The sequence below is a fragment of the Methanocaldococcus villosus KIN24-T80 genome, assembly GCF_000371805.1.
Taxonomy (GTDB): domain Archaea; phylum AGJL01; class Methanococci; order Methanococcales; family Methanocaldococcaceae; genus Methanocaldococcus; species Methanocaldococcus villosus.
In genome coordinates this window covers 1,030,905-1,088,575 of sequence record NZ_AQUK01000001.1, presented here as the reverse complement: position 1 = coordinate 1,088,575, position 57,671 = coordinate 1,030,905, and the positions used below count along the sequence as shown (strand labels likewise).

The following is a 57,671-nucleotide window of genomic DNA, read 5'->3' as shown; positions in this document are numbered from 1 at the left end:
CACTTAATGAAGATGAAACAATCTCCTCTCTATTACATTTCTCCTCTCCAGTAAGATCAAATTTCATATTACCACCTTAGGGATTTTATAAATTCACTATCTTGCTCTTTTAGAAATTCAACAACTTTTTTTCCGTACTCTGTCAATTTATATATTTTAATACCATCTTTTTCTACACATTCAACCAATCCTAGTTCAATTAGTGAGAAATGCCCATTGTATCTTCCATTTAATCCTCTCAAACAACCTAACACATTACTGGGATCAGATTTAACCCTTCTTGAAATCTCAGACAGATACATACCATAGGGATATATTTTGTATAATAAGTATAATATCTTTTTTCTTAGTTTACTTTTATTTAAAGATCTTATAATCATAGGATCTATAAATATTAAGCTACTCATGATTATTCACCTTATATTGGAAGAATTTCTAATATTTTTACAATCACTACCTTTATTGGAGATAATATTGCATCAATTATAGAAGTTTCTGATTTTTTACTAGTTAGGTTAGTGATATTTTTTATTTCTTTGTTATTCTTATCTTTTTTATAAGAAGATATGTTTATTTTTGTTATATTATTTTGATAACTTCCGTTTATTTTAACTTGGTTACTAGCTATTGAACTTTTATTTTCCAAAATTGATATATTTAAATATTTCTTAATCAATATAGGACATTTTTTTCCATCTATTGATAAGAAATTATCAACTTCAGCACAAAATTCTATAGTATAGTTACCACTTGTTAAACTTATAGGAATTTCTACAACTTTTGAACTTTTTGGTGGGAGATTTGTACTATATTTTTCACTTTTATAATTATTTACATTAATCCAATAATTTACATCAAGATTTGTAGGAAAACTATTACTCTCTATTTCAGCTATAATTTTATTATTCTCAAATTTAAGTGATTTAATAGATATTGGGGATACTACTCTAGTGATCTCATGTGATGCTGTAGACACTTTTAAACCAAGTAAAGATAGATGGGAATATCTACCTACTTCATAGTATTTGGGAATTTGTACAAGATGGTAATTTAAACCTTGAGTAAATATAACATCAACATTTTCCAAATTCATAGGAACAGCATGAATTAATGTATAACCTTCAAATCCTTCATTAAAGTATAAGTTAAATTTTAAGGTTTTTTCTTCATCTGGCTTAAACTTAACAAATTTTATATCACTTTTAGCTTCTAATTTTCCATTTTTATTATATACTTCCACCCAAACTTTACAGGAAATATTTTTATTTAATTTATTTTTTAGTCTAACTATACATGTATTATTATATCCTGCTATTGGGTTGTAAGTATATATTCCTCCATTTCCTACTACTGATATTTTATGTAATATACTATTATTATATTTTACTTCTTTCACTTCAATAGGAAGATAGGCATAGAAGTGTATTATTCTACAATCATCTTTAACCCCATTTTTTGTTTTTAAAGTAACTTTTAAATCCCCATTAACTTCTCTATAAAAAATAATTGGTATTTTTATCTTCTTTACCCCATATGCTGAAATATTAAATTCTACCCTTTTAGTGTAATTAACAACACCCTTTTCAAAGTTATCAGATATTTCAATATAACCAGATAATGGTTTATAGTATTTATTTTTAATAATTAAAGTTATATTATACCATTTCCCTACTAACACTGTACCATTAACATCTTCATTTATACTTTGATCTAAAGGTAAAATTATTTTCTTAATAATTACTGGAGCTATTAATTTAGGATTTACATTTAGTGTATAGGATGTGTTGTAGATATATGAATTTACTTCAATAGGATTAACTGAGAATTTTATATTCACATTTCCTGGTTTTGAATATATTGGTAGTATAAAGCTAGTATCAGAATTTTTATTTATTTTTATTGTTTTATAATAACTATTATTTCCATACTCCCAAATAAACTTTACTATGACATCCTTATTATACCTATTCTCTAATGTGACATTTATAAATGATAGAGTAGTTTCATCTTTAACATACACCCTTGGAATTTCTCCATATATTGGGTAATTTCTTTTATTTATTATTTCTTCTAACTCTTCATCTAACACATTTGAATAGAATTTTTTAACTAAATCAACATTATCTCTATCTATTTTATTATAAACATCTATATTTTTAATTATTACTGGGAAATAGAAGTATTTTTTATAACTATTATATTTATGGTAGATTCCATTTTCATCTCTTTTTAATTCAGTTTTTTCATAACCTTCAACAGAATGAGTAACATTCATAACTACTACATATGTTTCTATAGTAAATTTATCATTATTATTTAATGATATCTTTGGAATCTTAAAAGAGAGCTTCACTTCATTTCCCCATGGAATATAAACTGTTTTAGCATCTTTTTTACCATCATAGAGAATAGTATTACCACTTTTAACATTTATCCAAACTTTAGCATTATAATCACTTTGAGCTAATGGATTACTCTTTAAAACTACATAAAACCAATTAGAATAGCAAACTTCTCCATCTTTATATTCACAGCAGTCTTGACATGAAACATTTTTTACATCTATTGGAAAATAGCACTTTATTGGAATGTTTTTTGAGACTATCTCTTTACCATTTTCTATTAGAGAAACTTTAACATTATGCACCTTGTCATCATAGACAGGAATTCTAAGCTCAACAATTTTTTCCATGTGATCATTTGGTGGAAGATATATAGGAACCGTTGTAAATGTTTCTCCATTTAATTCTGCTTTCACTACTACATTATGTGCATACTCATCCTTATTAACAATACCTATATACAATACTGGCTCATTAATATCAATATACATTATTGGAACTAGATTTGGATCATATGGAGTCCAAATTTTATAAATACTAATCTCTCCATAAGAAATTGTGAGTGTTAATAATAATATTAATAATAATCTAACTTTCATATTTTCCACCTAATTAATAATTATTTATTATAATAAAATAAATTATTTAGCATAAAAGTTTTTCAACAAGTATCGAAATAGGTTGGAGATTATGATAAATTATGCATTTGGATTATTATGCATTTTAATAGCTTTATATTGTGATATTAAAAGTAGAGAAATTAATGAATATATTTGGATAACTATGATAATTTTTGGGTTAATGTATCACATATATCTAACATTTGTAACAGGCAATCTCATCTATATAACTCAGTCAATACTTGGAATAGTTATATGCTTCTTTTTAGGGTATTTTATGTTTTTATTAGGTGTTGGTGGGGGAGATGGAAAGTTATTAATTGGTTTAGGAGCTTTAGTTCCAAAATACAATATCCCTATATCCTCTCCATTAGGTTATCTCTTATCTCATCCCTACTTACCAACATTCCCTATTTTTGTTTTAATAAATGCTATATTTTTGATAATTTTAATACCTATAATTGTATTCTTAAAAAATATATCAAAATATAAGCCAAAAAATATTAAAGAATTCTTTATGATGTTCATTGCTGAAAAACATAAATTTTCTGATATTAAGGATAAGAATTTTGTAGTTCTTGGAAAAGATGGAAATATAAATATTATAAAAAATGTAGAAAAAAAGGAAGAATATGGTGATGATGATATAGTTTGGGCTTCTCCAGAAATCCCTTTTGTAGTGCCAATATTTTTTTCATATATCCTAACCCCATTTATTGGAGATCTTATATTTAAGATTATTTTTAATATATTGGCATAGACATTCCTAATACCTTTAAAACCAATAGTTTTGTACCATAGGCTACTAATGAACATATCCATACTATTATAACAAAATGCAAAAATGCTGAATATTTATGCCCTCCATCTAAAATTTTTATTAAAATTGATGACATAATTGCATATATTATTAATGATCCATATAAAATATATTCTACCAACTTAGCATTAGTTAGTGGAGCAACATGTATAATCTGTATGACGGTTTCAGGAATATTTAAAGAGCTGTAAAGGTTAGTAATCATGTATGCTACTCCTAATGAAGCAAACAATGCTAAAGCTAATCCAGCTCCTAAACCATATATTACCCCAACAAATTGCTGAACATTTTGATATTTTGATTTTCTAAGCTGTATGATTTTACGGAAGTTTTTGCTAATAATATTAGCTGCTAATTTTGGATCTCCTCCAAAATATAAACATCTTGAAAACATATCAGAAAAAAGCTGAATTAAATAGCTACAAGACTCTATCCCAAAAAATCTCCAAGATTTTGTTGTATCAATACTTAAAGCCACTCTTTTATACAACCTTTTAATATCCCTTGTTAATGGTCCAAAGTCATGATGTGAGAGATATTTCAAACACTCTTTTAAACCTCCCCCTCTAGCACTTAATGAATCTCCTAATGATCTTAAAAAGTCAGGATAAACATATTCTTTCCTTTTTACTCTTTCCTCTTCTAAATAAGTTTTTACCCCTATAATAGCTAATGGAGTTAACCCTATAGCTACTAAAATCATATATGGAATATCATAAAATGGTGTCATTCTTAATATAAATTTTGTTATAATTAAAAATATTAAAGTTAATATTGTTAAAATTATTGAAATAATTAGATATCTTCTTAATTTTAAATCTGTTTCATTTGGTTCCTTTCCAGTATGCCATAATCTATCAAATGGTACTTTTCCTTTGATCAATACAATAACTCCCATTTGTGTAGCTATTAACATAAACAGTCCTACTGTGGACATAAAGACAAAATCAAATGGCATTAAAAATGGAACAAGGACTGAAAATGCTATAAAGAAAGCTATAGATGTCATCGCACTAACATAAAGCTCTTTATATAGATCTAAAGAATATAGAGTCCTTTTGTAAAATGCTGCATAATCATCCATAACTATATCTTGTTCTTTAATTAAGAACTCCTTTAATTCCTCACCACTATCTACAGCATATGCTAATCTATCCAAAAAATCAGCAAATTCTGGGCTTGGTGTTCTTTGAGATAAAAACCTACAAGCTTCTGCTAAAGACCTACCCCATTTAGAAACTAAAACATAAAGTTTTCTAGATTCTTCAGCTAATTCATCAAGTTCTTCCTTTTCTTGTGAAAGTATTTTTAAAAGTTCTTTCCTATCTAAGTCAGTAATAGAAAGTGTTCCAAACTTTGATATAAATATATGTAATCTTTCATTAATTTTGTTCTTTTTAGTGTCTAAAATAATATATGGATAAATTAAAGCTGATAAAAGTATAATAGAAGGTAAAAGTGAAAATATGTAAAATACTATCCCTTTAAACAATAAAAACCCTATAATAAATAAAATAACAGATACAATAAAAGCAGGCAACAAAATTTTGAATAAATAATCCCTAGGATTCATTCCAATTCTTAAAAGTAAATTTATCATAAAACCACCTCAAATGGAGAAAGGTAAACCTTCCAAACCTTTTTCATAGAATGCCCAAATAATATCTCTAACTTGATAATAATCAAATATTTCTCTTGCAATCATCTCCTCTAATATTTTAGCTCTTAATTCTAACTCATTATAAATCTCTCTTGGATCATCATAACCTGCAGCTTTAGCAATTTTTTCTTCTAAGATATAACTGTTGTTTTTCCCTGTAAATGTATGTCTATCCTTATTAGGTTCCCATTGGAATACAGCTCTTGTTATAACCCCATCAACTTCCTTATAATACCCCTCTATCTCTTCAACAGTAACCACTCTTCTTAAAACTTTACCTCTTTGATAAACTGCTAATTGGAATAGAGCAACATTTAGGTTATCAATAAATGTTATAGGAACATTTATTGGCTCCCCAGTTAATCTTTGAATCATTTTTCTAACATTAGCTGCATGAAATGTTGATAAAACTGGGTGACCTGTTTGCATAGCTTGAAATGCTACAGCAGCTTCGACACTTCTAATTTCTCCAACAATAATATAATTTGGTCTTGATCTTAAAGCAGCTCTCAGTAAATCAAAAAGTGTAACTCTACTCTCCTCAGGACCTCTCTCTCTTGTTATTAATTGTTGCCATACAGGATGTGGGGGTTTGACTTCAGGGGTGTCTTCACATGAGAAGATTTTTGAGTTTGGTTTAATAAATGGTAAGATAGCATTTAATGTTGTAGTTTTTCCAGAAGCTGTTTCCCCACAGATAAATATACTCATTCCATATTCTAAACATAACCATAAATAAGCAGCAATTTCGGCTGAAAATGTTCCCCAACTGATAAGCTGTGTAACACTAATTGGCACTTCTGTAAATTTCCTAATAGTAAATGAAGGCCCTTTTAAAGAAACATCTGTAGAGTATATAATATTAATTCTTGAACCATCTGGTAAAGCTCCATCAACTATAGGCCTTGCATCAGAAACAGGCCTTCCCATTCTTTCTCCAATATTTTTTAAATAATCAGCTAACTCAATATCATCTTCCCAAACAATGTTTGTTGGAAGCATTCCAAATATCTTATGGACAACATGACAATTTTTAGCTCCAATAACATGAATATCTTCTAAATATGGATCTCTTGAAATGGGTTCAAGAACTCCCAAACCTATTAAGTCTCTTTTTAGTAAATATAAAAATTTGCTTCTCTCTTCTGGGGTAATTCTTACTCTATTGTCTGTAAATTTGAATACTCTTGTAATAAAGCTTTCCTTTTCAGTAGGTTCAACAACTTTTGTAGCCATATTAAATAATCTAACTAATATTTCTTCAAATTCATCATTAGATTCAGGGGTTTTTTCATATGGGGCCAATTCTAAAATTTTATTAAGGATCATTTTATATTTTAATCTCTCTTCTGGAGTTTCTAATCTAGGCTCTATAACAATATACTTTGTTTTTGTTTCTGGAGTTCCAAATATGTGTATAAATATTGGATCTCCAACAGGATATATAATATTTGGATATTTTAATTCTCTCAGTTCTCTTGATAGAGATACCATAAAATCAGGTACTTTCAAATACACTCTTTTAAAATTTTCAATATATCTTCTTAGGTGGGGATTTCTATTCATTGCTTCTCTTAATTCAGCTTCAGCCATAGATTTCACCAAATTTTAAGCAACAGATGCTATTTCAACAGCTAATCCAATTTTTGGTTCTACTCTGAACACTATGGTTTTTTGATATGTACCAGGAGCCATGTTATACTTTAGTATTTTAGCAGCATTTTTAATAGATCCTGCAAATGTTATAATATCTGTTTTTATTAGCATAGTGGATGAAGTTCTAATCATTGTTAAAACTTCTTCAGATAACTCTTTTGGATTTATTGTGCAAATTATTATTTTCTTTAAAGCCACTATTCTTTTAAAAAAAGCCATAAGATCATTAACATTAACATCACTAGCATCATTAGCTATTAAAGATGATAAAGAATCAAAAATAATAACATCTTTTTCATAGAAAGCTTTAGTTTCCATAATTTTTTTTAAAAATCCATCTCTCCTTTTATTATCTGCTATTAAAGGATAAACAGGAATATACAATAGAGCTCCAGAAAGTAATTTTTTATTTATGTTGTATTCTAAAGACATCATCTGTTTAATAAACTCTGTTGTGGTTAATTGTGTAGAAACATAAGTAACAGAATGTCTATTTTGTAAAAACCCATATGCTAATCTTTGACATAAAACTGATTTTCCTGTGCTCTCTTCACCCTCTATAATTACTAAACTATTAAATGGTATACCACCTCCAATTCTTTTATCTAGATCATCTCTTGCTAACTCTATTTTAGCTATTTGCATAATCTCACCAAATTATGAAATATAACCCTCTATCACCCTAGAAACTCCACTATATAGAACAACTTTTATTCTATGATATCTAGACTCATTATAACTTACATTTAACTCCCCTACATCACCAGGATAAAGTTCTTCTGATCCAGGATTTGATAGTTGGGATATGTTATATATTTTAACAATATTACCATCTATTATTACCGTAAAGGAATCAGGAGTAAATATTATTGGCTTTTTTCCAGTGTTTTTTATATATAATGTAATTATCCCTAAATTAGGATCTCTTGGAATTTTTGCTGGATCATTTATTATTTCAAAATCTTGAGCAAGTTTTTCAGAAAATGAATCCGTTTTTTTTCCAATATTTAATGATATTTTATAAGTTGAAGTAGTTAATACGCCCACCACAAATGCAGCTATTAATAATACAGCAACAAACATAATTATTTCTGATAACCCACTAGAAGCCAAATAAATCACCATCATTTTAAGAATAATACTTGTTTCCGGTATCTGATACAATACATATTCTTTGAGGTTCTGTCCAATTAACTATTATTGTGATATTCTCCAAAGGAAATAGGTATTGTTTATTAGGATTATAAGAGATATTTTTGCTAGGAACTATATTACCATCAAATATTACACTGAACTTACTAGGTTCAAGTACTGTAGAACCATTATTTAATACTGTTATATTTGTTTGATTAGGAGTTTTTGAAACTTTAACTATTACCAACTTCTCATGTATTTTATTATATATATATTCAAAATGTTCCTCTTGTGCAGTTAATATTTTAGAAGTTTTTTCATCTATTACTGAATATAAATAGGCTCCACATATTAACAATGCTATAATCATAATTACAGTCCCTGCTATTGAGCTAAATCCCATAGAATTGCTCAGCCCCCTTCTTAATTTTTCTTAACTCCCATTCTATTTTATCTAAGAAATCCATAGATATTTGTTTTCCATTAAGCTTTTCAATGAATACTAATGATATTATATGATCAGTAATATTTAATTTCCCTGAACCTTCAACAACATTTTCTTCATCAACTTTAATTCCTTTTAAGAACCTTAATAACTTTGCCATAGCTTTATCTCCAATCCATCCAAGCATATAGTAGAAATCTAAGACATCAGGAACATTTTCTACCCCTACTCTTTCACATAAATATTCTAACCATTTGAATGCTAATATAATGGTTACTGGATCATCATAAGATATATCTTCTAATTTACTTGGCTTATGGACATTTAATATAGCATTAGTAAGTGCATCCATAATCTTCACCTCTTTAAGTTCATTGAATTCCATTTTCAACACCTATTAGATGTATTTTAACTCTTCAACCCATTTTTTTATTCTTCTTAATTCCAATTCTAACATTTCTAATGTTTCAGGATCTACTTTAGCTCCAGCTAATTTTTCAATATACATTAATGACATTATATGCTCACTAGGAGTTAGCTTATCTCTAACTTTTATATTTTCATCAACCATAACTCTCATATTCTTTGCAAATTTTAATAACTTTAATACCACCTTACTAGATATCCATCCAATTTTATTATAAAAATCTAATATATCAGGCAAATTTGATATGCCTACTCTATTTATAAGAAATTCTAACCATTTAAAAGCTAATGCCATAGATACAGCATCTTCTGGAATATCATTCAATATATATTTCTTTTCTTCTTCAATCATAACTTCACCTTCTTTAACTTCTTCTACTTTTATTTCAGGTTCTATTTTTATTTCAGGCTCCTCTTCTTTCTCTTCTTCTTTCTCTTCAATTGTTGGTAATTCTTCTTTAACTTCTTCCTTCTCTTCTTTAGTTTCTTCTTTTTCTTCTCTTTCTTTTATAACCTCTTCTTTTATTTCTTCTTTTTCTTCCACTTCTTCAGAGATCTTTGTAGATACTGCAACAGTAGTTAATTTCATTATAGTATCTAATTTCTCTTCAAGAGATTGTAATTTTTTATAAAGCTCTTCAGTTTTGTCTTCTTTACCTTTTGAAAGGACTTCTGAAACTCTTTCAACTATTTTATCTAACTGTCTCTTCGTAACTCTCTTTCCTCTCAAATTATTTTTTAATAAGATTATAATGAAAGAAGGCAACTTATCTCTAAGATTATCTAAATATTCTTCAATTTCATCTTCAGTAAGAAACTCTTCTTCAGATATAACCATAGAAGGCTCATTTATTGTCTTTTGTATCATGCTCATCCTCTCCTGACATTGCTTTTACAAGCTCTTCTTCAATAACATCTTTTATGATATCCTCAAGATTGATATTTAACTGCCTTAAGTAGAGAGATCCAAGTACAACCAGGTCATTGGTCAACTCCTCCAAAGTTTTTTTTAGTTTTTTGTAATCAGCTTCTAATCTTTCCAATTTTTCTAAACTTGTAGCTGTAATTTTTGAAACTCCTATAAATGGATTTATTTGATTTGATACAACTTCATATAGGGACATAATATCTTGTAAACTTTCATTGATTTTTTCTATTTCAATTCTTAACATTTCATTTTCCTTTCTAAGTGCATTTATACTAGATTCTAATCTTGGTAATCTTGATTCTAAATCACTAACTTTTGCCATTAAATTTTCAGAAGTTTCCATTAACTCCTTGATAGCTCTTTCAATCTCTTCAAATTTACCAACATCTTCTTCAATAACTATTTCTTCTTCTGGTAAAATTTCTTCAGTTTTTACTTCTTCTTTTTTTTTATTCCTTTTAATGAGGATAGTTTTTCTTTTATTGAGTTAATAATATCTTTTATGTTCATAATAATCCCCTATAAAAATATTTAAAATAATAAATTTATTGTAACATTACAACCTTAGTAGTGAATGTTGAAGGTGCTTTGAAATCTATTATACCTGGTGCCCCATATTCAGGTATAACTTCACCAGATACTTTATCTCTTGGAGCTATTGACATATTTACTGATGCACTGTCCAATGCAATAGCTATTGCTACTTTATCCCCAAAGTTAGCTGTTGGATGGTCCAAATTACTTAAAGAACTGTCATCATCATGCAATATAATTAATCCAAATATAGCTTTATCATTTGAGTTGTTTAAATCATTCCACAATTTTTGAATATCACTACCAGAAGCTCCTCCATCACCATTAAATAAATCTGTAGCTCCATTGTATGTTACATTATACACTGTATAATTTCCTCCACCATATACTAATGAAACTTTTTTCTTTCCATTACTTAAGGTAACAATAACTTGTGACAAATCAACTTCATCTCCAACATTTGGGGTTATAATTATTAGTAATTTCTCCACATTACCATTTGGAGCATTTGGAGCATAACCATAAACATTCAATACCTGCAATCCACTAGCAACCTGTTTTGTAGATTCCTGTCCTATCCTTGAAGCCTTATGTTGGAGATTAGATGCAGTATTTATAATTACAGCCGCTGCTACTGCAGCGACTAAGACTAATGCAATGAATATAATTAATGTACCTATACCTATTGCCCCTTTTTTAGATTTTAAAAAATCTATCATATTAGATCACCAAGTATTTTTAACATATTTAGAATTTTATTAAAAATAATATTAAAAATTTTAGTAAGGAATTTATTGTAGCTCAATTATGTGTTGAGTATCTAAGTATGTTGCAGGTGTTGTGAATGAGATAACTGCTGGAGCTCCAAATTCTGGAATTACTGCACCAGTAACTTTTGTTCTTGGTTTTAAGTTTAATGTATTTGAAACATTTAGACATATTGCTACTATATCTCCTTTGTTAATTACTGGAGTATCTTTACTGCAAGATGTATCAGCATCTTGTAATACGACTATACCAAATGCTGTTGCTGGTAAATCATCAAATAGTGGTTTAAGTGCTGTTGTGTTATTATATTTTGCTTCAAATATAGATCCTCCATTTTTTAATGTACCATTGAAGAATGTTGAATTGTATTTTGCTATAACTTTATGAGTACCATCTGTTATCATTACTGTTGCTTGACTTAAGTCAATTGGAGCAGATCCTGCATTTGGTGAAATTAGCACAGCTAACCAATTAATCTTACCCCCACTGTGATTACCCAATACTCTTATAACTTGTAATCCACTAGCTACTTGCTCTGTACTCTCCTTACCTGTAGCCATAGCTTTTTGTTGCAAGAACCCACTTGTATTTATGAGTACTGCTGCTGCTACTGCAGCGACTAAGACCATAGCAATGAATATAATTAATGTACCTATACCTATTGCCCCTTTCTTACCTTTTAAGAACTCTATTACTTTCATGGTATCTCACCCAGAGATTATTTTATTAAAGTTATTTTATTGTAGTTCAATTACATCACTGGTAAATGCTGCTGGTGTTGTGAATTCAATAACTGCTGGAGCTCCAAATTCTGGTTGTAAGTATCCTGAAACTCTTTCTCTTGTTCCTACATGTTTACCAAATGCAGCACTAACATTAACTAATACTCCTGCTAAATCTCCTTTATTAATAACCGCATTAGTTAATAATGATTTGTCGTCATCTTGTAAGGCAACAACTACAAATGATGTAGCATCAGCATTATTCCACTTGACAACTGTTGTATTAAAAATATCTTTAATTCCATTAGTGAAATCTCCTACAGTATTAGTGTCGTATTTTGAAAAGTTTAATGACACAGCTTTACCATCATACATTAAGAATAATTTACACTGCTTTAAGTCAATTGGAGCAGATCCTGCATTTGGTGTAATGTAAATAACTATTCTATCTATCCCTTTATTTTTAACATAATGTCCTGTAACTCCAGAGCATAGTAATCCACTAGCTACTTGCTCTGTACTCTCCTTACCTGTAGCCATAGCTTTTTGTTGCAAGAACCCACTTGTATTTATGAGTACTGCTGCTGCTACTGCAGCGACTAAGACCATAGCAATGAATATAATTAATGTACCTATACCTATTGCCCCTTTCTTACCTTTTAAGAACTCTATTACTTTCATGGTATCTCACCCAAAAAGGTTTTATCCTTTCAATTCCCCATTCCTAACCTCACACACTTCAATAATATACTTATAATAGCATAAATATATGCTTTTTTTGTAATCGGTTTTGTAAGTGTTTATGTAGGTAGTTAGTCAATAAAAGAAATAAAATTAGTTAATAGACGGTGATATGTTGGATCCTATAAAAATAACATCTGAAGAATTATTAAAAGGAGCTAAAATGTTAAGCAAACACTGTGAAAAATGTGGTTTTCCTTTGTTTGAAAAAGATGGAAAAATTTACTGTGCAATATGTAACAAATCAAACTTAGAAGATAGCCATAAATTAGATAAAAATGACATTATTGATAAAAAAATTGATTATCTCTTAGAGAAATTAAAAAATGAGAATGAAATTAGCAGAATAAAAGAAATTGGTGAAGCAATAGCAATATTAATAAAAATTAAAAAAGAATTATATTGATTTTAAATAATTATCAGCAACAATTTTACTTATTATTAAAGACATTAGAGCAGCTTTTTTTGGTTTTAAAACTATAGACATGTCTTTATTCTCTTTATGTAATCCTAGTAAGATACAAGCAATTCTTTCACAGTCAGCTGGTAAAACCCCTACAGACATCCTACCATTTATACCAAATACTGTCCCTATATCAGTTATTTTATCAGTTTTCATATTATTTTTTTTAAAATTGTATGTCATTCTTTCAGCAATAATTACACTTTTATCTAAAAACAGTCTTAAAAGTGATGCTGCTTCTAAATTCATCTTTATATAATCTTCATCATCCTTAGATCTAAGTTTTATTAGAATTAAACCATTATTGTGCTCAATTGTTAACTTTTTGTATGGATAGTCTATGATATTTATCATTTTTATCCCCACTTTCTCACTTTTTTTAATATAACCTTTTCCCCCCCTTCTACTCCTTCAGCATCAATAGTTAATAACCCTTTAGTACCAAATGTTCCTGTTATTTTAACATATTTATCTTTTTCAGGTAAATAAACTAGTTCTCCAACTAGTTTTTCAGCTATCTGTTTTGAATGAGCTAATCCTTCAACAAAAAATTTATCTTTTTTCTTTATAATTCTCCCTTCCTTTACAATTAATCTCTTTAACTCAATATCATTAAACCCCATAACTTCTCCAAAACCTGCTATTCTTAAAACTGTTGCTGGTAAATCTAGTCTCATGATTAATACTTTATCTCCTTCCTCTAAAACAATAGGTTCCTCTAAAATAAATAAGCAATAACATTTGTCCCCTGCCTTTACATTATCTAAAACTACGGCTTCTTTTTTATCATTTACAATTTCATAATTAAAAGGAATTATCTTAGCAGGCACTGTTAATAAACCTGCATGAATATGCACTTTCATTTTAGGTTTTAAATTATACTTAAATAACTCTAATACTTTAATTTTTGCTATGAATTTTTCTGCTACTTTAAGCTTAGTATCTTTTGATGTCAATACACAGCCTCTATAAATACTTTCAGGCTCAACATTTAACAAAGCCACACCTACCCTATCCCCAGCTTTTGCCATTTCTACATCCTTTTTAAAACACTGAATACTTTTAACTTTAACATCATAATTTATTGGTAGAATAATAACATTATCTCCAACTTTTAATGTCCCCTTATGTATTGTGCCTGTAACTACTGTTCCAACACCTTTTATTTTAAAAGCATGATCAATAGGCATTTTTAAATAACTATTTGTATCTCTCTCAATTTTTATTTTTTTCAAAAGATTTTTTATCTCTTCCTTTAACTTATCTATTCCTTCACCAGTTTTAGCAGAGATTTTAACTATCTTAGAATTTTTTAAATTCTTTGTTGAATTTAGAATATTTCTCATTATTAGTTCAGTTTTTTTAATTTCTTCTTCTGAGGCTATATCTATTTTATTTATAGCTACAATAGTGGGGATATTTAAAAGGTCTAAAACTATTAAATGTTCTCCAGTTTGTGGCTTTGCAGATTCTTTAGCATCAACAACTAAGATAGCTAAATCAATAATGTTACTTGCTCCAATAGCAGTTCTTATTAGCTCTGCATGCCCTGGTGCATCTACTAGAGTAATGTTATAATCATCCAATGTAAATGATGAGAATCCAAGATCAACAGTTATTCCTCTTATCTTAGATTCTTTTGGTTTATCTAGTGCTGATGTTGAAGGAATTTCTGTTAGCTTTTTAGCTAACTCAGTCTTTCCATGATCTATGTGGCCAAATAGCCCAATATTAATGTTAATCATAAATCCTCTCCCTTTAAAGAATTTTCTTTACTTCATTATAAATATCTTTTAAAGGTTTATTATACTTTTTAGCTATTTTTTTCAAATCTTCATATTCTGGTTTCTTTGAAATAATACACCCATCTATATCAGAAACTTTTACTTTCACCTTTTCTCCCATATAGTTTATCTCTTTAACTTCCCTATTGGCTTTAATTCTTTTTATATCAATAATCCTAACCCCCAATGTTCCAGTTTCTTTCATTAATCTTTTAGCAGTTTCAATAGCTTTATCTCTATCTACAATTACTCTAATTAAATACCCTGGCCTATTTTTTTTCATATAACATGGGATAATGTGAAGATCTCTAACATCTAATATATCATACAAATATCCTAAAATCTCTCCAGAAACATCATCAACATTTGTTTCTAATAATATAACCTCTTCTCTATCTTTTAGCTTAAAAACTCTTAAAGTGTTTAACAGTTCATACTCTCTATCTCCAGCTCCATAAGAGACCTTTGTATAAGTAAAACTACCTTTTAATAGTGTTGGATTAATATATCTTAATATAGCGGCTCCTGTAGGTGTAGTTAACTCCCCCTCACCATAATAGAACACTTCAAATCCTTTTAAAATCTCAGATGTTGCTGGAGCAGGAATTGGGTATAGACCATGAGTAATTTTTACAAAACCCTTACCTAAGTTTATTGGAAGATAGTAACAATTGTTTTTTAAATTTAACTTCTCTATTATATACCCTGCTCCTAAAGCATCTATAACTGTGTCTATTTCAGATATCTCATGAAAATGGACTTCATCTAAATCTATCCCATGAATTTTAGCTTCAGCTTTAGCCAATATATTTATAATAGAGATAGCATGATTTTTAATTCTATTATCTATATTTGCTGATAATATTATTTCTTTCATCTCATTGTAAGAAAGATTTTTATCTTTTTTTGATATAATCAATTTATTAGCTATAATACCATTCTTCTTGACTTTTTTAATATCTATTTTAGCATTTATAACTTTATTTATAATTTTTATTAGCTCATTTTTATCTATAAACTCTGAAAAAGCGGCGATAAACATATCCCCACTAATCCCAGAAAAAGGATCTATTAGGAACATAATTATACACTCTGAAAATTTTAAAATAATAATAAAAAACTAAAGTTATTTAATATTTTCTATTTGAATTATGAATATAAAAAAGAGATAAATTATTCTTTTAAAGCAGGAATAACTTGTTTTCCAATTAATTTAATAGCTTTCTCTTTATCAGGCCCTATTGGAGAACCAGCAACTATCTGTGTTACACCCATTTTAACTAACTCTTTACATTTATCAACAACTTCATCAGGAGTTCCATAAATTGAGAAAGCTTCTAACATGTTGTCATCAACTAATCCAAATGCTTCTGGGAAGTTTCCTTTCTTTAAAGCTTCTCTTATTTTATTAACTTTCTCCTTATCAATACCATGTCTATCTAAAACAACTTCTGGAGATCCTGCAGCTATAAATGCTACAACTGGAACAGCAGCCTGTTTAGCTTTTTCAGATTTTTTATCAACTGACATGCATGCATATGCTGCAACATCAACGTCCTCTAATTTCCTTCCTGCAGCTTCAGCTCCCTTCTTTATTAATGGGATAGCTGCTTCAAAGTCTTTTGGATTTGATGCATTAATTAACACTCCATCAGCAATAGCTCCAGCAGTTTCTAACATTTTTGGTCCTTGAGCACCAATGTATATTGGGACATTTTTCTTAATAGGTTTTACATTTAAAGCAGCTCCAGCTAATTTAACAACTTTTCCTTCAAAACTAACTCTCTCTCCAGCTAATAATTTTCTTATAACTTCAACAGTTTCTTTTAATGTAGTAACTGGTTTTATCCACTCTATCCCTAAACTATCAAATGTAGCTTTATCTCCAGGACCAATTCCTAAAACAGCTCTACCTCCTGAAATCTCATCTAAGGTAGCTATAGCTGAAGCTGTTATAGCAGGATTTCTAACATATGGGTTTGTTACCCCAGGCCCCAAATTAATTTTATTTGTATTCATGGCTATTGCTGTTAAAGTCATGTAAACATTTCTATTATTATAGTGATCTGTTATCCAACAGAATTCAAAACCATTATCTTCAGCTAACTTGACATAATAACACAACTTTTGTATAGGTTCATTAGGGACAAACTCTATTCCAAATTTCATACTTATCACCTAATTTAGTTTTAATATATATTATTTATATTATCAAGGTGTATCATTAAACTTTCTATTTTTTCCAAATAGAAAAATATTTATAGCTCTAAAAATTTTTAATATATATATTAAAAAATCTAATAATATAGTATAATAAAAAATGTGGGAGGTTTGCTGTATCGTGCTCATCTTCATCGAGCTAAGCTCTCTCACACGACTCGCCCAAACCTCCCTGTCCCTCTAATATCGAACCCTATATCATAGCTACCATACGGCAGCTCAATAGGGCTCGGCCATTAGAGGGTTATAGTTATTTTACTTTTCAGCATAATATATTTTTCTCTCTCTTTCAGTTTCATCCATATCTATAACTTTTCCTTCTTCATACTCTCTATCTATTATTAATTCAACACATCCAGTCCCAACATATATTGGTTTTCCTACAATAACATTTTCTATAACACCTTTTAACCTATCAACTTCTCCCTTTTCAGCTGCAGAATAAAGGTGCTTTACAGTTTCTTCAAATGCCGCTCTTGCCAATACAGATCCTTTCTCTCCAGCTACTCCATGCCTACCTATTGGTTTAACTTCTCCATCAGCTGTCATTATATCTGCTACTAACATAAGGTGTCTTATATCCACTTCTAACCCTTGTTCTTCTAATGTTTTTTTCATTTCTTCAATTATAGCATTTCTTGCAGCCTCTATACCTAAAACTTCTTGAATTTCTAAAATATTATTTGTTGTAGTTCTCCTTTTATCTACTCCCTCTATTTTTAAAACTTCTCTCAAATTAGAACCTTGAGTATATAATACATACCCTTCATTATCCTCTTTCTTTACTAACACTCTTTTAATTCCTGAAATACCCTTTAATTGAATAGATTTAACTTTAGGCATTCTCTTTCTTAGTGATTTTACTGAAGGAGATTTTATTTTTAAATATAATGTGTAGCCATCAACATCTATTTTAACTTTTAATTTTTTTCTAATTATCTCAACAATTTCATCTACTGTTAATCCTCTATCTTCTAACATTTTTTCATTTAATTCAACTTTTATTGCCTGATTCCAAAGATCTATACTTATATTTTCAGAAACATTCTCTAATGTTAAGCTTTCAATTTCTTTTGCTATTCTTTCAGCCATCTCTTTATTATTATACTCTTTTTCCAAGTATATTTTCATTATTGGTGTGGAAGGTTCTTTTCTTGCATCTACAATTTCAATCATTCTTGGTAATCCCAATGTAACATTAAGCTCAGCCACTCCAGCATAGTGAAAAGTCCTCATAGTCATCTGTGTACCAGGCTCACCAATTGATTGAGCTGCAACAATCCCAACAGCTTCATATGGTTCAATTAAAGCTTTTTTATAGCTTTCTACAACTTCATTTATAATCTCTTCTATCATATCATCAGTTAGATCATTATCTTTTGATAGTTTTTCAAATAACTCTTCTTTTAATGATTCTGGTAGATCTAAGCTATATATCTTACTTTTTAATGTTTCAATGTCCATAATAATCCCCAAAAAATTATTTTTGATATTTCATCTTAATTTTGTCAATTATTCTATCAATATTAACTGCTTTACCCCTATCAGCTAGCATTGGATCTACTCCATCTTCACCATACTTAAACTGAATTATTATCCCCCTTGAATCCCTAACTGATTTATCAATCTCACTTTTTAAATCTTGTAATGCATTAATCAGCCTTCTCTGCATGTATCCAGATTGAGCTGTTCTAACAGCCTGATCAACTAATCCCTCTCTTCCTCCCATAGCGTGGAAGAAGAACTCTGTTGGGGATAATCCTTTTTTATAACTGCTCCTGACAAACCCATGAGCTCTAGCAGAGAGATCATTCTTTTCAAAGTGTGGTAGAACTCTACCCCTATACCCTCTAAATATTCTTTGTCCTCTAACTGACTGCTGACCTACACATGCTGCCATCTGTGTTATATTTAATATATTCCCTCTCGCCCCTGTTCTCGCCATAATCACAGCATGGTTATCCATACCTAAATATCTTTCAGCAATTTCTCCAGCTTTATCTCTAGCATCTCTTAAAACATTATTAATATGAGTTTCTCTAGATTCTTCTAAATCTTTTCCTGGTAAAAGTTCAAGCTCTCCTTTTTTGTATTTTTCTATAATTTCTTCAACTTTTTTCTCAGCTTCATTTAACACTTCTTCTATCTCTTCTAAAGCCTCTTTTGGAATATCTATATCATCAATTCCTGTTGTAAATCCTTTAAGCATTAGTGTTCTTATAACCATTTTAGTTACAGAATCTAAAAACTTTCTTCCAGCTTCATGCCCATACTCTTTTACAATTGTATGTAACAATATTCCTGCTTCAGCCCCATAGGCATTCTTATCAATAACTCCTTTAATTAGTTCTCCATCTTTTATTACAACATATGCATCATATTCACAATCTTCTTTTTTACATTCTTTACATTTTCTACATATTCTGGCTTTAAATCTTAAATTAAGACCTTTTGGAAGAGCTTTACTAAATATTTTCTTACCTGAGTATAATGGAACTCCATTTTCTATTTTATCAGGTTCCCAAAGTTCATCTTTTATTCCACCACTTCTTAAAATTAAAGTAGCTTCATCTTTTGTAAAGTATCTTGATGTTAATATATATGCTCCTGAAATGTAATCATGAATAGCCCCTATTATAGGCCCTCCATATCTTGGAGATAAGATATGCTTTTCCACTAACATCAAAGCTTCAGCTTCAGCTTTAGCTTCCTCTGTTTGAGGAACATGTAAATTCATTTCATCTCCATCAAAATCTGCATTATATGGAGGACAAACACAGAGATTATGTCTAAATGTTCTATATGGTAAAACCCTAACTCTATGTCCCATTATTGACATCCTATGTAATGAAGGCTGTCTATTATATAAAACAATATCTCCATCCATTAAATGCCTTTCAACAATATCCCCTTCTTTTATATTTTCAACCCAAAAATCTTTGTTATTATCAGTTAATTTTATCTTATATTCATACTCCTTCCCATCTCTTCCAATCATCTTTCTTATTATATAATTAACCCCTGGGTGCTTATTAGGTCCATTTTTTATTAATTTTCTAATTTTCTCTATATTATATCTTGTAACCTTCTCTGGAACTGTAAGCTCTTTAGCAATTTCTATTGGAACTCCTACTTCATTTATACTTAAGCAAGGATCTGGAGATATAACTGTCCTAGCAGAGAAATTAACTCTTTTTCCTGCTAAATTGTATCTAAATCTTCCTTCTTTTCCTTTTAATCTTTGGGCTAATGTTTTTAATGGTCTTCCACTTCTATGTCTTGCTGGAGGGATGCCGGGAGCTTCATTATCAAAGTAAGTGTTTATATGATACTGCAAAAGATTCCAAAGATCTTCAATAATTAAATTTGGAGCCCCACCTTCTATGTTTTCTTCTAATCTATTGTTTATTCTAACTATATCAACCAATTTATGTGTTAAATCATCCTCACTTCTTTCCCCTGTTTCCAAAATAATAGATGGTCTCATTGTAACTGGTGGAACAGGAAGAACTGTGAGAACCATCCACTCTGGTCTTGTAGTTTCTGGGTTAATTCCAAGTAATATACAATCTTCATCAGGGATCTTCTCTAAGATCTCTCTAACATCTGCAGGAGTTAAAGGTTTTTCTTCATTGCCATCAATTCTATAATAACTTGTAGGTTTTTCATATTTTACATCATATTTTATTTCTCCACAGTATGGACAAACATTAGCTTTAGAAGCTTCTTTATAAACTTCCTCACAAATCTCCCATTTATTACCTCCTTCTTCTTCTAATTTTCTCATTTTTTCTAATATCTCTCTCCTCTTATTTTCAGTTATTGCTACCCTACCACAGTGTGGACATACAGATTTTAAGATTTTATAAATAGTTTTAGCAAATCCTATATGTATAACAGGCTTAGCTAGTTCAATATGCCCAAAATGTCCAGGACATTCTCCTATTCTACCCCCACATGTTTTACAAACTAAACCTGGATCAATAACCCCCAATCTTGGATCCATTAGCCCTCCTTCAATGGGATAACCATCTTCATCATATGTGTCAGGAGTAACTATTCTAGCAGCTGACATCTTCCTTATATAGTCTGGAGATAAAACTCCAAACATTATTTCTTTTAATTCTTTTGGTATCTCATATTTTTCCATAATTTCACCATAAATTTATAATTCTTTAAAGTCCTCTAATTCTACTTTATCTCTAACTTTTATCTTTGGTTGTATACACATACTTTTAAGCTCATCCAATAGTAATTTAAAAGCATAAGGAATTCTAATAAATGGTATTTTCTTATTACTGTACAATAATTCAATTTCACCACATATTGGACAATATTTTATATTTCTTCTATAATCTAATATTGCAAAATCTCCACAATTTGAACAAACACATACATCATATGGATCAGACTCATCCATTAATCTCTCTTTTAATAGCATAGCTGCTCCATGTCCAATAAGAACATCTCTTTCCATCTCTCCAAATCTTAAACCTCCTTCTCTTGCTCTACCTTCAGTAGGCTGTCTTGTTAAGACTTGTATAGGCCCTCTACTTCTAGCATGTATCTTTCCAGCAACAAGATGGTGGAGTTTTTGGTAATAGATAACTCCAATATATATCTCTACCTCATACTTTTTCCCTGTTCTTCCATCATACATTACTTCTTTTCCACTTCTTTTAAACCCTAATTTCTCTAAGGCCTCTCTTAAGTCCATTTCTTCTTCTCCACTAAATATGGTTCCATCTATTATCCTTCCTTCTAATGCTCCAACTTTTCCTCCTAACATCTCAAGTAGCTGCCCAACAGTCATTCTTGAAGGAATTCCATGAGGATTTATAATAATATCCGGAACTATTCCACTCTCAGTAAATGGCATGTCTTCTTGTTGAACTGTTAATCCTATAACTCCTTTTTGTCCATGTCTTGAAGCAAATTTATCTCCTAATTCAGGAATTCTCAAATCTCTAACTTTAACTTTAACTAATCTATTTCCTTCTTTAGTTTCAGTTAAAATAACTTTATCTACATAACCTTGCTCTCCATGTCTGACAACAACAGAAGAATCTCTTCTCTGTGGTTTAGTTTGTATAGTTATCTCATGCTCTTCTAAGAATCTTGGTGGAGATGTTTTTCCTATTATAACTTCCCCACCTTTAACAAATGTTTCTACTGAAACAATTCCATCTTCATCTAATTTCTTATAATCTTCTTCTGATCTATAACCTCTAACACCTTTATCAGGGATTTCAAATCTATCCATTTGTCCTCCAGGATATCTTCTTTCACATGCATCATAGGTTCTAAAGAAAGTACTTCTTGCTAATCCTCTATCTATGGCTGATTTATTAAATATAATAGCATCTTCCATGTTGAATCCTTCATAACTCATAATAGCTACAACAAAATTCTGTCCTGCAGGTCTTTTTTCAAATCCTAATATTTCTTGATGTTTTGTCCTCACTATTGGTGTTTGTGGGTAGTGAAGATAATGACCTCTTGTATCTAATCTCCATTTTATATTTGACATAGGAATTCCTAAGGACTGCTTCCCCATAGCAGCTGCCATTGTAATTCTAGGGGCGGAATTATGCTCAGGATATGGAGCTATCCCTGCCCCTATTCCTAATATTGTTAAGGGGTCAATTTCTAAATGTGTATGTTTCTCTGTTAATTCTTCTTCTGATAATGCTATGTATGCATTTTCTTCTTCTTCAGCATCTAAATATTCTATAACTCCTTCTTTAACTAAATCATCAAAAGTAATTTCTCCTTTTTTTAATTTTTCTATATGTTCCTTTGTCAATTTTGGTTTTCCATTTTCTACAACTATTAATGGTCTGACCATTCTACCTGCATCAGTATTTATATGCACATCATTACTATCTTCATAATAAACAACTGTAGTATAAGGAGAGATCTCCCCTCTCCTTCTTTTTTCTCTTATATAATTAACAAGTTCTTCTGGCCTATCAGTAGTGCCAACTAATTTACCATTAACATAAATATTTGCTTCTCTTCTCAAGATTTTCACCTTAATTCTCAATTTCCTTTATATTAAATGATTTTAGCAACTCTATAATTTTAGAATCATCTTCTTCTCTTGTTATTTTACACATTAAAGCAAAGTTTTTTACCAAACCACAATTTGGACCTTCTGGAGTTTCTGATGGACATACTTTACCCCAATGTGTTCCATGTAATTCTCTAGCTTCAAAGTGTGGCTGTGATCTTGAAAGTGGAGAAACAATTCTTCTAAGTTGTGAGTATGTAGCAAGATAACTAGTTCTATCTAATAACTGACTAACTCCAGTTTTTCCAGTTACCCAAGTACCTGTAGCCATAGCATGCTTAATTCTTTCAGTCAATACATCAGCTCTAACAGCAGCTTGGATTGATGGAGATTTGTTTCTTAAAGCCTGTCTTTCTAACTGATATTTTATATCCTTAACCAATTGCTGGAAAGCATATCTAAACAAATCTTCCATTAAATCTCCTGCCAATTTAGCCCTCTTAAATGCATAGTGATCTTTATCATCCTCTCCTCTATATCCAAAATAAAGTTCTAAACAGTTTCTAGTCATTATCCCTAAAAATTTTATTTTTTTCTTAAAATCTTCTTTATTAACTCCTAAGTGAGGTAAGAGATAGTTACATAAAACAGTTTCAGCCCTTTTTAATCTATAATCTCTTGCCTGTCCTGGAGCTACCCTTTTTCCTATATAATCTAAAGCTTCCTCCTGAGTATTTATATTATACTCCTCCCTAATTTCCTGTATGTTTAAAACAATTTCCATAAAAAATCTTTCATCATTAATAGCTTCCAATATCTCCTTATCAGTCTCTGCTCCTAAAGCCTTCATCAGTATAACTAATGGAATTTGTCCTGGAAAGCTTGGGAATGTTACATACAATAAACCATTAGGATGTCTTTCAACAGTACATAAAGCTCTAAAGCCATGCCTTGTAGAGAAGACTTTTGCTACATCAACAATCTTTCCACTTCTTTCATCCTTTTCACAGATTATTCTATTTGGAATTAGATCTTCTTGAGTTATTAAAACCCTTTCAGTACCATTTATTATAAAATAGCCAAATGGATCTTCTGGATCCTCTCCAAGTTTTATTAACTCCTCTCTAGATTTTCCATATAAGAGACATATCTTAGAACCTAACATAACTGGTAATTCTCCAATATAAATTTCTTTAGTTTCTCCTTCTTTACCTCCTATAATAGGAGTCATTTCTAAATAAATAGGAACAGAATAAGTCAGATCTCTTATTCTAGCTTCCATAGGAGTTATTTCTCTTACTGACCCGTCAGCTTCCTTTATTATAGGTTTTCCTAATCTTATTTTACCTAATTTTACTTTATATCCTCCAGGAATCTCAGTATCTATTTCTCCAACCTCATCAACAATCTCTTGTAATCTTCTTTCTATAAAGTCATTATAAGACTCTATTTGGTGATCTATTAAACTATGTTCTTTAAAATAGGCATCTATTAAGGCTTTCATTATATAACACCTTTAAACTATTCTTTTAATAACTAATCTATATACAACAAAAGTTCCTGCTGTAGGACTTTTTCTTGTAATCTTAATAACATCCCCTTCTTTGGCCCCAATCTCTTGAATTACAGGATCATCTTCATAGATCTTTGGTAGTTGTTGAAGTTTTATATTATACATTTTCAAAATCTTCTCTACTTCTTCTTTAGGAACTATTTCATGTTTTGGGACTAAAATATGGTCGGTTACTTTCAAGTTTATCCCCAACAAATTTGGTTAATTATATATACCCCAAACATTATAATTATTAAAATATGAACAAAAATAACCATTGTAGAGCATCACATATAATATTAGTTTCTATTATTTATTTTTTTCTTTTATTAATTAATTTAAATATTTAAAATAAATCTTTTTATTTCATCAATATGCATTCTTCTCTTTAGAAATTCTTTTGGAATTAAAAATAAAAACTTTGGATTGTCTGGAGAACCTTTTAATCCAAGAATAACTGCTTCTACATCTTCAGGATAATTTAGGGTAATAATCTCATTAACTGGATAAGAGCTTTTATAAATAGGGTATGCTTTATAGCCATTAATATAAACATATCTTTTATCAACCTTAGCTCCAATATTTTTTAAATAATTAATAAACATTTTTGTATCATCATCAACATTTTCTAAACTCTTTCTAAAGTTTATCTTTATTTCCCCATTATTAGAGTTATCAATTATTTTTATTTTCTTTCTTCTAAGTCTATAATATATATGTTTTAAAAAACCCTTAAATTTATATTTAAAGAAAATATAACCTAAAATTAAAATAAACAGAAAAATAATAATGGGTAAGGCTAAAAGGAAAAGAATCAATAAAAATAATATTATAATTATAAATAAGATAATAGCTTTATTGCCAGAAATCTTATAAACTTTCATCATCCAAATCCCTCAAAGCTTTTTTAATTATATCTCTATACTCTTCTTTATTAGGCTCCACTAATATTCTCTTTGAAGGGTATGTTATTGAAGCTCTAAAACCGTGTTCTTTAGCTATTTTAGTAGCTAATTTATTGTATTTATATAACTTATTAAAGATTTCTTCATTATTTTCTAATATTATATTTCCATCAACATACTGCAAACAACATCCTTCTCTCCAAAATCCTTTCTTATCCCCAACTTCATAAGCTCTCTCAATATTTAAATTATAGTAATTTAAAAGCCTTAATATATCTTTGTAAGCTAACCTTATTAAAGGTCTAAAGAAAAATAACCCATATCTTCCAGGCACTTTTGTTAATTCCATTTTATTAAACTTTACTTCTCCATATTTTTCTCTTAAATAATTCATCACAGCTCCAACTATTTTATCTAAAGAAGAATCTCCAGTCATTATAATTTTTATTCCATGTTCTTTAGCAAAATCTACAGTTTTACATTTCATTATATTTTTGCAAATCCTACAAATACTTGATCCTTTGGCTCTTTTTGTTCTTTTTAATAAATCATTTGTTATATCTATATATACAACAGGTATGTTGTAAATTTTGCCAATCTTTTCAACCATTTTTCTTGAAACATCCCAACTCCACCTATGATAGAAGTGTAGTATATAAGATATATTAAGATTTAAATCTTTAGCCAAAGCTACAGATAGAGAGCTATCTTTCCCTCCACTAACCATAGCTATAATCTCTTCATCTAATAAATTGTTTTCTTTAAATTGCTCTAAAATATCTTTTTTTAATTCATCTAAACTATTTAATTTTCTTTTTTCCTGTGTCCATCTTGAGAATATCATAATTATCATCTACAAAATTACCTACATAAAAAAATATTTAATAGATTTTAAGGTTATTATAGATTAGACATTAAAAATTTTTGGGGTGATTTATATGTTTAAAAATTTATCTATAAAATTTAAACTGTTAGGTATTGTTTCTATCTTGGTTATGTGTATTATATTTGGTGCAGCTTATACAACTATATTATTAAAAGATATGGAGCATGATGCAAATATTATTAATATTGCAGGAAAACAGAGAATGTTAATTCAAAAAATGTCTAAAGAAGCTTTTATGATAGCTTTAGGTAATTTAGAAATGAAAAAAGAGTTAATAAAAACAGCACAAGAGTTTGATAAGAATTTAAATGATTTAATTAATGGTAATGAAGAGAGAGGAATTACTCCTGCTCCTCCTATTGTTAAAGCACAACTTTTAAAAGTAAAGTCTATGTGGAGTGAGTTTTATAAAAATATATTGATAATTTATGAAAAGGATCCTTCAGATCCTGAAGTTAAAAAGGCTTTAGAATATATTAAGAACCACAATATGGAATTGTTATCAGAAATGCATAAAGCAGTGTTATTATATACAGAGTATAGTCATGAAAAAGTTAAAGAATTAAATTTAATGTTAGAAACAATGATTATTTTATCAATAATTATTTCAGTGTTAGCATTTTATGTTGTAAAGAACCATATTATAAAACCTTTGGAAGAGTTGAATAGGGTAGTTTTAGAGATAGCTAAAGGTAACTATAATATTAAACCAAAAATAAAATTCAGAAATGATGAAATTGGAGTTATATTCAATAAAATTAAAGAAATAATTAATAACTTAAAAGCTGAAGCAGAAAAAGAGATGAAAGAAAAACAGATGTTTGATAATGCTATAAGATATATGTCAGAGATATTAGATAAAGTAAAAGAAGGTAATTTAAATGTAAAAATAAAAGCAAAATGGGAAGATGAGAGATTAAATAAATTAGCTAACTTAATTAACTCTGTAATTGAAAGTTTAAGTGAAGCCATAAAAGAATTAGCAAATGAGGTTAGATTGTTGAATGAAGAGATTGAAAAATTAAAAGATATAGGTGAAAGAGCTAAAGAAACATCAGAACAGATAGCCGATGCAGCTAACCAAGTAGCTGTTGCAGCGACAGATCAATCTAATAAGTTGCAAGATTTAACTCAGGAGGTTGAAGATACAGCTAAGATGGCTGAAGATACACTTAAAGCTGCTGAGGAAGGAGTAGAAGCGATGGCTGTAGTTGATGAGAAAGCTAATGAAGGGGTTAAGAACGTTGAAAATGCTATTGAGGCTATGCAGAGAATAGCGAATATTATTGATGAGCTTGGAAAGGCTTTAGAGGAGCTTGGTAAGAAGAGTGAGAAGATAAATGAAATAACAGCTTTAATTAAAGATATCGCTGAACAAACAGGATTATTAGCATTAAACGCATCTATTGAAGCTGCAAGGGCTGGAGAGGCAGGAAGAGGTTTCGCAGTTGTCGCTAGTGAGATAAAAGGATTAGCTGAAGAGATAGGAAAGTCTGTTGATGATATAAATAAAACTGTAGAAGAGATAAGATCAGCTATCGAGAAAACTATTGATCTTGGTTTAACTGGAAAAGAGGCTGTTGATAGAGGAGTTATTGTTATAGATGAAGTTAATAATGCATTCTTAAAGATAAAAGAGGCTATCGATAAAGCTAATGAAACTATAGTTAGAATTCAAGAGAGTGCTAAGACTTCAAAAGAGAACGTTGAAACAGCTTTAAGGCATATTCAAGACATCGCTTCTATATCAGAAGAGTTTGCTGCAACTGCTGAAGAGTTAACAGCTTCAACTGAGGAGTTAAATGGAATAATCAATGAGGTCTATGTAAGTATTGAAAAATTCTCCAAAATTACTGAAACTGTTAATGAATACGTTAATAAGTTTAAAATTTAAAAATTTTAAGGGGAGATTATGTTGAAGAAATTAAGAGAATATGATTATAGAATACTTATAATAGTCCTCTTATTTGGATTATTAATTTATTTTTTATCAAAAATAAATGATCTGTTAGCAATATTGTCAGTATTTATTTTTTCATTTGTTTCATTACTATGTATAAGATTATTTTTATTGAGAGATGCTGAAAAAATTGTTAAGTTAATTGATATATTTGAAAAAGAGAGGAAGATTATTGATATAAAAGTAAGGAATAAAACATGTTTAATATTACATAAAAGAGTTGTGGAGTTATTAAATAATATAATTAAAAAAGAAGAAGCCTTAAAAGAAGAAAGGCAAGAGATTTCTAAAACAGTAAAAGAGTTATTATATGCTATAAAAAAGTTAGAAGAAGGAGATTTTTCAGTAAGATTAGATGAAAACAGAAAAAGAAACTTGTTACAAAAAACATTTAATAGAGCTTTAGATAAACTAGCTGAAGTTCTTGAAAACATAAGAAAAGAAGTTCTTGAACTTAATCATCAAATTGTAATTTTAAAAGATGAAACAAAAAAAGCTAAAGATTCTATAGATCAAATTGTTGATGCTTCACAGCAAGTAGCTGAAGCAGCTACTTCTCAGTCAAGTAAGCTTCAAGAAGTGGCAAGTGATGTTGAAGAAACAGATAAATTAGCCATAAAAACAGAAAACTTATCAAAAGAAGGTGTAGAGATAGCAATAAGAGCAAGTGAAAAAGCAGATGAAGGTATGGTTAAAGTAGAAAATGCTGTAAATTCTATGAAAAAGATATCAGATGTTATTGATGATTTAAGTAAATCAATTGAAGAACTTGGAGAAAAATCTAAGAAAATTACTGAAATTACAACATTAATTAAAGATATTGCCAAGCAAACAGGATTATTAGCATTAAACGCATCTATTGAAGCTGCAAGAGCTGGAGAGGCAGGAAGAGGCTTTACTGTTGTCGCTAGTGAGATAAAAGGATTAGCTGAAGAGATAGGAAAGTCTGTTGATGATGTTAATAAAACTATTGAAGAGATATTTGAACAAATAGAGAAAACTGTAAATTTAAGTAATATAGGTAAAAAAGAAGTAGACAGTGGAGTTAATGTTGTAAATGAGGTTAATGATAAATTCTTAGAAATAAAAAATACAATAGATGAAACTAAAGAAAAAATAGAAGAAATCAAAGAATCAGCAGGAAAAACTATAAGAAATATGGAAAAAGCTTTAAAAGAAGTGCAGGAGGTTGCATCAATATCAGAAGAGTTTGCTGCAACTGCTGAAGAGTTATCAGCTAATGCAGAGGAAGAGAAAAAAGCTCTTAAAGAAATAGAGGAAGTTATAATAAAATTAGAAAATGTTTCAAGATCTGTTAGAGACAATTTAATGAGAATAAAAACAACAAGAAATATATCTGTGGATGAGGCTAAAGAGCTTATTAATAATAAAGATTATCTATTCATATATGTGGTTCCCAGAGATAAGTATTTAGGGAAAATTCCAAACTCTATTTATATCCCAATAAATGAATTAAAGAATAATTTAGATAAAATTCCAAAAGATAAAAAAATAGTTGTTTATTGTAACATGGGATTCACTAGTCCTTCAGCTTATTGGTTATTAAAGAAGGAAGGATATGATGTTTATAATATGGAAGGAGGAATAAAAGCTTGGAAAGAGAAAGGATATCCTATAGAAAGTTAAATAATAATAGTTTCCCCACCTTTTCTAACTTCAACATCACCTGTTTTTAAGTAAAATCTAACAATTCTACTTCTATTTCCTCCTGTATCTTCACCTACTAATGGAATGTTATATTGTTTTAACAGCCTTTTTGCAGTTTCTACATTTTTTTCTCCAACATTTATAGAATTTTTTGATGTTTTAAACATATTAGCTCCACCAGCAAGCTTAGCTATTAGCTTATTAGTTCTAGCCCCATTAACAGCTAGTTTTGTAATTAATGCGGGGATTGCCGTATTTACATATTTTCCAGGATCAGTAACTTTTTCATTTTTAGCTTCAGGTAAAACAGAATGTGCCATTCCTCCAATCTTTTTACCTTTATCATATAGCATAATAGCTACACATGAACCCAAAAGTGTTTCTAATACTTCAGGAGACCTCGCCACTTCCAACCCCCCTATCCTAACCCTTATAACCATATAAATCCCCTAAAAAAGAAAATATTATGCATTGCTTAAATCTAATATCAGAGCTACCCTACCATCTCCTAAAATAGTAGCTCCCGCAAGCCCAGGAATGTTTTTAAGCATGCCAGTAAGTGTTTTTACAACAATGTCTTCCCTACCTATAACATCATCAACCACTACCCCTAACTTCCCATTACTTCTTTCAATAACAACTATAACTAGCTCATCCCCTGGTGGATCAGGTAGGTGAGAGAATCCTAAGAAATCTTTTAACCATATCACAGGAATTATTTCATCTCTATATATAATAGCATTAGTTCCTTCAATATTTTTTACTTCAGATTTTTCAATTCTTGTAACATCTAAAACACTTGTTATAGGGATAGCATAAACTTGGTCAGAAAGTTTCATTAATAATGCTGTAATTATAGCCATTGTTAATGGTAATTTCAAAACAACTCTTGTCCCTTTCCCCTTTTCAGAATATACAACAACTGAACCTCCTAAAGATTCTATCTTTGTTTTAACAACATCCATCCCCACTCCTCTACCAGAAACCTCAGACACTTGCTCCTTAGTACTAAAACCAGGTAAGAAAATTAAATTAATAATCTCATGGTCTGACATCTTTTTTGCTTCTTCTTCAGTAATTAATCCTCTTTCAATAGCTTTCTTCTTAACTTTTTCTGGATCTATACCCCTACCATCATCTTCTACTATAATATTTACATGATCTCTTTCTCTAATAGCTGCTAATCTTAATCTACCTTTTCTTGGTTTTCCTAATTTTTCTCTCTCTTCAGGAGGTTCAATACCATGGTCTATTGCATTTCTAATTAAATGAACTAGAGGTTCTGCTAGTTCATCTAAAACTGTTCTATCTAACTCAATATCTGTTCCTTCCATTATCAATTCAACTTCTTTATTTAATGCTTTAGCAAGATCCCTAACCATCCTAGGAAATCTGTTAAAAACGTATGACACAGGAACCATTCTCATTGCCATGACTTCTTCTTGCAATTCATTAATTAACATACTCAGCCTATTAACAGCATTGTTTAATTCTTTTATCTGATATTTGTTTGCTATTTGAGCAAAATTAGCTCTTGTAATAACAAGTTCTCCAACCAAGTTCATTAACTTATCAAGCTTTTCAATGTTAATTCTAATTGTTTGTGTTGATTTCTTACTTTCTTTTTTTGCAGCTGCTTGTATTTGTTGTATTTGTTTTTCTTTAGCCTCTTCTTTTTTCTCCTCTTTAGTCTCTTCTTTTTCTTTTTTCTCTTCTTTAGCTTCTTCCTTTTTCTCCTCTACTTGCTCACCAGGTGGGATAACATTAACTTCTTTTATTTCTGGAATTCCCATTACAGTTTCTTTTATATCATCTACTTCAACACCTTCTTTAGGTTTGAAATATATAGTAAATCTTAATCCATTAAATTCCCCATTCTCTATACTCTCTAATGGAGGATTAGTTTTAACAACCTCTCCTAACTCTCTTAGCTCTTTTATTACCATATAAGCCCTAACAGCTCTTAAAAGACATTCTTCATCTAATATTACTTCAATCTTATAAGCATCTGGGACAGGTTCTTCCTCAACAATTTCTTCTTCTTTAGCTTCTATAACCTCCTCTTCAAATTCAATATCTACTGGGGATATAGCTATATATTCAATTTCAGGCATCTCTAATGATTTTTTTATTTCATCTACATCTTTTTCAGATAAAAACATTGCTTCTAATTCTTCAAAAGTTTTCTCTTTTAATTCAGCTTCTGTTGGTATTGATAATAAAAGTTCCCCAACACTTTTTAATCTTGTTAATAATATTGCCAATCTTGCTGATTTTAATTCACAAGCATCTTCTACTTTAGCCTTTAAATGATAGAGCTTGTATCCACTTTCTAATTTTTCTTTAATTAGACTAGCAAACTCACTAAGATCAAATTTTTCATGATCTAACTCAACTTCAATTTCTTCAACACTTTCTATTTCCTTAATTTCTTTTGTTTTAAAACTCTCCTCTATTTTATTTTTAAGTTCATCTAAATTGACTATTTCTTTTAAATCACTACCTTCTTCTAAACATTTAGCAACATCTTCTAAAACTTTTGTTATATAATTTAAGGTGTCATAAACCTTTTTTGTAATTTTTATCTCTTTAGATGAAACTTTATCAATATATTCTTTGATAGTGTCTAAAATAGATTTTAAATATTCATTGTTTAGTTTTTCATTAAGTGAATAAAAGATTTCTAATGGTTTTTTAATACCTTCTATTATTTCAGATATATCCTCAGAAATCTCCTCAAGCTCTATTTCCACTTGCTGTTTAACTACCTTCTTTACTTTAACCTTTGTCTTTGGAGATTTATATTTAATTTTAATAATTTTTTTTACTGGCTTTTTTTCCTCTTTAACTTCTTCCTTTTCCTCTTTAGTTTCTTCTTTTTCTTTTTTCTCTTCTTTAGCCTCTTCTTTCTTTTCTTCTTCAGTAGGAGGAGCTCCACCTAAATACTTATCTTTCATATTTTTAATTTTTTCAATAATTGCATTATAATCAATAGATGTTTCATATTCTCCTGATTTCACTTCTTCTAACATTGTTTCTAAAGCATCTAAACATTCAAAAAGTAAATCTACAATTTCAGAAGTTACAGGAATTCTACCATTTCTTATTTGATCTAATATATCCTCCATGTGGTGAGTAAGTTCAGATATATGAGTTAAACCTACAGTTCTAGCTCCTCCTTTTATAGTATGAGCTGATCTAAATATTTCATGAACTAAATTTAAATTGTCAGGATTTTTTTCTAATTCTAATAAACACTCATTTATTTTTTGAATATGCTCTTCAGCTTCTTCAACAAATACATCTAAATACTCTTCCATAATTTCTGCCATACATTATCCCCCTAAAATCTCCTTACAGAACTTAACTATAGTGGGGGGTATCTCTGATGGAGGTAATATTGCATCAGCTATCCCCATCTCAATAACAGCTTTTGGCATACCAAAGACAACACATGTTTCTTTATTTTGAGCTATTATTTTTCCTCCTTTTTCTTTTATCTTTTTAAATCCATAAGCTCCATCTCTTCCAATACCTGTTAAAATCACACCAACAGCTCTACCTCCATATACATTAGCTACTGAATCAGCAGTCACATCAACAGCAGGCCTTGTACCATTAACCTTTGGCATCTTGTTATCTAAGATAATATAGACTTCACTACCTCTCTTTTTTAATAACATGTGGTAATCTCCAGGAGCTACATAAACATAACCTGGCTGAACTCTCTCTCCATGCTCAGCTTCTTTAGCTTTTAATTTTGACACTCTATCAATCCTATCAGCAAACAATTTTGTAAAACCTTCAGGCATGTGTTGAACTACAAATATTGGGGGCATTCTTTTAGGTAGTTTTGAAATAATTTCAGTAACTACTGGTGGTCCTCCAGTTGATGAGCCAATAATTACACACATAGTTTTTAGTATATCATCAGGATATGGTAAATCTTCAATAACTTCTTGAGCTTTTGGAATAGAAACTACTTCTGATTTAGCTTCAGGTTTCTTCTCTACTTCAGGTTTTGCTACTTTAGGTGTGATTTTCACTACTTTAGCTTTTGCAGCAGCTTTTACTTTTCTTATTAATTCATCCCCTATTTTCCTAATATCTAAAGATATACTTCCAGAAGGTTTTGGAATAAAATCAACAGCTCCTGCCTCTAAAGCTTCAAATGTTATTCTTGATCCTTCAGTTGTTAAGGCAGAGACCATAACTATAGGTGTTGGACAAAGTTCCATAATCTTTTTTACAGCTTCCAAACCATTCATTCTTGGCATTTCAACATCCATTGTAATAACATCAGGTTTTAGTTTTAATGTCATTTCTACAGCTTCAACTCCATCTTTAGCAGTTCCAACTACTTCAATTTCTGGATCAGAATTAAGAATATCTGAAAGAACTTTTCTCATAAAAGCAGAATCATCTACAACTAAAACTCTAATTTTTTTACCAGCGATAATATCACCTCATTTATTTATTGATTTAAGTTCAACAAATTAGAGATGTTTAATAAAATTATTAACCTATTTTCTATTTTAACTATCCCCTCTACGTAATCCCCGCCTAATGTTGATTTTTTTATTGCTGAAACAGGAGTGATCATGTCTGAAGTGATTTGCATAACATCATTAACACCATCAACCAAAATACCAAAAGTTTGCTGATCAATCTCAATTACCATAACCAATTTTTCATCTTTTTTTCCATTCTCAACTTCTTCATATATTCCCAAAACTTCTTTTAAATTTATTATTGGTGTTATTTCCCCTCTAATATTTGTAACTCCTACTACATAACTAGGAGCATTTGGCAAAGGAGTTATATCTGATTTTTTTAGCTTTAAAACTTCTCTAACTTCATCAACCTTTAGCCCATATTCATTTTTTCCCAATCTAAACACAACAATTTTAATAACATCATTTTCATTACCCATATTAGATCCCTTACAAAAATTTTAATAATAGTAATTTTGTGTTTTAAAATATAAATAATTTTAATTCTCTATCTCTTTTTTTATTTCATCTATATAATTATCAATTTTATTATTCAAATTATCAACTATTTCAATAGCTTTAATTATTTCTTCTTCCTTAGATTTTAAAATTAGCTCTTTTACAGTAGATATTCCACTGTGAATCTCTTTTATTAAATTGATAATATCCACTACTTTAACCCCTCCAGATTCTAAAATAGCTTGTATCTTATCAAGAATATTGTTTAATTTATCAATAATATCATCCAATTTAGTTGTACATCCAAAATAAGCTTTTTCAATATTATTTAACTTTTCAATAATTTCTGATTTTGTAGATTCATTAATTTCTTTGACCCTTTCAGTAATTTTATTTATTGTATCTTCTCCAATCTCTTGTGGTTTGATACCTTCTATTTTCTTAGAAAGCTCTTTCAATTGTTCATCTAAATTCTTTATTATTGACATTCCTTCATCTAACTTCTTTAAAATAACTTCCAATCTCTCATATATCTTCCCACTAGCACACTCAGATTTTAAGCTATCTAATTTTTCTCTAAGTTCTTTAATTTTATCTTCATTGCTATTTTCTTTTTTTTCTTCTTTAGCTTCATCTTTCTCTTCATTGCTATTAGAATTTAGTTTCTTAGATAAATTCATAGCAAGATTTTCTAAGTGTTTTATTCTATTAATTAAATCATTATCACCCATAACACCCCACCTAATTTAAATAAATTAGCATTAATAATAAATATTGTTTTTGTGTTCATTTTTATGTAGGTTATATAAATATATTTATATATTTAAAATTTTAGATTAACAAATTTAAAAATAAAAATTAGCTTATTAAACTATCTATCTCCTGTAAGAGATCTTTTAACCTTTCATTTAAAGCATCACATCTATCACTAATATATTTTAGCTCACTTCTATTTGTATCAATAACTTCATGAATTCTCTTTAATTCTAACTCTACATTTTTTGAAATTTTAGCATCAATATCTTTCAGCTTTTCTATAGTATCCTCTAAATTATTTATAGAAGACTCATGCTTTTCTATTTCTAAGTTTAAACTTCTACTAATCTTATCAACATTTTCTAAAACATGAGAAAGATTTTCTATATTTTCAACAAACTTTTCCAAAACATAATGATTTATTTCTTTACCACTTTTTTGTCTTTCAATTATTATTAAAAGTTTATCTTCTATAATATTTAATGTCTTTTCTACATTATCTAAAACATTTGAAAGCTGTTTTATAAGAGATAGCATTTCTTCATTACCTTTCCTAAATTCTTTCACACTATTTATTAAATAGTTTATGGAATTACTTAAGTTTAATGGAATATCATTTTTCATTATTACACCTCACTTACACATCTACCTACACAAAATATAAAAATAGTTTATAATTTATTAAAATTAATTTGGTGATGTAAGATGAATATAGATAGTAGGGTAATATTATCAATGCCCATTGTAGGTTATATAGTTATAGTTTTAATATTTTCTATATTTATAAGTAAGGCCATTAGTGATATTATATTTTTAAATACTGTTTCAATTATTTTTGGTATATTCTGTTTTATAATTATTAAAAAATTGTTAATCACTAAGTTATTGTATATTGAGAAGATATCAAATGAAATATCAAGGGGGAATGTAAATATTGAAATTAAATTTAAAAAAAGTAATGATATTTTAGACAATATTATTTATAACTTATATAATATTAAAGAATTTATTATAAAAAAAGATAAGATTTATGAAAATAATATGAGTGAGATTGAAAATTTTTTAAATGAGATTTATAGAGTTATGAAAGCAATATCTAACGGATCTTTAACTGAAAGAATTTCAAAACAAAAAGGAAATAAATTAGAAAAATTAAGAGTAGTTATTAATAATGCATTGGATAGTTTATCAAGATTGATAGGAGATTTAATAGAAGACGTTAAAAAATTAAATTCTGAAATCCATAGAGCGGAAGAAGAAGTTAATAGAATAAAAGAAACATCAGAACAGATAGCCGATGCAGCTAACCAAGTTGCTGTTGCAGCGACAGATCAATCTAATAAGTTGCAAGATTTAACTCAGGAGGTTGAAGATACAGCTAAGATGGCTGAAGATACACTTAAAGCTGCTGAGGAAGGAGTAGAAGCGATGGCTGTAGTTGATGAGAAAGCTAATGAAGGGGTTAAGAACGTTGAAAATGCTATTGAGGCTATGCAGAGAATAGCGAATATTATTGATGAGCTTGGAAAGGCTTTAGAGGAGCTTGGTAAGAAGAGTGAGAAGATAAATGAAATAACAGCTTTAATTAAAGATATCGCTGAACAAACAGGATTATTAGCATTAAACGCATCTATTGAAGCTGCAAGGGCTGGAGAGGCAGGAAGAGGTTTCGCAGTTGTCGCTAGTGAGATAAAAGGATTAGCTGAAGAGATAGGAAAGTCTGTTGATGATATAAATAAAACTGTAGAAGAGATAAGATCAGCTATCGAGAAAACTATTGATCTTGGTTTAACTGGAAAAGAGGCTGTTGATAGAGGAGTTATTGTTATAGATGAAGTTAATAATGCATTCTTAAAGATAAAAGAGGCTATCGATAAAGCTAATGAAACTATAGTTAGAATTCAAGAGAGTGCTAAGACTTCAAAAGAGAACGTTGAAACAGCTTTAAGGCATATTCAAGACATCGCTTCTATATCAGAAGAGTTTGCTGCAACTGCTGAAGAGTTAACAGCTTCAACTGAGGAGTTGAACTCAACAATATCAGAGTTTAGAAAAATAATAATTGATCTAAAAGAGACATCAAAAATAGCTGAGGAATTATCTTTAAGATTTAAAATTAATAATGAATTTAAACATTAAAAAATTTTAAAGTTTAACCAAGGCAAGAGCTAAAACATTCTCTATATTTACTGCTTCTACTTCTTTACCTTCAACAAATAAAGCTCTTTTAACATCTTTTATATGCTCTCTTCTGATAATACCAAACTCAGTTTTTAATCCTTCAGAAAGTATTTTCTCTAATGTCTCTTCATCAGCATTTTTGATAATTTCCATAACCTCTTTAGTATGTTTCTTAAACTCAGGACCTATCTTAGATTTGTCTGGAATGATTTCTATTATTTTATATCTTAATTCTGGCTTACCTTTGATTATCTTTACATCTTCTATCTTCATTGTACCTTTTATATCTTCCAATCCTAAATTTAAAGCTTTATATGTATCTTCATCCTCAGTATATATGAAAACCTCCTTTAATTTAGCATTTAATGACAACCCTTTATTAGCTTTATATCTCCTTATAGCAACTATTGTATTCTTAATAATCTCCCCATACTTTTCAGCATTTTCATCTATCAACTCTCTATTCACTTCTGGGAATGAAAAGTGTAAATTATCTATATTATATATCTCAGATATGTAGTCACAGAAATGAGGAGCAAATGGTGTGAGTAATCTAATAAGTTTATCTATAACATAATATAGTGTATATTTTGCCTCTAAATCATTTTTTTCATATAATCTATATTTAACCATCTCAATATAATTGTCACAGAACTCATGCCATATGAATTTGTAAAGATTGACAATTGTATTAAATCTATAATTACTAAGATCATTGTCAATCTTCTCTATTAATTTTTGAAGCTTACTTAATATCCACCTATCAACTATATTATTTACTTTCCTATTTTTCTTTAACTCATCTATGTTGTCAATATGCATCTTTGCAAATCTACAGGCATTCCAAAATTTCCTTAAGAATCTGTATGCATAATCAACCTCTTTCCATAAGAATTGAACATCTTCCCCTATTGTACTGTTACTTGCCCAGAGTCTTAATGAATCAGCTCCATATTTCTCTATTATTTCATCAGGTTCAACAACATTACCTCTGCTCTTACTCATTTTATGTCCATCTTCTCCTAAAACCATTCCATTTATTACAATCTCTTCCCAAGGTTTTTTTCCTGTTAGTGCTACTGATCTTAATATTGTATAGAATGCCCATGTTCTTATTATATCATGTCCTTGAGGTCTAAGCTGTGTAGGATAGTGCTTTTTGAAAAACTCTTCATCCTCTAACCATTTTGTTATAACCAGTGGAGTTATTGAAGAATCCATCCATGTGTCTAATACATCCTTTTCAGGTTCTAAATTGGTTGAGCCACATTTATCACACTTGTATCCTTTTTCAGTAGGATCTATTGGAAGGTCTTCTTCTTTAGCAACTACAATATTTCCACAATCTCTACAATACCATATTGGAATGGGTGTAGCAAATATTCTCTGCCTGCTAATAACCCAATCCCAATCCATGTTTTCTATCCAATTTAATAACCTAATTTTCATATGTTCAGGAACCCATTTTATTTCATCTACAACTTCCCTAACTTTTGGTAGTAATTTTTTAATATCAACAAACCACTGTTTTGTGACAATTATTTCAATAGGTGTCTTACATCTCCAACAAACCCCAACATTTTGTTTTATTTTCTCTTGTTTAATTAAATACCCTTCCTTTTTTAGGTCTTCTATTATTCTCTTTCTAGCTTCTTCTGTCTTTAATCCCTTATATTTCCCAGCTACTTCTGTTAACTCTCCTCTCTCATTTACAGCTTTTATAACAGGTAGATTATATTTATTAACCCAATGAACATCTGTTTTATCCCCAAAAGTACAAACCATCACTGCCCCTGTTCCAAATTCTTTTTCAACAGATTCATCAGCTAAAACTTTAACCTTTTGACCAAATAAAGGGACAGTGAATTCTTTTCCAACTATATCCTTATATCTCTCATCCTCAGGATGAACAAGAATAGCCACACATGCAGGTAACAATTCAGGCCTTGTTGTGGCTATTATTAGATCTTTCTCATCACCTTTAAATTTGATATAATTTAGATAGCTTTCTCTTTCAATATATTCTACTTCAGCAAAAGCTATAGCTGTTTGACAGCGAGGACACCAATTAACTGGGAATTCTCCTCTATATATTAACCCCTGTTTATACATTCTAACAAAAGCTGTCTGTGACTTTTTTATATAATCAGGTTTCATTGTAATATATTCCCTACTCCAATCTATTGATATTCCTAATGATTTTATTTGTTCTCTCATTCTCCTTATATTCTCTTCAGTTAATTTTATACACAATTCTCTAAACTTCTTTCTATCTATGTCTGATTTGGTAATATTATATATCTCCTCAACTTTAACTTCTGTAGGTAATCCATGACAATCCCAACCTTGTGGAAAGAGGACATTATATCCTTTCATTCTTTTATATCTGGCAATAATATCCATGTATGTCCAATTTAAAGCATGCCCTAAATGTAACCTTCCAGTTGGGTATGGAGGAGGAGTATCAATAATATATGGAGGCTTATCAGAGTTTTCTATAAATTTATAAATCTCTTCATTTTCCCACTTTTTTTGAACCTTTTTTTCTATCTCTATATTGTAGTCTTTTGGCATTTCCACACTATCACCTAAATCTTATATGATCCAATATATTTTAAATAGTTAGGGAGTATAAATTTTATTGTTTAAGATTTAAGAGTGAGTTGGTATGAAGATAGCTGTTGTCTTTGACAGTGCTGGAACCTTGGTTAAGATAATAAGAGTTATTAAAGATTTGAAAAGAGGTAAGTTTATATGTAATAGGCAAACAGTGGATATAGTTGATGAAAAAGTGGGAAGAGCTTTGGTAATAATAAAAGATGACCCTCTAAAAACTGTTGATGTTTGTGATGATAATAAGTTAATAACAGATTTTCTTAAAGAAGTAGATATTGGCATCTCATACTGTAATCCTCCAATAGATATAAATGGAATATATAAAGATAAGAAGGCTAAAATGAAAGAATTAAAAGAACCTCTAGAAATTTTAAAAAAATACAATATTGAAACTGGATATGGTAGTGCTTTAATAGTAGATACTAATGAAGGAGAGATAGAATATACCATAGCTACTGCAGGGTGTCTCTTTCCAGAAGTTAAAGACACCATAAAGGAACTAAAAAATTTAGGAGTAAAAGTTTTTATAGCTTCTGGAGATAGAAGAGAATTTATAGAAAAATTGGCTGAGCTAACAGGAGTTAATAAAAGATACATATTACCTGAAGCGCATCATAAATTAAAAAAAGATCTGATAAAAAATCTAAAAACAGATGGATATTTTACAATAATGGTTGGGGATGGAGCTAATGATGTGCCTGCTATGAAAGAAAGCCATTTAGCTATAGCCACATTACAAAGTGGATATACTTCAAAAAAAGCTATAGAGGCAGCAGATATTAAAATTGAGAATATAAAGGAAGTTGTTGATATAGTTAAAAAATTATTAGAGGAGAAAAATGAAGCTAAAGTTTCATAAATATGTATATGAACCTGCTGAAGATAGTTATTTATTATTAAACAACTTAGTTGATGTTGAAGGAAAAGAGGTTTTAGAGATTGGAACAGGTTGTGGTTTAATAGCTATAGCTTGCTATAAAAAAGGGGCTAAAAGAGTAGTGGCAACAGATATAAATCCATATGCTGTTAAATTGGCTAAATATAATGCTAAATTAAACAATGCTAAAATAGAGATTATAGAAAGTGATTTATTTGAAAATATAAAAGGTAAATTTGATGTTATTATTTTTAACCCTCCATATTTACCCACAGAAGAGGATGAAAAGTTAGATGGTTATATAAACTATGCTTTTGATGGAGGAAAAGATGGGAGGGCTGTTTTAGATAGATTTTTAAAAGAAGCTCCAAAATATTTAAAAGATGGAGGAGTTATCCAATTAGTTCAAAGTTCATTAAATGATAAAGATAAAACATTATCAATATTAAAAAATTTAGGATTTAAAGTGGAGATTAAAGCCAAGTTAAAACTCCCATTTGAAGAGTTATATATAATAAATGCTAAAAAACTTTAGTTTTTTATTATTATTTTCTTTTTTGTCCCTTCTTTTAATTCTTTAACAAATTTCTCAAGTTCTCTTAAAAACTCTTCACCTTTATACTTTTCTACAAGTTTAACAATAGCACTACCCACAATAGCTCCATCAGCTATACTACATAACTCTTCAACATGTTCCTTTTTAGATATCCCAAATCCAACACATACAGGAATTTTTGAATATTTTTTGACCCTTTTAATTAATTCTTTAGTTTCTTCAGCTATTTTTTCTCTTTCTCCCGTAGTTCCAGTAACAGAAACTGCATAGACAAATCCTGAAGCTCTTTCTAATATTTTTTTTAATCTTTCTTCTGTTGTGGTTGGAGCTACCAGATAGATGAGATCTACACCATACTTTTTACAAATATTATATAGTGAGTCTGACTCTTCCAATGGTAAATCTGGGACAATTATTCCAGCTACTCCAACCTCTTTACATCTTTTAACAAACTCTTCTTCTCCCATTTTAAAAATAATATTATAATATGTTAAAAATACTTTTGGTACTTTTGGAAATTTGCTATTTAATCTTTTAACAATCTCAAAAGCTTTTATTGGTGTCATACCTGATGAAAGTGCCCTGACATCAGCTTTTTGTATTGTTAAACCATCAGCAACAGGATCAGAAAAAGGAATTCCTATTTCAACAATATCAGCATATTTGCATATAACTTCTAAAGCCCTTTCTGACATCTCTATGTTAGGATCTCCTGCAACATAAAAAGCTATAAATGCTTTTTCTCCTTTTTTCTTTAATTCTTCAAATTTTTCAGAGATTTTCATTTATTCACCCTTTAAAATTCCAAATTTTATCTCCAACATAGTGTATATTCTTTATAGCTTTTCCTTTTTCAGAATTCTTTATTTCTTCATGAGACATTAAAGCTATTCCTACACATATTGGCTTTTTATGAACTTCATCTAAAACAAAAACTACATCTCCCTTATTAAAATTATCTACCTCCTTTATTCCAGGAACCATTACATCAGCTCCTTTTATTAGAAATTTTATAGCTCCTGTATCAACTATAACTATATTTTTCTTTGGATTATTCTTTAACAGTAATTTTAATGATGGAAATATCTTATTATCCTTCTTTATAGCTATTGGTTCTTTATCTAATAAATAAACTTCAAAATCATCAAAAACAGCAACTTCTATATTCTTTTTTGGTAACTCTATATTTACATACTCTTCAAGCTCTTTTTTTAAATTTTTTATTTCTTTTTTACTAAGAAAGTGTCTCTTTATAGTCTCACCTTATGATGTTATATAGAGTATCTCTCTGCTTTGGAATTAGATTAACTCTTTCTATCATTTCCCTAATCTCTTTAACTGAAAGAGAAACTCCATGTTCAGATCCTGCTGATCTTGATATATTCTCCTCTATCAAAGTTCCCCCAACATCATTAGCTCCACATCTTAAAGCAACTTGAACCATTTTCTTACCTAATTTTACCCATGAAGCTTGTATATTTTTCAAAATATCTTTAAATATTATTCTGCTTATTGCAATCACTTTTAAATCCTCTATTCCAGAAGCTCCAGCTCTTGCTAACCCTTCCTTATAAAGAGGAGAATTTTGATAAATAAATGACAGGGGGACAAACTCAGTAAAACCTCCAGTTTCTTCTTGAATTTCTTTAATAATATATATGTGATTAACAATATGTTTATACTCTTCTATATGTCCATACATCATTGTTGCTGTTGTGGGGATTTCTAACTTATGGGCAGTTTTTATTATTCTTATCCAATCTTTAGTTTTTATTTTATTTGGGCATATAATCTCCCTTATTTCATCATCTAAAATTTCTGCAGCAGTTCCAGGCATAGAATTGAGTCCAGATTCTTTTAATATTTTTAGAGCTTCTTTTATATCTAAACCTGCATTTTCTGCCCCAAAATAAACCTCCATTGGTGAAAAAGCATGAATATGAATATCTCCATAAGGTTTTAAAGCTTCATGAATTTCTTTAAGAATTTTAGCTTGATAATATGTATCTATCTTTGGATGAAGACCACTTTGAATACAAACTTCTGTACATCCTAACTTTTTAGCTTCTATTGCCTTTTTAACAATTTCATCTATATCTAAAAAATAAGCCCTTTTATCTCTTTCATTAACTCTGAATGCACAGAACCTGCAGTTATTTACACATATATTTGTAAAGTTTATATTCCTATTAACAACATATGTAACAATATCCCCAACAATCTCTTTTCTTAAACTATCTGCAAATTTTAATATGTCATAAAAATCTTCCTCTTCAAATAACTCTAGAGCTTCTCTTTTTTTTATTTCTCTCTCTTTGAACTTACATAAATCCATAGTCTCACTTATAATACTCTTCTGTTAGAACAAATTTACCATTTTCTAATTTGTAATGGAAGCATGAATAATAGCCTTCATGACAGGCATTACCATGTTGTTTTACTATAAACAATAAACAATCCTTGTCACAGTCAGCATAAACCTTTATTAATTTTTGATAATTTCCACTCTCTTCTCCTTTTTTCCATAGTTTTTTTCTACTTGTTGAATAATAATGCATATATCCTGTTTCCAATGTCTTTTTTAATGCCTCTTCATTCATAAAAGCTACCATTAAGACATTCTTATTTTCATCACATACAACAGCAACTATTAGCCTTTCTCCATCAATCTCCCTAAATTTAAGACCTTCTATCAATAACACCCCCTCCATCTACTCTTTATATTCTGCAGTTAAAACCTCTCTAATTTTTTTAGCTCTCTCTTTTCCCACACCCTCAACTTTTAAAAGTTCTTCCTCTTTAGCAGTAAATACTTTCTCAACAGTTTTAAAATGTTTTAACAATCTTTCAGCTAATGCCCCTCCAACATCTGGTAGACTCTGAACAATGAATTTTTGTCTTTCTTTTAAACTCATGGCTGTTTTTCCATGCCTTATCATTACAGGCCTTTTTTCTTTTATCTGCTCTTTCTCAGCTATTCTTATTAAAATATCAGCTGTATCATTTTCATCTTTAGTAAAGATTATTGGAATGCCAAAATCTAATATTATAGATAATATAGCTCCTTTTAAAGCATTTTCATGTATTCTTGAAAAGTTTTCTCCTTCAATTATTAATATTGGTTTTTCTACCTTTTTTAAATCTTTCAGTTGATTAAATAATCTTTTATCTATAATTGAATTAACAAAGTCTTCAGCAGTTTTTCTTTCAACAACTACCCTATCACTTAGCACATAATCCCCAACCTCTAATGTTGTAAGTTCAACATCAGCCCTATCATGTAATAACTTAGCCATTGTTTTTTCTCTAACGTCAACAATAATCTTCACTTTACTTTCTTCTTTCTCCTCTTTATTTATATTATCTTTATTTATAAAATCCAATAAAGTTATTTCTTTCTTTTCCTCTTTCTTTTCTTCTTTTTTTTGCTCCTCTAATTTCTTTTTTAATCTTCTATTTACTGCCTCACAAAGATTTTTTAGCAATCTTTTCATTTCTCTCTCTTTATATATGGCTGACCAATAGTATGCCTCATCAGCTGTGCCTTTAGCTATTAGTATATAAACTCTCCCCCCTTCCCCCCTCATTGCCCTTCCTCTTCTCTGAATAAATCTTATTTCTGATGGTACAGGTTCATAGAAGATAATGTAATTAACAGTAGGGATATCAATTCCTTCCTCAGAAACACTTGTTGAAACTAGAACCCCCCCTTCATTTTTAAATCTTTCTATAGCTTCAACTTGTTCTTTTTGGCTCATACCTTTTCCATCTCTACTAGCCTGACCTATAAATCTTATAGCATTAATCCCCTCCTGTTTTAATAAATTAACTATCTTTTCAACTGTATTCCTATACTGTGTGAAAACAATTATTCTTTCATTTTTATTATTATTTAGTATTTTTTTAACTAACTCAACAGTTTTATTTAATTTTGGATGTTCTACATCAGTATTTTTTAATAATAAAATAGCTTCCCTAACTCTATTATCTTCAAAAATATTTTTAGCTGATTTTGTTCTTTGGTTTTGTAATTTCTCCATATAATTTAAAAAAATACTTTTCCCCTGGGTTTCTAATAGTTCCTTAGCATGCATCAATTTTAAGGCTTCTGAACAAATTCTTATAAGCTCATATTTTACTTCATCATCATAAGAGAATAATTTATTATTTAACTCTATCAAATCAGTTTTAGTAATCCTTACTGAATCAATAACTCCTTTTTCTTTTAAAAACTTTAATCTATCTTTTATAGCCTCATCTAATAGCTTTAAAGCTTTTCTAAACTCTAAAGGTAAATCAATTTTTACAGGAATTATCTTTACAGTTAATAAATAAGGTCTAACATCAGGCTCATCTCCTGTTCTTATCTCAATATGCTCAATTCCTAAGTTTTCACATATCTCTAAAATCTTCTCTATATCTGATCCTGGAGAAGCGGTTAAGGCTAATACTCTACATTTATCTTTAAAGTGCTTAGCTACAAAGGAATATGCATGATTTCCTACAGTATGGTGTGCTTCATCAGCTATTAGTAAGACAAATTCATCTATATTTATCCTTTTTGAAATAATATCATTTTCTATAACTTGTGGGGTAGCTACAAATATTTTCCCCTGCCTATATAACTTTTCCCTTTTATCTGGGGAAATTTTCCCTGTTAAAGCTATTATTTTATCTTCATCAATGTTCAATATTTCTTTCAATGTTCTATAGTGCTGCTCAACAAGTGGTCTTGTGGGAGCTAAGAAAAGGACTTTCCCATCTTTTTTTGTTAACATTCCTGCTATTGTTAATATAGCAATGGCTGTCTTTCCTAAACCAGTTGGGAGAACTACTAAAGTATTTTTATTTAAAGCCATTGCTGCTATTATCTGCTGATATAATCTTGCCTCTAATTTATTAGGTTTTATCAATGGGTGGGTTATATACATAGTATCATCAATTTTTATTGTTATCATAAAATTTTTATAAAATTAAATTTTAAAAGTTATCTTTATGTTTTCAGAAGATAAGAGAAGAGTTTTAATGGAATTGAATTTGGCTATAGAAGAGGGTTTAGTAGATAGAGAAGTTATTCCTATTTTAGAGAAGATTAACAATTTAAAAAATTACTATACAACAAGCTCCTGTATAGGTAGAATAGGGATTTTAGAAATTCCAAAGGATAAAAATCCGAAGATATTTTCAAGATGGTTAGGAAAATGGCATGATTATCCAAAGATAGAAGATATAATAAACTCATTGAATAAAGCTAAAGAAGGTTATATACTATTTGTTATGAACTCACCAATATTACATATAGCATGTAAAGATATAGAATCAGCTAAAAAAATGTTAGAACTTGCTATACACAATGGTTTAAAAGCTTCATCTATAAAAAGTATTTCAAAAAGAAGAGTAATAGTTGAGATATTAACAACATATAAAATAGACACTCCAATAGGTGTAGATGGAAAAGTTTATGTTAATTACCAATATCTAAAGTTTTTATTAGACTATGCTATAAAGAAATTAAAAATGAGTAGAGAGCTAATATATAGATGGGCAGATAAATTATGGGAAATAGAAAGAGATTAATAAAAATAGCTTATGAAAGGATTGATAGATTAATGAGTTTGGCTGAAGAAGAAGCAAAAAAAGGTAATTGGGAAAGAGTTAAAAGATATGTTTATTTGGCAAGAAGAATAGCAATGAAAATGAGAATAAAATTTCCTAAAAAGTGGAAAAGAAGATTTTGTAAAAAATGTTTAACATTCTGGATATTTGGAAAAAATGCTAGAGTTAGGGTTAAGAGTAAGAGATATCCTCATATAGTTATAACCTGTTTAGAGTGTGGTAAAATATATAGAATTCCTATGATTAAAGAGAAGAAAGAAAAAAGGAGATCTAAATGGGAAAAGTAATATTAGTTGGAGCTGGTCCTGGTGATAAAGAGCTTATAACAGTTAAAGGCTTAAAGGCTATTAAAGAGGCTGATGTAATAGTTTATGATGATTTAATAGATAAAGATCTTTTAAACTATAATAAAAATGCTGAATTAATTTATGTAGGAAAAAGGAAAGGTAGGCATTCATATAAGCAAGAGGATATTAATAAGATCCTTATAGAAAAGGCTAAAGAAGGAAAAACAGTTGTAAGGTTAAAAGGAGGAGATCCATTTATTTTTGGGAGAGGGGGAGAAGAAATTTTAGCTTTAAAAGAGCATAATATACCATATGAAATTATTCCAGGATTGAGCTCAGCTACGGCATTACCAGCATTAGCGGAAATTCCATTAACTCATAGAAAAGTGGCTAGATCTTTTACTGTTTTAACAGCCCATATAGAAGATGGAGAAGTAGACTTTACTAAGTTTAATGGAGACACTTTAGTAATTCTAATGGGGATAACTAAACTTAAAAAAATAGTTAATGATCTATTAAAAGTAAGGGATAAGAAAACCCCTATAGCAATAATTCTAAAAGGAGCTACAAAAGAACAGAAGGTTATTAGGGGAACATTAGAAGATATTTTAGATAAAGCTAAAAATATTGAACCTCCAGGAATAATAGTAGTTGGAGAGGTAGTTAATATATTACAAAAAAATTAGAATTTATAGGAATCTTCTTCCACATCTTCTGCCCATTCCCCTACCTAATCCTCTTCCTCCAGAATCTACCCTATGAATATAAATAGACTCTGCTCCACAGTGAGGGCATTTTTCAGGTTTAGGGACACCATAAGGAACTTCTATAAGTTTATTACACTTTGTACATATAAAAACTTTCATATCCATTTTTATTCCCTCTTTGATCTCTCAAGCTCTTTTTTTAATCTCATAATTTCTTCTTCTAACATTTTTTTCTCCATTTCTAAATCTTTTATCCTTTCTTCTATTAAACTTTTATCCTCTTCTGTTGATACATAATATGGTAATTCCCATGCATGAACTAATCTTCCATAGTCATCAACATAAAATGCATGAGGTCCAAAACCACATCTACATGGTCCAACATATGTAAATCTTCCAACTCTTATAGGAATTCTTCTAAAACCTCTACCCCACCATCCAAATCTTCTTCCCCAGCCAAACATAACTTTCACCTCATTTATTTTAATCTCTATTTATTACACATATGTGTATAAATATATAAAATTTTCTGTTTTGTGAATATTTGTGTCACATATATAAACAATTATCTGAATACATCTTCCTCCTTATTTCTAATAAGGTCACTAGCCTTACCATTTCCAAATGGTACTTTAGCCCCTCTTATTATAACTACAGGCACACCTTCATTAGCTTCTCCCATAGCTAAATTTGCAGCACTAGCTATTAGATCAGCTACAGCTACTTCTGTGCTTTTTAACTCCCTACCAAATAAATCTTTTTCTCCTCTTCTATCCCAAAGAGCTATTATCCCAGAAACCCCAATAGCTATCCCAATAGCTCCTTTTCTAAATGGCCTACCTACGCTATCAGAGATTATAACAGCTATTTTCTTTTTAGTTTTCTTTTCTATATATTTTCTTATCACTTCTGCTGACTTATCAGGATCTTTTGGAAGAGTTTTAATACCTAAAACATTACTTTCATCAACTCCACTATTAGCACATACAAACCCATGTTTGGTCTCAGTAATAATAAAATTTTTTCCAATTTTAACAATCTCTTTAGCTTCATTTAATATAACTTGTACAACTTTAGGATCTTTATTTATTTTTTTAGCTATTTCAATAGCTTCTTTTGTAGGGATAATTTTATCTCTTTCTATAATATTTCCTTCAGCTTTAGATATAAGAGTTTCAGCTATTACTATAATATCATAATCTTTTATAGGGTATTGAGATATAATATCAGCCAACTTCTCCAAAGTTATATCATTTCCTTTAAAAATTGGTAGCTCTAATCCTATAATTTCTATCTTATTTTTTTCTTTTATCATCTTTACCACTCAAATAATATTAAACGTAAAATATTTATATCCCCTTACTCTATTTTATACTTTGATCTTTGGGGGTGTGGTGTAGCGGCCTATCATCGGGGACTCCAGTTGCCTATAGGGCGCTGGACCACGGCAGGAGAAATCCCCGGACCCGGGTTCAAATCCCGGCACCCCCACCATATATTTTTTAATTAATTAAATTAATTAATTTATATATAAAAAGGTGTTTAAATTGGAGTTAAATATTATATTAAAAAATATTTCCTCATTAGAGAATATTCTTAATTCAGAAGCTGTAGAAGATATGATTAATAGAATATTAAAAGCCAATAGAATTTTTATTTTTGGTGTTGGAAGAAGTGGTTATGTTGGGAGATGTTTTGCTATGAGGCTTATTCATTTAGGATTAAAAGCTTATTTTGTTGGAGAAACTGTAACACCTGCATACAAAAAAGAAGATCTTCTCATCCTAATATCTGGTTCTGGAAAAACTGAAGCTGTAATAAATGTAGCTAAAAAAGCTAAAAAGATAAATAATAATATTATAGCAGTGGTTTGTAAATATGGAGATCTTCATAAATTAGCAGATTTGACTATAACTTTAGATGTTAAAAAATCTAATTATTTACCATTAGGAACAGCATTTGAAGAGAAAGCTATGATATTTTTTGACCTTATTGTGGCTGAACTTATGAAAAGACTTAATAAAAGTGAAGATGATTTATTAAATGAACATTGTAATTTATTGTAACTTTTTAATTATTAAACTATCCTTTTTATAAATAAAAGAGTTTTTTTCTACATCCCTATCTATTAAACAGTTAGCCCCTATCCAACAGTTACTTCCCACTTTAACTCCAGGCATAAAAGATACTTGAACTCCAGTTTTTACATTATCTCCCATTATAACTCCTAACTTTCTAACACTTTCAACCCTCTTACCTTTTATATTTACTTTAACAGGTTTATTATCAAATCTTAAATTAGCTGTTATTGTGTTACATCCAAAATTACAATTCTCCCCTATTATACTATCCCCAACATAAGACAGATGTGGAATTTTAGTATTCCTCATTATTATACTCCCTTTTACTTCAGAAGAATTTCCTACAAAAGTATTTTCCATTAGAACAGTATATGGCCTTATATATGCTAGTGGCCCTACTATTGCCCCACTTTTTATAATAGCTGGCCCTTCAATAACTGAATTAGCTCTTATCTTAGCTCCTTTTTCAATAATAACTTTCCCTTTAATAACAACATTTTCTTCTATTTCACCATCTATTTTTGTTTCTATTTTATCTAAAAAATATTTATTAGCTTCTAATAAGCTCCATGGATAACCAATATCATTCCAATATCCTTTTAATTCTATAGCTTTAACTTCTTTCTCTTTTATTAACAGTTTTATAGCATCTGTTAATTCTTTTTCTCCCCTCTCTGAAATTGGGATTTCCTTTAAATATTTAAAAATATCTCTTTTAAGTTTATAAATTCCTGCATTTATAAGATTAGATTTTGGGAATTTTGGCTTTTCTTCTAAATCTATAATATTATTTTTTTCATCAACTAAAAAAACCCCAAAATTCTCTGGATTATTTACTTTTTTAACAGCTATAGCGTAATCATAATTTAATATCTCATCTAAACTATCTTCAAAAACAATATCACCATTTATAACTATAAACTCATCAGAAATATAATTTTCAGCTGTTAGTAAAGCTTCTCCAGTCCCTTCTAAATCTCCTTGATTTAGGAAAACTATTTTATCATAGTTATTAAAATGTTCAATAATTTTCTCCCTTTTATATTTGACAACAACATATATATTATCAACTTTATCATAAATCTTTTCTATAATATGTTCTAATATTGGTTTTCCTGCTATGGGTAATAATGGTTTTGGCCTATTTTCTGTTAGAGGTCTTAATCTCTCTCCTTTACCTGCAGCTAATATTACAGCATCCAAGTTTATCACTCTTCATTTTGGTGATTATATATGAAGATTGTATATTTAAAAGAAGTAGATTCTACTAATGATTTTGCTAAAAAACTTATAGATAATGGAGATGAAGCAATTATTATAGCTGAAAGGCAAAGTAAGGGTAAAGGTAGGTTGGGTAGAATTTGGATTTCTGAAGAGGGAGGGTTATATTTTACAATAATTTTAAAAGGTGATCCAGAATTTATAAATTTTCTTTCAGCTGTGTCAGTGGTTGAAACCCTAAGGCAATATAATATAAACTCTGGTATAAAGTTTCCTAATGATATATGTGTAGATGAAAAAAAGCTCTGTGGGGTATTAATAGAGATATATAAAGGTTATGTTATACTTGGAATTGGTATTAATGTTAATAATGACATAAAAATAGAAAGAGCTGTTTCATTAAAATCATTAGGATATGATATAAATAAATTTGAATTACTCTTTAAATTTTTAAAGATATTTTTTGAAAATATGAAAAAAGATAAAGAAAAAATATTGGAAACTTATAAAAAATATTCAATAACAATAAATAGACCTGTTAAAATATTACTTCCAAATAAGATAATATATGGCAAAGTGGTTGATATTGACTACAGTGGAATAATGTTAGATATTGGAAATAAAATTATAAATATTCCTGCTGGGGATGTAATTCACTTGAGATTTGATAAAATATAATTTACAACCTCATCAAATCCTTCCATAGTTTTTAAACTTAATGTTATAACTTTAGCATTAGGATTTATTTTTTTAGCATCTTCAATCATCTTATTTACATCTGCCCCTACATATTTAGCAAGATCTACTTTATTTATAATTATTAAATCAGCTGTTCTCATAATCTCAGGGTGTTTGGCTATAATATCATCCCCTTCTGTTGTAGAAACTACAACAATTCTTTTATCTGCTCCAAGATCAAAGTCAGCTGGGCATATCAAGTTACCTACATTTTCTATGAACAGAATGTCTATATCATTTAAATCTAAATCTTCTAATGCATGTTTTATTAAATGTGCATCTAAATGGCACTCTTTTCCTGTATTTATTGGAATAACTTTAACATTGTGCCTTTCTAATCTCTCTGCATCATATTTAGCTATTACATCCCCTGCAATACAAGCTATTTTATAATTATCTTTTAATTTTTCAATTAATTTTTCTATTAATAGGGTTTTTCCACTACCTATTGCCCCAGATATATCAAAAGCTACAATACCATGTTTTTTTAGAAGTTTTCTATTCTCATCAGCTAATCTTTTATTAGCTTTTAAAATATCCTTAGCTATTTCCAATGTTCCTATTTTATGCATCATCTTCACCCTTATACAATTCATCATAAACCTTATCTACTTTTCTTTTTTCCCACAACTCAAACTTATAAGCTTTTATTTTTTGTCTTTCTCTTTCTAAGAATTTATATGTTTTTGCATGGGAAGCTCCTCTTAACAACATTTCTACAGCTTCTTTTGCTATTTGAACTGAATCTACTTCACCAACTATTGAAATGGTTTTACCATAAATAGATAAGTTTGTTCCAGTTAATTCTTCTATATATTTCCTTGATTTTCCTTCTTTTCCTATAACTCTACCTTTTAATCTTCTTATAGCATTCTCTGAACTAGCATAGTCATCGACATTAATTATTTCCAATACATAATCATCTTTAGCCAATTTTAAAGCTATTTCTGGATTAAAACCTCTACTTATAGCTTTAACTATATTTTTAGCTTTCCATAAAGCTAAAGGATCTTTCTGCTTTTCTGTTCCATAAATAAAAACATTTCCATCTTCATCTATCTTTATTTTAACTCCTAAAGTATCTTCTATAGCTCTTTTTACCTCACCTTTTTTTCCAATTAACACCCCTATTCTATCTTTAGGAACTTTCAATATTTCAACATTTTTTGCTTCAACATTTACAAAAACCATAATATCTCCTCTTAATGATACTTTTTCATTTCATTAATAAAATATTCTAAAGCCTTAAAAGCTTCATTTCTATGCTTAGCAAATATCCTTATAGCTGCTAACCTTTCCCCAACTTTAATTAATCCTGTATTGTGATAAATAAGGATGTCAATAATATCATATCTCTTCCTTACCTCCTCCTCAATTAATTTTAATCTATTTATTATATTACTTTCAATATATTTCTCTTTACATGGAACTTTTTTTCCCTCTATGACATCATAATCTCTCACAAATCCATCATATCCTATAATCCCTCCAAACTTACCCCTATACTTTTTAATCATGTTATTTAGCTCTTTTTTAAAATCTTCATAGCTATTAACTATCATAAATTCACCAAATTATCTTTTCATACCAAAAAAATTAATTATTCCAATTAATTCATTAAAGGCCTCAATTTCAAATTTTATTGCCTCCTCTCTTGTATAGCTTCCACTAACTTCTCCATCTAATGTTAATTGGTCAACTCCTCTTACAACTATTCTTTCTCTATCTCTACTTAATAATTTTTTAGCTACTTCATCATGTACAAAAGCTTTTCCAGGAAAGATAACAGTGTCTTTAAGTTCTTTTAAATTAATTTTCTCCAAATCTTTAGCAGTTATTAAATCAGCTATATCTTTTTCCACTTTTACAATGTTTACATCAGTGTCATTAAAAATCTTTCTTAAATATGGATAAGCCACCCTACCAGTTATTATTGTAGCTTCTCCTTCTACCTTATTTCTCAATCTCTCTAAGATCTTATCTTCACTGGCTATAGCAAATGGAGTACCAGCTATAGGATCATACAGTGGAGTTCCAGTAACTCTTATTTTATCTCCAAATTCATCATGCACTTGTTTAACAATATTTTTAAACTCTTCTAAACTATGGGGCTCAACTCCTTCAATTATTGGAGCATTTCCTAATATTAACCCCTGATCTTCTCTATTAGCAAATCTCATTAATATTACAGCCTTTGCTCCAAAATTTACCAAATCTGAAACTGTTTTTTCTAAATCTTTATCATTAATACCTGGAATAACTAAGATAGCACAGTGTACTTCACAGTGCTCACAAAAATATTCTAAACATTTTAAAGCTGTTTCAGCATTTTTATCATTCATCCATTCTTTCCTTAATTGTGGATTTGTTGAAAAGACTGAAAAAGTTACTTCATCTACTCCATAATCTACTAATCTTTTAGCTATTTCTTTATCATAAAAACCTTTTCCAGAAGTATATCCAAGATGTATATTTAATCCCAATTTATTAATCCATTTACAAAGCTCTTCTAAGTAGGGATAACAGCTAACATCTCCTCCTGCAGTAATATTAACTTTTTCATATCTTTTAAATAACAAACCACTCTGTATTTGTGAGATAACAAATGGTAATGGTAAGAAATCCCCATTCATCTCTCTAACTGAATATAAACAATAATCACAACCTATTGTAAATTGACAATATTTGCATCCTAATGGTTCTATATTATTTTTGTTAATTTTCCTGAAATAACAGAATTTGCAGAAGCCATTACAATTTTTTCCTGGTTCACCTTTTAAATCTACAAGTAGATTCATAGTTTCACACTTCAAATAAAAATTTTATTACAAAAATTCAAATAAAAAGTTTTATTAACCCTAACAAATAATATTTTTAATGGAATATAAAATATAAGATTTTGGATATAGCAAATACACCTCATATATATAGTTTTCTATTTGGTTTAAAGTAAAATGTTAATATATTTTTGCTTGATACTAATTATATAAATTGAAAAGGTGAGAATGATGAAATATAAAGATACCATTAATTTGTATGATGCTAAGGGAAATTTGGTTGAAGAAAATGTACCTTTAGAAGCTGTAAGTCCTTTATACAACCCTACAATACAAAAATTAATAAAAGATGTTAAAAGAACAGTAGCTGTTAATTTAGCAGGAATAGAAAATGCCTTAAGAAATGGAACAGTCGGAGGAAAAGGTAACAAGTTACCTGGTAGAGAGTTAGATTTACCAATTGTTGAAAATGCTGAAACAATTGCTGAATATGTTGAAAGAGTTATAAGAGTTTCAGAAGATGATGATACAAATATAAGATTAATTAATGATGGAAAGCAAATGGCTGTACAAATGCCTACAAAAAGATTAGATATTGCTGCAGAATATACAACATCTATATTAGTAACTGCTCAGGCTTTAAAAGAAGCTATTATTAGAACATTTGATGTAGATATCTTTGATGCACCAATGGTTCATGCTGCTATTTTAGGAGGATATCCACATAATGTAGTTATGGCCGGAGCTAATGTAGCTGGACTTTTAGGAAACCCATTAACATTAGAAGGACCTGGTTATGCTCTAAGAAATATTATGGTTAATCACTTTGTTGCATGTACAAAGAAAAATGTAATGAATGCTGTTGCATTTGCATCAATAATGGAACAAACAGCAATGTTTGAAATGGGAGATGCTGTAGGATTATTTGAAAGATTACATTTATTAGGATTGGCTTACCAGGGGTTGAATGCTGATAACTTAGTTATTGATTTAGTTAAAGAAAATGGTAAGAATGGAACTGTAGGAACAGTTGTAGCATCAGTTGTTGAAAGAGCTTTAGAAGATGGAGTTATAAAAGAAGATAGAACACTACCATCTGGATTTAAATTATATAAACCAGTTGATGTTGCTAAGTGGAATGCATATGCTGCAGCAGGTTTAGTTGCAGCTGTTATTGTTAATGTAGGTGCAGCAAGAGCTGCTCAAGGTGTAGCTTCAACAATCTTATACTACAACGACATATTAGAATACGAAACAGGATTACCTGGAGTTGATTTTGGTAGAGCTGAAGGTACAGCTGTTGGATTCAGTTTCTTCTCCCACTCTATCTATGGGGGAGGAGGGCCTGGAGTGTTCAATGGTAACCACATAGTTACAAGACACTCAAAAGGATTTGCAATTCCACCAGTTGCTGCAGCTATGTGTTTAGATGCAGGAACACAAATGTTCTCTCCAGAAAGAACATCAGCTTTAATTGGAACTGTCTTCAGTGCTATTGATGAATTCAGAGAACCATTAAAATATGTTATAGAAGGAGCTTTACAAGTTAAAGATAAGATTTAAGTGATTTGTATGGAAATTGAAATTTTCCCTCATAGATATCTTAAGGCCTCCACTACTGAAAAATTTTTAAATAAACTTTATGATTTGAAAACTGTTGAAAGAGTAGTGATTCATGGACAACCTCTTCCAAAAGTTGTTACATATGGTCCTGCAAGAGGTTTACCTGTCAACCATAGTGAAAGAAAAATAATTAATGTAAAAGGAGTTCCAATAGAATTGACAGTTATGGCAGGTAGGTTTATAGTAACACTTTCTGATGATAGTGAATTAGAAAAGATAAAGAAAATTTGTGAAGAAATGTTTCCCTTTGGTTATGATATAAGAGTAGGAAAATTCTTAAAAGATAGACCTACAGTCACAGATTACCTCAAATATGGGGAAGATGGGGTTTATCTTATAAATGAAATGGATAGAAGATTAATAGGTATGGTAGATCCAAGAAGTAAATTATCATCCTCAGTAGCAGTAGTAGAAAAAAGGGAAGAATAATGCCTGT

60 protein-coding genes and 1 tRNA gene (2 of these 61 cut by a window edge) are annotated in these 57,671 nt (G+C 29.4%); 16 read left to right on the top strand and 45 right to left on the bottom strand.

Annotation, left to right across the window (positions count from 1 at the left end; translation table 11 throughout):
• The 3 genes in view from METVI_RS0106245 to METVI_RS0106235 are tightly spaced (at most 11 nt apart) and all read right to left on the bottom strand, a layout consistent with a single transcriptional unit that may run on beyond the window.
• Nucleotides 1-67, bottom strand: partial view of a class I SAM-dependent DNA methyltransferase gene (locus tag METVI_RS0106245; RefSeq protein ID WP_004592825.1) — the start only. Its footprint begins 1,025 nt before the window's first position; the window shows 67 of its 1,092 coding nt (coding positions 1-67); it begins with the start codon at nucleotides 65-67; its stop codon lies off the left edge, out of view.
• 1 nt (nucleotide 68) lies between these two features.
• On the bottom strand, nucleotides 69-407 hold the full coding sequence (locus METVI_RS0106240) for a helix-turn-helix domain-containing protein (RefSeq protein ID WP_004592826.1): 339 nt from the start codon (nucleotides 405-407) through the stop codon (nucleotides 69-71).
• Nucleotides 408-418: 11 nt separating this feature from the next.
• The gene (locus tag METVI_RS0106235; RefSeq protein ID WP_004592828.1) at nucleotides 419-2,941 is read right to left on the bottom strand and encodes a hypothetical protein; all 2,523 of its coding nucleotides are present in this window, start codon (nucleotides 2,939-2,941) and stop codon (nucleotides 419-421) included.
• A gap of 91 nt (nucleotides 2,942-3,032) precedes the next feature.
• On the opposite strand from METVI_RS0106235, the gene flaK reads away from it, so the two are divergent.
• On the top strand, nucleotides 3,033-3,722 hold the full coding sequence (gene flaK, locus METVI_RS0106230) for a preflagellin peptidase FlaK (RefSeq protein ID WP_004592830.1): 690 nt from the start codon (nucleotides 3,033-3,035) through the stop codon (nucleotides 3,720-3,722).
• Here the strand turns inward: flaK and flaJ are convergent.
• From flaJ to METVI_RS0106175, 11 genes are all read right to left on the bottom strand, one after another.
• Complete coding sequence (gene flaJ, locus METVI_RS0106225) at nucleotides 3,706-5,382, bottom strand: archaellar assembly protein FlaJ (RefSeq protein ID WP_004592832.1); 1,677 nt, start codon at nucleotides 5,380-5,382, stop codon at nucleotides 3,706-3,708. The genes flaK and flaJ overlap by 17 nt on opposite strands.
• 9 nt (nucleotides 5,383-5,391) lie before the next feature.
• On the bottom strand, nucleotides 5,392-7,035 hold the full coding sequence (locus METVI_RS0106220) for a type II/IV secretion system ATPase subunit (RefSeq protein ID WP_004592834.1): 1,644 nt from the start codon (nucleotides 7,033-7,035) through the stop codon (nucleotides 5,392-5,394).
• Nucleotides 7,036-7,050: 15 nt separating this feature from the next.
• Nucleotides 7,051-7,743: an ATPase domain-containing protein gene (locus METVI_RS0106215; RefSeq protein ID WP_004592836.1), complete on the bottom strand. Its 693-nt coding sequence runs from the start codon at nucleotides 7,741-7,743 to the stop codon at nucleotides 7,051-7,053.
• Nucleotides 7,744-7,755: 12 nt separating this feature from the next.
• Nucleotides 7,756-8,211: a flagellin gene (locus METVI_RS0106210; RefSeq protein ID WP_004592838.1), complete on the bottom strand. Its 456-nt coding sequence runs from the start codon at nucleotides 8,209-8,211 to the stop codon at nucleotides 7,756-7,758.
• Between the two features lie 16 nt (nucleotides 8,212-8,227).
• Nucleotides 8,228-8,635, bottom strand: a complete 408-nt coding sequence (locus METVI_RS0106205) for a hypothetical protein (RefSeq protein ID WP_004592840.1) — start codon at nucleotides 8,633-8,635, stop codon at nucleotides 8,228-8,230.
• Nucleotides 8,625-9,029, bottom strand: a complete 405-nt coding sequence (locus METVI_RS0106200) for a FlaD/FlaE family flagellar protein (protein ID WP_017981130.1) — start codon at nucleotides 9,027-9,029, stop codon at nucleotides 8,625-8,627. The genes METVI_RS0106205 and METVI_RS0106200 overlap by 11 nt, the downstream gene beginning before the upstream one ends.
• A 45-nt stretch (nucleotides 9,030-9,074) precedes the next feature.
• Complete coding sequence (locus METVI_RS0106195) at nucleotides 9,075-9,971, bottom strand: FlaD/FlaE family flagellar protein (RefSeq protein WP_017981129.1); 897 nt, start codon at nucleotides 9,969-9,971, stop codon at nucleotides 9,075-9,077.
• The gene (locus METVI_RS0106190; RefSeq protein ID WP_004592844.1) at nucleotides 9,949-10,374 is read right to left on the bottom strand and encodes a flagella accessory protein C; all 426 of its coding nucleotides are present in this window, start codon (nucleotides 10,372-10,374) and stop codon (nucleotides 9,949-9,951) included. Before METVI_RS0106190 ends, METVI_RS0106195 begins: the two co-directional genes overlap by 23 nt.
• Nucleotides 10,375-10,576: 202 nt before the next feature.
• Nucleotides 10,577-11,284, bottom strand: a complete 708-nt coding sequence (locus METVI_RS0106185; protein ID WP_017981128.1) for a flagellin — start codon at nucleotides 11,282-11,284, stop codon at nucleotides 10,577-10,579.
• Between the two features lie 72 nt (nucleotides 11,285-11,356).
• Nucleotides 11,357-12,034 carry a flagellin gene (locus METVI_RS0106180; RefSeq protein ID WP_017981127.1) on the bottom strand — a complete coding sequence of 226 codons (678 nt, stop codon included), beginning with the start codon at nucleotides 12,032-12,034 and terminating at the stop codon, nucleotides 11,357-11,359.
• Nucleotides 12,035-12,070: 36 nt separating this feature from the next.
• On the bottom strand, nucleotides 12,071-12,736 hold the full coding sequence (locus METVI_RS0106175; protein ID WP_017981126.1) for a flagellin: 666 nt from the start codon (nucleotides 12,734-12,736) through the stop codon (nucleotides 12,071-12,073).
• A gap of 175 nt (nucleotides 12,737-12,911) precedes the next feature.
• On the opposite strand from METVI_RS0106175, the gene METVI_RS0106170 reads away from it, so the two are divergent.
• Nucleotides 12,912-13,202, top strand: a complete 291-nt coding sequence (locus tag METVI_RS0106170) for an Sjogren's syndrome/scleroderma autoantigen 1 family protein (protein ID WP_004594663.1) — start codon at nucleotides 12,912-12,914, stop codon at nucleotides 13,200-13,202.
• Here METVI_RS0106170 and METVI_RS0106165 read toward each other — a convergent pair.
• The 11 genes from METVI_RS0106165 to METVI_RS0106115 all read right to left on the bottom strand — a co-directional run bounded on the left by METVI_RS0106165 (nucleotide 13,194) and on the right by METVI_RS0106115 (nucleotide 26,577).
• Nucleotides 13,194-13,613 (bottom strand): hypothetical protein, encoded by a 420-nt coding sequence (locus METVI_RS0106165; RefSeq protein ID WP_004594664.1) that lies wholly within the window; start codon nucleotides 13,611-13,613, stop codon nucleotides 13,194-13,196. The two genes, METVI_RS0106170 and METVI_RS0106165, sit on opposite strands and share 9 nt — an antisense overlap.
• 2 nt (nucleotides 13,614-13,615) lie before the next feature.
• Nucleotides 13,616-15,004 (bottom strand): selenocysteine-specific translation elongation factor, encoded by a 1,389-nt coding sequence (selB, locus tag METVI_RS0106160; RefSeq protein ID WP_004594666.1) that lies wholly within the window; start codon nucleotides 15,002-15,004, stop codon nucleotides 13,616-13,618.
• A 13-nt stretch (nucleotides 15,005-15,017) separates the two neighbouring features.
• A complete protein-coding gene (larC, locus tag METVI_RS0106155; protein ID WP_017981125.1) occupies nucleotides 15,018-16,124 on the bottom strand; it encodes a nickel pincer cofactor biosynthesis protein LarC in 1,107 nt (368 codons plus the stop codon).
• 92 nt (nucleotides 16,125-16,216) lie between these two features.
• A complete protein-coding gene (mer, locus tag METVI_RS0106150) occupies nucleotides 16,217-17,212 on the bottom strand; it encodes a 5,10-methylenetetrahydromethanopterin reductase (RefSeq protein WP_004594848.1) in 996 nt (331 codons plus the stop codon).
• 306 nt (nucleotides 17,213-17,518) lie between these two features.
• Nucleotides 17,519-18,727, bottom strand: a complete 1,209-nt coding sequence (gene rpoA2 / locus METVI_RS0106145; RefSeq protein WP_004592240.1) for a DNA-directed RNA polymerase subunit A'' — start codon at nucleotides 18,725-18,727, stop codon at nucleotides 17,519-17,521.
• Between the two features lie 16 nt (nucleotides 18,728-18,743).
• Nucleotides 18,744-21,413 (bottom strand): DNA-directed RNA polymerase subunit A', encoded by a 2,670-nt coding sequence (locus METVI_RS0106140; RefSeq protein ID WP_004592241.1) that lies wholly within the window; start codon nucleotides 21,411-21,413, stop codon nucleotides 18,744-18,746.
• Between the two features lie 15 nt (nucleotides 21,414-21,428).
• A complete protein-coding gene (rpoB, locus tag METVI_RS0106135) occupies nucleotides 21,429-23,288 on the bottom strand; it encodes a DNA-directed RNA polymerase subunit B (RefSeq protein WP_004592242.1) in 1,860 nt (619 codons plus the stop codon).
• 10 nt (nucleotides 23,289-23,298) lie between these two features.
• On the bottom strand, nucleotides 23,299-24,780 hold the full coding sequence (locus METVI_RS0106130) for a DNA-directed RNA polymerase subunit B'' (RefSeq protein ID WP_004592243.1): 1,482 nt from the start codon (nucleotides 24,778-24,780) through the stop codon (nucleotides 23,299-23,301).
• A 12-nt stretch (nucleotides 24,781-24,792) separates the two neighbouring features.
• Nucleotides 24,793-25,029 carry a DNA-directed RNA polymerase subunit H gene (locus METVI_RS0106125; RefSeq protein ID WP_004592244.1) on the bottom strand — a complete coding sequence of 79 codons (237 nt, stop codon included), beginning with the start codon at nucleotides 25,027-25,029 and terminating at the stop codon, nucleotides 24,793-24,795.
• A 137-nt stretch (nucleotides 25,030-25,166) separates the two neighbouring features.
• Nucleotides 25,167-25,715, bottom strand: coding sequence for a hypothetical protein (locus METVI_RS0106120; protein WP_004592245.1), 549 nt, complete (start codon nucleotides 25,713-25,715; stop codon nucleotides 25,167-25,169).
• A complete protein-coding gene (locus tag METVI_RS0106115; protein WP_004592246.1) occupies nucleotides 25,699-26,577 on the bottom strand; it encodes an adenine nucleotide alpha hydrolase family protein in 879 nt (292 codons plus the stop codon). The genes METVI_RS0106120 and METVI_RS0106115 overlap by 17 nt, the downstream gene beginning before the upstream one ends.
• 94 nt (nucleotides 26,578-26,671) lie before the next feature.
• Here METVI_RS0106115 and METVI_RS0106110 point away from each other — a divergent pair, with 94 nt between their 5' ends.
• Both METVI_RS0106110 and METVI_RS0106105 read left to right on the top strand, forming a co-directional pair.
• Nucleotides 26,672-28,513 carry a methyl-accepting chemotaxis protein gene (locus METVI_RS0106110; RefSeq protein ID WP_017981124.1) on the top strand — a complete coding sequence of 614 codons (1,842 nt, stop codon included), beginning with the start codon at nucleotides 26,672-26,674 and terminating at the stop codon, nucleotides 28,511-28,513.
• Nucleotides 28,514-28,531: 18 nt separating this feature from the next.
• On the top strand, nucleotides 28,532-30,226 hold the full coding sequence (locus tag METVI_RS0106105) for a methyl-accepting chemotaxis protein (protein WP_017981123.1): 1,695 nt from the start codon (nucleotides 28,532-28,534) through the stop codon (nucleotides 30,224-30,226).
• Here METVI_RS0106105 and METVI_RS0106100 read toward each other — a convergent pair.
• The 6 genes from METVI_RS0106100 to METVI_RS0106075 all read right to left on the bottom strand — a co-directional run bounded on the left by METVI_RS0106100 (nucleotide 30,223) and on the right by METVI_RS0106075 (nucleotide 36,579).
• On the bottom strand, nucleotides 30,223-30,687 hold the full coding sequence (locus METVI_RS0106100) for a chemotaxis protein CheD (RefSeq protein WP_004594962.1): 465 nt from the start codon (nucleotides 30,685-30,687) through the stop codon (nucleotides 30,223-30,225). The genes METVI_RS0106105 and METVI_RS0106100 overlap by 4 nt on opposite strands.
• Nucleotides 30,688-30,711: 24 nt before the next feature.
• Nucleotides 30,712-33,579, bottom strand: coding sequence for a chemotaxis protein CheW (locus METVI_RS0106095; RefSeq protein WP_004594966.1), 2,868 nt, complete (start codon nucleotides 33,577-33,579; stop codon nucleotides 30,712-30,714).
• Nucleotides 33,580-33,582: 3 nt separating this feature from the next.
• Nucleotides 33,583-34,656: a protein-glutamate methylesterase/protein-glutamine glutaminase gene (locus tag METVI_RS0106090; RefSeq protein ID WP_004594968.1), complete on the bottom strand. Its 1,074-nt coding sequence runs from the start codon at nucleotides 34,654-34,656 to the stop codon at nucleotides 33,583-33,585.
• Between the two features lie 65 nt (nucleotides 34,657-34,721).
• Complete coding sequence (locus tag METVI_RS0106085; protein ID WP_004594970.1) at nucleotides 34,722-35,180, bottom strand: chemotaxis protein CheW; 459 nt, start codon at nucleotides 35,178-35,180, stop codon at nucleotides 34,722-34,724.
• A gap of 60 nt (nucleotides 35,181-35,240) precedes the next feature.
• Nucleotides 35,241-35,930, bottom strand: coding sequence for a hypothetical protein (locus METVI_RS0106080; RefSeq protein WP_004594971.1), 690 nt, complete (start codon nucleotides 35,928-35,930; stop codon nucleotides 35,241-35,243).
• A gap of 127 nt (nucleotides 35,931-36,057) precedes the next feature.
• Nucleotides 36,058-36,579 carry a hypothetical protein gene (locus METVI_RS0106075; RefSeq protein WP_004594974.1) on the bottom strand — a complete coding sequence of 174 codons (522 nt, stop codon included), beginning with the start codon at nucleotides 36,577-36,579 and terminating at the stop codon, nucleotides 36,058-36,060.
• 81 nt (nucleotides 36,580-36,660) lie between these two features.
• Here METVI_RS0106075 and METVI_RS0106070 point away from each other — a divergent pair, with 81 nt between their 5' ends.
• Nucleotides 36,661-38,094: a methyl-accepting chemotaxis protein gene (locus METVI_RS0106070; protein ID WP_017981122.1), complete on the top strand. Its 1,434-nt coding sequence runs from the start codon at nucleotides 36,661-36,663 to the stop codon at nucleotides 38,092-38,094.
• A 6-nt stretch (nucleotides 38,095-38,100) separates the two neighbouring features.
• Here the strand turns inward: METVI_RS0106070 and METVI_RS0106065 are convergent, their stop codons facing one another.
• Complete coding sequence (locus METVI_RS0106065; RefSeq protein WP_004590300.1) at nucleotides 38,101-40,716, bottom strand: valine--tRNA ligase; 2,616 nt, start codon at nucleotides 40,714-40,716, stop codon at nucleotides 38,101-38,103.
• Between the two features lie 88 nt (nucleotides 40,717-40,804).
• Here METVI_RS0106065 and METVI_RS0106060 point away from each other — a divergent pair, with 88 nt between their 5' ends.
• Both METVI_RS0106060 and METVI_RS0106055 read left to right on the top strand, forming a co-directional pair.
• Nucleotides 40,805-41,611: an HAD family hydrolase gene (locus tag METVI_RS0106060; RefSeq protein ID WP_004590299.1), complete on the top strand. Its 807-nt coding sequence runs from the start codon at nucleotides 40,805-40,807 to the stop codon at nucleotides 41,609-41,611.
• Nucleotides 41,592-42,164: a HemK2/MTQ2 family protein methyltransferase gene (locus METVI_RS0106055; protein WP_004590298.1), complete on the top strand. Its 573-nt coding sequence runs from the start codon at nucleotides 41,592-41,594 to the stop codon at nucleotides 42,162-42,164. The genes METVI_RS0106060 and METVI_RS0106055 overlap by 20 nt, the downstream gene beginning before the upstream one ends.
• Here METVI_RS0106055 and trpA read toward each other — a convergent pair.
• Genes trpA through METVI_RS0106030 form a run of 5 tightly spaced genes read right to left on the bottom strand, consistent with a single transcriptional unit; the run spans nucleotide 42,161 to nucleotide 47,116 of the window.
• Complete coding sequence (gene trpA, locus METVI_RS0106050) at nucleotides 42,161-42,970, bottom strand: tryptophan synthase subunit alpha (protein WP_017981121.1); 810 nt, start codon at nucleotides 42,968-42,970, stop codon at nucleotides 42,161-42,163. The two genes, METVI_RS0106055 and trpA, sit on opposite strands and share 4 nt — an antisense overlap.
• Before the next feature lie 4 nt (nucleotides 42,971-42,974).
• On the bottom strand, nucleotides 42,975-43,439 hold the full coding sequence (locus tag METVI_RS07295) for a DUF1947 domain-containing protein (protein WP_026152916.1): 465 nt from the start codon (nucleotides 43,437-43,439) through the stop codon (nucleotides 42,975-42,977).
• 4 nt (nucleotides 43,440-43,443) lie between these two features.
• Nucleotides 43,444-44,520: a 5-amino-6-(D-ribitylamino)uracil--L-tyrosine 4-hydroxyphenyl transferase CofH gene (cofH, locus tag METVI_RS0106040; RefSeq protein ID WP_004590296.1), complete on the bottom strand. Its 1,077-nt coding sequence runs from the start codon at nucleotides 44,518-44,520 to the stop codon at nucleotides 43,444-43,446.
• A gap of 4 nt (nucleotides 44,521-44,524) precedes the next feature.
• Nucleotides 44,525-44,896 (bottom strand): phosphoribosyl-AMP cyclohydrolase, encoded by a 372-nt coding sequence (gene hisI, locus METVI_RS0106035; RefSeq protein ID WP_026152915.1) that lies wholly within the window; start codon nucleotides 44,894-44,896, stop codon nucleotides 44,525-44,527.
• The gene (locus METVI_RS0106030) at nucleotides 44,897-47,116 is read right to left on the bottom strand and encodes a DEAD/DEAH box helicase (RefSeq protein WP_004590287.1); all 2,220 of its coding nucleotides are present in this window, start codon (nucleotides 47,114-47,116) and stop codon (nucleotides 44,897-44,899) included. It abuts the gene before it with no gap.
• A 64-nt stretch (nucleotides 47,117-47,180) separates the two neighbouring features.
• Between METVI_RS0106030 and taw3 the strand changes: the two genes are divergently transcribed.
• The 3 genes from taw3 to cobA are packed head-to-tail and all read left to right on the top strand — an operon-like array spanning nucleotide 47,181 to nucleotide 48,774.
• Nucleotides 47,181-47,762: a tRNA(Phe) 7-((3-amino-3-carboxypropyl)-4-demethylwyosine(37)-N(4))-methyltransferase Taw3 gene (gene taw3 / locus METVI_RS0106025; RefSeq protein ID WP_004590286.1), complete on the top strand. Its 582-nt coding sequence runs from the start codon at nucleotides 47,181-47,183 to the stop codon at nucleotides 47,760-47,762.
• Nucleotides 47,741-48,088 carry a ribonuclease P protein component 4 gene (locus METVI_RS0106020; RefSeq protein WP_004590285.1) on the top strand — a complete coding sequence of 116 codons (348 nt, stop codon included), beginning with the start codon at nucleotides 47,741-47,743 and terminating at the stop codon, nucleotides 48,086-48,088. Before taw3 ends, METVI_RS0106020 begins: the two co-directional genes overlap by 22 nt.
• Complete coding sequence (cobA, locus tag METVI_RS0106015) at nucleotides 48,076-48,774, top strand: uroporphyrinogen-III C-methyltransferase (protein WP_004590284.1); 699 nt, start codon at nucleotides 48,076-48,078, stop codon at nucleotides 48,772-48,774. Before METVI_RS0106020 ends, cobA begins: the two co-directional genes overlap by 13 nt.
• A gap of 3 nt (nucleotides 48,775-48,777) precedes the next feature.
• Here the strand turns inward: cobA and METVI_RS0106010 are convergent, their stop codons facing one another.
• The 3 genes from METVI_RS0106010 to METVI_RS0106000 all read right to left on the bottom strand — a co-directional run bounded on the left by METVI_RS0106010 (nucleotide 48,778) and on the right by METVI_RS0106000 (nucleotide 50,110).
• Entirely contained in the window at nucleotides 48,778-48,960 is a 183-nt protein-coding gene (locus METVI_RS0106010; RefSeq protein ID WP_004590283.1) for a hypothetical protein, read from the bottom strand.
• 2 nt (nucleotides 48,961-48,962) lie between these two features.
• Nucleotides 48,963-49,259, bottom strand: coding sequence for a hypothetical protein (locus tag METVI_RS0106005; RefSeq protein WP_004590282.1), 297 nt, complete (start codon nucleotides 49,257-49,259; stop codon nucleotides 48,963-48,965).
• A gap of 101 nt (nucleotides 49,260-49,360) precedes the next feature.
• Entirely contained in the window at nucleotides 49,361-50,110 is a 750-nt protein-coding gene (locus METVI_RS0106000; protein WP_004590280.1) for a coenzyme F420-0:L-glutamate ligase, read from the bottom strand.
• 70 nt (nucleotides 50,111-50,180) lie between these two features.
• Here METVI_RS0106000 and METVI_RS0105995 point away from each other — a divergent pair.
• Both METVI_RS0105995 and hxlB read left to right on the top strand, forming a co-directional pair.
• A tRNA-Trp gene (locus METVI_RS0105995) sits at nucleotides 50,181-50,289 on the top strand.
• Between the two features lie 53 nt (nucleotides 50,290-50,342).
• The gene (hxlB, locus tag METVI_RS0105990; protein WP_004590278.1) at nucleotides 50,343-50,861 is read left to right on the top strand and encodes a 6-phospho-3-hexuloisomerase; all 519 of its coding nucleotides are present in this window, start codon (nucleotides 50,343-50,345) and stop codon (nucleotides 50,859-50,861) included.
• Here the strand turns inward: hxlB and glmU are convergent.
• Entirely contained in the window at nucleotides 50,853-52,079 is a 1,227-nt protein-coding gene (gene glmU, locus METVI_RS0105985; protein ID WP_004590276.1) for a bifunctional sugar-1-phosphate nucleotidylyltransferase/acetyltransferase, read from the bottom strand. The genes hxlB and glmU overlap by 9 nt on opposite strands.
• Nucleotides 52,080-52,109: 30 nt before the next feature.
• Here glmU and METVI_RS0105980 point away from each other — a divergent pair, with 30 nt between their 5' ends.
• A complete protein-coding gene (locus METVI_RS0105980) occupies nucleotides 52,110-52,775 on the top strand; it encodes a biotin--[acetyl-CoA-carboxylase] ligase (RefSeq protein ID WP_004590274.1) in 666 nt (221 codons plus the stop codon).
• Here the strand turns inward: METVI_RS0105980 and hypB are convergent.
• Genes hypB through mmp10 form a run of 4 tightly spaced genes read right to left on the bottom strand, consistent with a single transcriptional unit; the run spans nucleotide 52,751 to nucleotide 55,633 of the window.
• A complete protein-coding gene (gene hypB, locus METVI_RS0105975) occupies nucleotides 52,751-53,407 on the bottom strand; it encodes a hydrogenase nickel incorporation protein HypB (RefSeq protein ID WP_004590272.1) in 657 nt (218 codons plus the stop codon). The genes METVI_RS0105980 and hypB overlap by 25 nt on opposite strands.
• On the bottom strand, nucleotides 53,400-54,026 hold the full coding sequence (locus METVI_RS0105970; protein ID WP_004590271.1) for a KH domain-containing protein: 627 nt from the start codon (nucleotides 54,024-54,026) through the stop codon (nucleotides 53,400-53,402). The genes hypB and METVI_RS0105970 overlap by 8 nt, the downstream gene beginning before the upstream one ends.
• A gap of 11 nt (nucleotides 54,027-54,037) precedes the next feature.
• Nucleotides 54,038-54,397 carry a molybdenum cofactor biosynthesis protein MoaE gene (locus METVI_RS0105965; protein ID WP_004590270.1) on the bottom strand — a complete coding sequence of 120 codons (360 nt, stop codon included), beginning with the start codon at nucleotides 54,395-54,397 and terminating at the stop codon, nucleotides 54,038-54,040.
• 12 nt (nucleotides 54,398-54,409) lie between these two features.
• Nucleotides 54,410-55,633, bottom strand: a complete 1,224-nt coding sequence (gene mmp10, locus METVI_RS0105960; protein ID WP_004590269.1) for a methyl coenzyme M reductase-arginine methyltransferase Mmp10 — start codon at nucleotides 55,631-55,633, stop codon at nucleotides 54,410-54,412.
• A 207-nt stretch (nucleotides 55,634-55,840) separates the two neighbouring features.
• Here mmp10 and mcrB point away from each other — a divergent pair, with 207 nt between their 5' ends.
• The 3 genes in view from mcrB to mcrC are tightly spaced (at most 9 nt apart) and all read left to right on the top strand, a layout consistent with a single transcriptional unit that may run on beyond the window.
• Nucleotides 55,841-57,175, top strand: a complete 1,335-nt coding sequence (mcrB, locus tag METVI_RS0105955) for a coenzyme-B sulfoethylthiotransferase subunit beta (protein ID WP_004590268.1) — start codon at nucleotides 55,841-55,843, stop codon at nucleotides 57,173-57,175.
• Between the two features lie 9 nt (nucleotides 57,176-57,184).
• The gene (gene mcrD, locus METVI_RS0105950; RefSeq protein ID WP_004590266.1) at nucleotides 57,185-57,664 is read left to right on the top strand and encodes a methyl-coenzyme M reductase operon protein D; all 480 of its coding nucleotides are present in this window, start codon (nucleotides 57,185-57,187) and stop codon (nucleotides 57,662-57,664) included.
• Nucleotides 57,664-57,671 carry the beginning of a methyl-coenzyme M reductase I operon protein C gene (gene mcrC / locus METVI_RS0105945; RefSeq protein ID WP_004590265.1) on the top strand. 589 nt of this gene lie beyond the right edge of the window, so 8 of the gene's 597 nt are visible here — the first part of the coding sequence; it begins with the start codon at nucleotides 57,664-57,666; its stop codon lies beyond the right edge, outside the window. The genes mcrD and mcrC overlap by 1 nt, the downstream gene beginning before the upstream one ends.

Excerpts from the sequence above, each read along its gene's own strand:
- METVI_RS0106095 (WP_004594966.1), bottom strand. The coding sequence starts at position 33,579 with ATGGCAGAAATTATGGAAGAGTATTTAGATGTATTTGTTGAAGAAGCT.
- METVI_RS0106130 (WP_004592243.1), bottom strand. The coding sequence starts at position 24,780 with ATGAAAGCCTTAATAGATGCCTATTTTAAAGAACATAGTTTAATAGAT.
- METVI_RS0106235 (WP_004592828.1), bottom strand. The coding sequence starts at position 2,941 with ATGAAAGTTAGATTATTATTAATATTATTATTAACACTCACAATTTCT.
- METVI_RS0106055 (WP_004590298.1), top strand. The coding sequence starts at position 41,592 with ATGAAGCTAAAGTTTCATAAATATGTATATGAACCTGCTGAAGATAGT.
- METVI_RS0106185 (WP_017981128.1), bottom strand. The coding sequence starts at position 11,284 with ATGATAGATTTTTTAAAATCTAAAAAAGGGGCAATAGGTATAGGTACA.
- METVI_RS0106110 (WP_017981124.1), top strand. The coding sequence starts at position 26,672 with ATGTTTAAAAATTTATCTATAAAATTTAAACTGTTAGGTATTGTTTCT.
- mcrB (WP_004590268.1), top strand. The coding sequence starts at position 55,841 with ATGATGAAATATAAAGATACCATTAATTTGTATGATGCTAAGGGAAAT.
- METVI_RS0106000 (WP_004590280.1), bottom strand. The coding sequence starts at position 50,110 with ATGATAAAAGAAAAAAATAAGATAGAAATTATAGGATTAGAGCTACCA.
- flaK (WP_004592830.1), top strand. The coding sequence starts at position 3,033 with ATGATAAATTATGCATTTGGATTATTATGCATTTTAATAGCTTTATAT.
- cobA (WP_004590284.1), top strand. The coding sequence starts at position 48,076 with ATGGGAAAAGTAATATTAGTTGGAGCTGGTCCTGGTGATAAAGAGCTT.
- METVI_RS0106195 (WP_017981129.1), bottom strand. The coding sequence starts at position 9,971 with ATGATACAAAAGACAATAAATGAGCCTTCTATGGTTATATCTGAAGAA.
- METVI_RS0106200 (WP_017981130.1), bottom strand. The coding sequence starts at position 9,029 with ATGGATGCACTTACTAATGCTATATTAAATGTCCATAAGCCAAGTAAA.
- hisI (WP_026152915.1), bottom strand. The coding sequence starts at position 44,896 with ATGGAGGGGGTGTTATTGATAGAAGGTCTTAAATTTAGGGAGATTGAT.
- METVI_RS0106005 (WP_004590282.1), bottom strand. The coding sequence starts at position 49,259 with ATGTTTGGCTGGGGAAGAAGATTTGGATGGTGGGGTAGAGGTTTTAGA.
- METVI_RS0106175 (WP_017981126.1), bottom strand. The coding sequence starts at position 12,736 with ATGAAAGTAATAGAGTTCTTAAAAGGTAAGAAAGGGGCAATAGGTATA.
- METVI_RS0105970 (WP_004590271.1), bottom strand. The coding sequence starts at position 54,026 with ATGGTTTTTGTAAATGTTGAAGCAAAAAATGTTGAAATATTGAAAGTT.
- METVI_RS0106140 (WP_004592241.1), bottom strand. The coding sequence starts at position 21,413 with ATGGAAAAATATGAGATACCAAAAGAATTAAAAGAAATAATGTTTGGA.
- METVI_RS0106205 (WP_004592840.1), bottom strand. The coding sequence starts at position 8,635 with ATGGGATTTAGCTCAATAGCAGGGACTGTAATTATGATTATAGCATTG.
- METVI_RS0106115 (WP_004592246.1), bottom strand. The coding sequence starts at position 26,577 with ATGATATTCTCAAGATGGACACAGGAAAAAAGAAAATTAAATAGTTTA.
- METVI_RS0105980 (WP_004590274.1), top strand. The coding sequence starts at position 52,110 with ATGAAGATTGTATATTTAAAAGAAGTAGATTCTACTAATGATTTTGCT.
- METVI_RS0106240 (WP_004592826.1), bottom strand. The coding sequence starts at position 407 with ATGAGTAGCTTAATATTTATAGATCCTATGATTATAAGATCTTTAAAT.
- METVI_RS0106165 (WP_004594664.1), bottom strand. The coding sequence starts at position 13,613 with ATGATAAATATCATAGACTATCCATACAAAAAGTTAACAATTGAGCAC.
- METVI_RS0106180 (WP_017981127.1), bottom strand. The coding sequence starts at position 12,034 with ATGAAAGTAATAGAGTTCTTAAAAGGTAAGAAAGGGGCAATAGGTATA.
- mer (WP_004594848.1), bottom strand. The coding sequence starts at position 17,212 with ATGAAATTTGGAATAGAGTTTGTCCCTAATGAACCTATACAAAAGTTG.
- selB (WP_004594666.1), bottom strand. The coding sequence starts at position 15,004 with ATGATTAACATTAATATTGGGCTATTTGGCCACATAGATCATGGAAAG.
- METVI_RS0106190 (WP_004592844.1), bottom strand. The coding sequence starts at position 10,374 with ATGGAAACTTCTGAAAATTTAATGGCAAAAGTTAGTGATTTAGAATCA.
- mcrD (WP_004590266.1), top strand. The coding sequence starts at position 57,185 with ATGGAAATTGAAATTTTCCCTCATAGATATCTTAAGGCCTCCACTACT.
- METVI_RS0106010 (WP_004590283.1), bottom strand. The coding sequence starts at position 48,960 with ATGGATATGAAAGTTTTTATATGTACAAAGTGTAATAAACTTATAGAA.
- METVI_RS0105965 (WP_004590270.1), bottom strand. The coding sequence starts at position 54,397 with ATGATAGTTAATAGCTATGAAGATTTTAAAAAAGAGCTAAATAACATG.
- taw3 (WP_004590286.1), top strand. The coding sequence starts at position 47,181 with ATGTTTTCAGAAGATAAGAGAAGAGTTTTAATGGAATTGAATTTGGCT.
- METVI_RS0106105 (WP_017981123.1), top strand. The coding sequence starts at position 28,532 with ATGTTGAAGAAATTAAGAGAATATGATTATAGAATACTTATAATAGTC.
- mmp10 (WP_004590269.1), bottom strand. The coding sequence starts at position 55,633 with ATGAATCTACTTGTAGATTTAAAAGGTGAACCAGGAAAAAATTGTAAT.
- METVI_RS0106080 (WP_004594971.1), bottom strand. The coding sequence starts at position 35,930 with ATGGGTGATAATGATTTAATTAATAGAATAAAACACTTAGAAAATCTT.
- larC (WP_017981125.1), bottom strand. The coding sequence starts at position 16,124 with ATGTTCCTAATAGATCCTTTTTCTGGGATTAGTGGGGATATGTTTATC.
- METVI_RS0106070 (WP_017981122.1), top strand. The coding sequence starts at position 36,661 with ATGAATATAGATAGTAGGGTAATATTATCAATGCCCATTGTAGGTTAT.
- flaJ (WP_004592832.1), bottom strand. The coding sequence starts at position 5,382 with ATGATAAATTTACTTTTAAGAATTGGAATGAATCCTAGGGATTATTTA.
- METVI_RS0106215 (WP_004592836.1), bottom strand. The coding sequence starts at position 7,743 with ATGCAAATAGCTAAAATAGAGTTAGCAAGAGATGATCTAGATAAAAGA.
- METVI_RS0106220 (WP_004592834.1), bottom strand. The coding sequence starts at position 7,035 with ATGGCTGAAGCTGAATTAAGAGAAGCAATGAATAGAAATCCCCACCTA.
- METVI_RS0106060 (WP_004590299.1), top strand. The coding sequence starts at position 40,805 with ATGAAGATAGCTGTTGTCTTTGACAGTGCTGGAACCTTGGTTAAGATA.
- METVI_RS0106075 (WP_004594974.1), bottom strand. The coding sequence starts at position 36,579 with ATGAAAAATGATATTCCATTAAACTTAAGTAATTCCATAAACTATTTA.
- rpoA2 (WP_004592240.1), bottom strand. The coding sequence starts at position 18,727 with ATGGACATTGAAACATTAAAAAGTAAGATATATAGCTTAGATCTACCA.
- METVI_RS0106085 (WP_004594970.1), bottom strand. The coding sequence starts at position 35,180 with ATGGGTAATGAAAATGATGTTATTAAAATTGTTGTGTTTAGATTGGGA.
- METVI_RS0106120 (WP_004592245.1), bottom strand. The coding sequence starts at position 25,715 with ATGATGAAAGTTTATAAGATTTCTGGCAATAAAGCTATTATCTTATTT.
- trpA (WP_017981121.1), bottom strand. The coding sequence starts at position 42,970 with ATGAAAATCTCTGAAAAATTTGAAGAATTAAAGAAAAAAGGAGAAAAA.
- METVI_RS0106090 (WP_004594968.1), bottom strand. The coding sequence starts at position 34,656 with ATGAGAAAAGTTCTTTCAGATATTCTTAATTCTGATCCAGAAATTGAA.
- cofH (WP_004590296.1), bottom strand. The coding sequence starts at position 44,520 with ATGGATTTATGTAAGTTCAAAGAGAGAGAAATAAAAAAAAGAGAAGCT.
- METVI_RS0106100 (WP_004594962.1), bottom strand. The coding sequence starts at position 30,687 with ATGGTTATAAGGGTTAGGATAGGGGGGTTGGAAGTGGCGAGGTCTCCT.
- METVI_RS0106030 (WP_004590287.1), bottom strand. The coding sequence starts at position 47,116 with ATGTATATAACCCACCCATTGATAAAACCTAATAAATTAGAGGCAAGA.
- METVI_RS0106020 (WP_004590285.1), top strand. The coding sequence starts at position 47,741 with ATGGGAAATAGAAAGAGATTAATAAAAATAGCTTATGAAAGGATTGAT.
- hypB (WP_004590272.1), bottom strand. The coding sequence starts at position 53,407 with ATGCATAAAATAGGAACATTGGAAATAGCTAAGGATATTTTAAAAGCT.